We start from the raw sequence: 57,671 nt of genomic DNA on the forward strand, positions 1-57,671 counted from the left end.
GGCGCTTGCGCCGTCTGCGGGGCGACCTTGGCGCCGACCCGGGCGCGTTGGATGCCGTTGACGATGACGCGATCCTCCGCCTTCAGCCCCTCGCGGATCACGCGCAGGCCGTCATCGAGCGGCCCGAGCACCACCGGACGCGCCTCGACCGTGTCATCGGGCTTCACCACGAACACGATCTTGCGGGACTGGTCGGTTGCGACAGCGACGTCCGGAATCAGCAGCGCATCATAGGGCGCACTGCCAATCAGGCGGACGCGCCCGAACTGGCCGGGCAGGATCGACAGGTCGGTATTCTTGACCACGGCGCGGCTGCGCAGCGTACCGGTCGAGACGTCGAGCCGGTTGTCGAGGAAGTTGACGGTGCCCTCATGCGACGGCTTGGTCTCACCGGCCAGCGTCACCTGCACCGGGTTCGCAGTGTCGCGCGAGCTTGGGCGCCGCCCCTCGAACCATAATTTGCTGTATTTGATGAAGGTCGCCTCATCCATGTCGAAATAGATGTAGATCGGATCCAGCGTGACGATCGAGGTCAGCAGCGTCGAAGCGCCGTTGTCGCTGCCCTGCACGAGATTGCCGGGACTGACGAGATGGCGGCCGACGCGACCGGTCAGCGGCGCCGTCACATGCGTGAACTCGATGTTGAGCTTGGCGGCCTTCAGCGCGCCTTCGGCCTGCATCTCGGCCGCATGCGCGGCCTGCAGGGCTTGGCGACGCTGATCGACGACCTGCTCCGAGACCGCATTGGTCTGCACCAGATTGAGGCCACGGTCGAGCTCGCGCTTGGCAAGCTCCACCCTGGCGCGCGCATCCGACAGCTGCCCCTCCGCCTGCGTGGCCACCGCCTCGAACGGACGGGGATCGATCACGTAGAGCAGATCGCCCTGACGCACGATGGCGCCGTCCTGGAACTCGACCGAGTTGACGAAGCCGCCGACGCGGGGGCGCACCTGTACCTCCTCGACCGCCTCGAAGCGGCCGGTGAACTCATCCCAATCGGTGACCGTGCGCTTGACCGGCGGGGCGACTGTCACCGGCGCCGCCGGCGGGGCAGCGGCCTGTGACGCCGGCTTGTCGCAGCCGGAAAGGGCGAACGCCGCAGCGAGAAGCCCGGCGATTGCGCTGCGCTGAACGAAATCGTGCTTTTTAACAAACTGCTCGCTTCCGTCCGGTCCGCTCATCCCAGGTCCTCGCATCAAAGCCGCAGGACAGGGTACTCGTCTACCCGCGGGCGACACAAGATGTGTCGCGATGATGAACTCTTCAAGACGACGGCGGACGCAAGGCTGGGGAAGCGGCCCTGACCGGATGGTGGGTTGACAGAGACGGAGACGGTCGCACACGGGCAGTGCGAGATGGGTGACGAAAAGCCATGCTCGGCACTTCCCTGGACGGTGAGAAGCGGCCAGCGTCTTCGCGCATGACGGACACCAGCGGCTCGGCTAGATTATGCTCTTAAAACAAAGACGAATTGTCCAGGGAGGACAGGCGTGCACCAGGGACGTGTCGTTTACGGCGCGATCGAGGAGGTTGTGTTCGGCCATCCTGCGGCCGAAGCCATCGTCGCGCAGATGGACCGGCTGGGCACGCGCCGCGCCTTCCTGATGGTCTCGGGCACGCTCAACCGGAAGACCGACGAAATCAAAAAGATTAGGCAGGCGCTCGGCGAGCGCTGCGCCGGCCTGTTCGACGCCATGCCGGCGCATACGCCGCGCGAGGCTGTGATCGCGGCTACCCATGCGGCGCGCGAGGTGAACGCGGATCTGATCGTCACCGTCGGCGGCGGCTCCATCACCGACGGCGCCAAGGCGGTGCAGCTTTGCCTCGCCAATGGCATCGATGATATCGGCGGCATCGAGCGCATCCGCGTCCACAAGGGCATCGCGCCCGAGCTGACCGCCCCGAGCGTGCGGCAGATCAGCGTGCCGACCACGATTGCCGGCGGCGAGTTCAGCGCCATCGCGGGCGTGACCGACCGCAGCTCGCATGTGAAACAGATGTTGCGGCATCCGCTCACGGTGCCGCGCGCAACCATCCTCGATCCCGCTATCACCGTGCACACGCCGGAATGGCTGTTTCTGTCCACCGGCATTCGCGCCGTCGACCATTGCGTCGAGGCGATCTGCTCGCGCGAAACGCACCCTTACGCCGACGCGCAATCGGTGAAGGGCCTCGCCATGCTCGCCAATGCGCTGCCGCGGGTGAAGGCCGATCCCGCCGATCTCGACGCGCGGATGGATGCGCAGATCGGCACATGGCTGTCGATGGGCGCGCTTTCGGCCGGCGTTCCCATGGGCGCGAGCCACGGCATCGGCTACGTCCTGGGCGCAGCCTTCGACGTGCCGCACGGCTACACCTCCTGCGTCATGCTGCCGGCGGTGATGCGCTGGAATGCGCGCGACAATGCCGAGCGCCAGATGATCGTCGCGGCTGCCATGGGCTTCCCCGGCCAAAATGCCGCCGACGTGCTCGATGCCTTCATCCGCTCGCTCGGCATGCCCCGCAGCCTCGCCGAGGTGCGCGTATCGCCGGAACATTTCGACGCCATCGCCGAACAGGCGATGCGCACGAACTGGATCCCGCGAAATCCCCGCAAGATCGATGGCCCCGCGCAAGTGCGCGAAATCCTGCTTCTTGCCGCATGATCCAAAGCCGGAGGACTGATGTACCCAGGTCAGCATGCCCGCCTACGCCCGCTTCAGCCTGCCTTCATCATGGCGGCGACGGACGAGACCGTCACCTATCGCGAGCTGGAGGCGCGCAGTAACCGCCTCGCGCATCTGTTTCGTAGGCACGGCCTGAAGCGGCTCGATCATTATTCGATCTTCATGGAGAACAATTCGCGCTATCTCGAAGCCTGCGCCGCGGGCGAGCGCTCTGGCCTCTACTACACCTGCATCAACTCCTTCCTGACGCCGGGCGAGCTCGCCTATCTCCTCGTCAACAGCCAGTCCAAGATCCTGATCACGTCAATGGCGAAGCTCGACATCGCGCGCGAAGCCATACAGGCTTGCCCCGACGTCAGGCTCTGCGTCGTCGCCGACGGTCCTGGCGAGAGCGAGCGCATCGTCGGCCTGGCCGACGTGACCGCCGGTCTGCCGACAACGCCGATCGCGGATGAGTGGCTCGGCACCGCCATGCTGTATTCGTCGGGCACGACCGGACGGCCCAAGGGCATCCTGCGACCGCTGCCGGAGGAGCCGCCAAAGCACAATCTGCCGCTATTCGATTTCCTCACGAAACTTTGGCACTACCGCGAGGGCATGGTCTATCTATCGCCGGCACCGCTGTATCACTCCGCGCCGCAAGCTGCCGTGAACCTCACGATCCGCATGGGCGGGACCGTCGTCATCATGGAGAGTTTCGATCCGGAACGTTACCTCCAGCTCGTCGAACGATGGGGCATCACCCACACCCAGCTGGTGCCAACGATGTTCTCGCGCATGCTGAAACTGCCGGAGGAAGTACGCATCCGCTATGACCTATCCTCGCTGGAGATCGCGATCCATGCCGCGGCGCCCTGCCCGGCCCTGGTCAAGGACGACATGATCAAATGGTGGGGACCGATTATCCACGAATATTACGGCGCCACCGAAGGACTCGGCTTCACCGCCTGCAACAGCGAGGAGTGGCTCGCCCATCGCGGCACGGTTGGCAAGGTGCTGCTCGGCGACCTCCACATTCTCGACGAGAACATGAGGGAGTGCCCGACCGGCACGCCTGGGCAGATCTGGTTCAAGACGGCCTCGCCGTTCGAATATTTCAACGATCCCGAAAAGACCCGGGAGGCGCGCTCTGCCGACGGCAGCATGAGCACGGTCGGCGACGTTGGCTATGTCGACAAGGACCGCTTCCTCTACCTCACCGATCGCGCGACTTTCATGATCATCTCCGGTGGCGTGAACATCTACCCGCAGGAATGCGAGAATCTGCTGATCACCCATCCGAAAGTCGCCGACGCCGCGGTGTTCGGCGTGCCCAATGCCGATCTCGGCGAAGAGGTGAAGGCGGTGGTGCAGCCGATGCCAGGCGTGGTGCCGGGCCCGGCGCTCGCGGAAGAGCTGATCGCGTTCTGCGCAAAATCGCTGTCGCGGCAGAAGGTGCCGCGCTCGGTCGATTTCGAAAAGGAATTGCCGCGACTGCCGACGGGGAAACTGTACAAGCGGCTGCTGCGGGACAGGTACTGGGGGAACAAGGCGTCGCGTATCGTGTGAGGCGCAGCCACAAACTCGGTTGTTGTCCCAGCGCGCACCGATTTGGGACAACGCTGGCGTTTGTTGGCTGCGCCCCGAAAGGAACCGTCCTTCGCACCGCACTGTGACATCGTGAGAGAACAGCGCCGCGGCCTTCCGTCATCCGAATTGTCGAGAGCGTGGACGGCCTTGCCGGTTGCCTCCCTTCACGCCCATCGCTATCGTCCCCTCAAACAGGCCAAAAGGCCGATGTCCAGGGAGGACGAGGATGCGGAGCGTGCGGGCGCTCGCCGCGACGGCGGCGCTATCTTTGCTGGCGTTTTCGACCATTGCGCTTGCCGGCGAGCCCAAGCAGGGCGGTATCCTGCGGATGTATCATCGCGACAGCCCGGCCAATGCGTCCATCCTCGAGGGCGCGACCTATTCGATCAACGTGCCCTTCATGGGGGTGTTCAACAATCTGGTCATCTATGATCAGCACATAGCGCAGAACAGCCCTGAGACCGTCAGGCCAGAGCTGGCCGAGAGCTGGTCCTGGAGCGGCGACAACAAGAAGCTGACGTTCAAGCTGCGTCAGGGCGTGAAGTGGCACGATGGCAAGCCGTTCACGTCGGCCGACGTCAAATGCACCTTCGATCTCCTGATGGGCAAATCGCAGCAGAAGCTGCGGCAGAATCCGCGCAAGGCCTGGTACAACGAGGTCAACGACGTCGCGCCGAACGGCGATTTCGAGGTCTCATTCGACCTCAAACGGCCACAGCCGTCGCTGCTGGCGATGCTCGCATCCGGTTATACGCCGATCTATCCCTGTCACGTCTCGCCGGCCGACATGCGCACCCACCCGGTCGGAACCGGCCCGTTCAAATTCGTCGAGTTCAAGGCCAATGAATCGATCAAGCTGACGCGAAACCCTGACTACTGGAAGAAGGGCCTGCCCTATCTCGACGGCATCGAGTACACGATCATCACCAACCGCTCGACTGCCATCCTCGCCTTCGTCGCCGGCAAGTTCGACATGACCTTCCCGACGCACATTACCATCCCGCTCCTCAAAGACATCAAGTCGCAGGCGCCGAACGCGATCTGCGCCGTCGAGCCGACCAACGTTTCGACCAACATCATCGTCAATTCGGCGTCCCCGCCATTCGACAACATCGATATTCGCCGGGCGATGGCGATGGCGCTCGACCGCAAAGCCTTCGTCGACATCCTGTTCGAAGGCCAGGCCGATATCGGCGGCACCATGCTCCCGCCGCCGCAGGGCATCTGGGGCATGCCCAAGGACAAGCTCGAGACCATTCCAGGCTATGGCCCGAACGTGAACGCGAGCCGGGAGGAGGCCAAGAAGCTGATGCAGAAGGCGGGCTACGGCCCCGACAAGCACCTCGCGGTGAAGGTCTCGACGCGCAATCTCGCGGAATATCGCGATCCCGCGGTGATCCTGATCGACCAGCTCAAGAGCATCTATATCGACGGCGAGCTCGACGTCGTGGAGACGGCGAACTGGTTCCCGAAGGTCGCACGCAAGGATTACATGCTCGGCCTGAACTTGACCGGCAATTCCGTCGACGATCCCGATCAGTCATTCTACGAAAACTACTCCTGTGGTTCGGAGCGGAACTACACCAATTACTGCAACAAGGAGATCGAGAAGCTGTTCGACGTGCAGTCCCAAGAGATCGAAATAGGCAAGCGCAAGCAACTGGTCTGGGACATCGACAAGAAGCTGCAGGAGGACGTCGCCCGGCCGATCATCTTCCATGCGCGGGCCGGCACCTGCTGGCAGCCCTATGTCAAGGGGATCACGATCATGTCGAACAGCTCCTATAACGGCTTTCGCTACGAGGACGTCTGGATCGACAAGTAGCGCGGGCAGCTGACGGGTTCGATAGGAGGCGGTGCATGTTTTCCTATCTGGTGCGGCGCCTGTTCCTGATGCTCGTGACCCTGTTCGGGATCTCGATCGTCATCTTCTTCCTGCTGCGCATCGTCCCCGGCAACATCGTCGACATTCTGTTCGCAGCGGCCGGCTACGTCGATCCCGCCGACAAGGCCAATCTGGAGAAGGAGCTCGGCATCGACCAACCGCTGATCGTGCAATATTGGCACTGGATCGGCGGTCTTCTGCGCGGCGACTTTGGTTATTCCTACGTCTCGGAGAAGCCGGCGCTGCAGGAGATCCTGCCGCGGATTCCGATCACGGCGCGGCTTGCCGGCCTTGCGCTGTTGTTCTCGGCGTCCATCGGCATCCCGCTCGGCGTCATCAGCGCCGTGAAGCAGGGCACAAAACTCGACTATGCCCTGCGTGTCGTCAGCCTCAGCGGATTGTCGCTGCCCTCGTTTTGGCTTGGCCTTTTGATCCTGACCGCGTCGGTGGCGATGTTCGGGCAGATGCCGATCTTCAATCCCAATCCGCAGACCTGGCTCGAAGCGTTTGCCACCTATGCCGTGCCGGCGGCCGCGGTCGGCTTCCGCAGCGCCGCGCTGACCATGCGCATCACCCGCTCCTCGATGCTGGAGGTGCTGCGGCAGGATTATATCCGCACCGCCCGCGCCAAGGGCGCATCCGATGCTGCCGTGAACTATCACCACGCGCTGAAGAACGCGATCCTGCCCGTCATCACCGTGATCGGCATCGAGGCGGCGTTCCTGATCGGCGGGCTGATCGTCACCGAGACCGTGTTCAACATCCCCGGCGTCGCCCGCTTCCTGGTCGAGGCGATCCGCTGGCGCGATTACCCGATCGTGCAGAACCTCGTGATGTTCATTGCGGTCGTCGTCGTCTTCGCGAATTTCACCGTCGACATGCTTTACGCGGTGTTCGACCCGCGGATCAGGTATACGGACTAGGAGATCAGCTTGACTGCGATCGACTATGATCTCGAATTAAGGCGCGCCGGCGCACATGCGACCGGCGGCTGGAGGCGCGTGCTGTTCATGACGCAGCGGCACGTGCTGGGCGCGGCGGGGCTCGTCATCATGACGATCTTCGTGTTGACTGCGATCTTCGCCGATTTCATCGCGCGCTACGATCCGCTAACGGTCGATTCCGCCCGAGCGCTGGCGCGCCCGAGCCTTGCGCACTGGATGGGCACCGATTCCTTCGGCCGCGACGTGTTCAGCCGTATCATCCACGGCGCGCGGATCTCGCTCGCGGTCGGGCTTGGCTCCACGGCGCTCGGCGGCTCGATCGGCGTGATCGTTGGCCTCACCTCCGGCTATCTCTCCGGCTGGGTCGATCTCGTGTTCCAGCGCGTCTCCGATGTTCTCCAGGCGCTGCCGCTTCTCGTGCTGGCGCTGGTGATGACGGCGGCGCTGGGTCCGTCGCTGCCGAACGTCATCCTCGCCATCGCCATTCCGCTGATCCCAACGGTCGCGCGCGTCATCCGCGCCAACACGCTGGCGCTGCGCGAACAGCCCTTCGTGGAAGCGGCAAAATCGATCGGTATGAGCGAGATGCGGATCGCGCTGCGCCACGTGCTGCCGAACACGCTGGCGCCGCTGATCGTGCTGGCGACGGCCCAGCTCGGCTCGACCATCCTGACCGAGGCTTCGCTGTCCTTCCTCGGCCTCGGCATTCCCGAACCTTATCCGTCGTGGGGGCGTATGCTCTCGGAATCCGCTGCCGAATATGTCCGCACTGCGCCGTGGCTGGTGATCTTCCCGGGCATCGCCATCAGCCTCGCGGTATTCGGCGCCAATCTGTTCGGCGACGCCCTCCGCGACATCCTCGATCCCCGGCAGCGCGGCTGATGGCTGACAAATTCGATCTCGTGCTCGACGTGAAGAACCTGAAGACGGTGTTCTTCACCAATTCGGGCCTCTTCAAGGCGGTTGACGACGTCTCGTTCACAGTGCGGCGCGGCGAGACGCTGGCGATCGTCGGCGAATCCGGTTGCGGCAAGAGCGTTACGGCGCTGTCACTGATGCGGCTGGTGCCCGATCCGCCCGGCCGCATTGTCGGCGGCTCAGTCACGCTCGAAGGCACCGATCTGCTAGCGCTGGATGAAGCGGAAATGCGTGCTATCAGGGGCAACCGCATCTCCATGATCTTCCAGGAGCCGATGACATCGCTCAATCCGGTGATGCGGATCGGCGACCAGATCGCCGAGGCGGTGCGGCTGCACCGGAACTTGTCGGCCAAGGAGGCCGGGAATATCGCAGTCGAGATGCTGCGGCTGGTGCGCATCCCTGAGCCGGCGCGGCGCGCACGGGAATATCCGCACCAGCTCTCCGGCGGCATGCGCCAGCGCGCGATGATCGCGATGGCGCTGGCGTGCCGGCCCGCGCTGCTGATCGCGGACGAGCCGACCACCGCGCTCGACGTCACCATCCAGGCGCAGATTTTGGCGCTGATTCTCGACCTTCAGAAGGAGCTCGGCACCGGGCTGGTGCTGATCACGCACGATCTCGGCGTCGTCGCGCAAACCGCGCAGCGCGTGATCGTGATGTATGCGGGCCGGAAGGTCGAGGAAGCCGGCGTCGAAGCGCTGTTTGCATCGCCAAAGCACCCCTATACGCGTGGGCTGATGGCTTCGATTCCAGCCGTGCCGGCGTCCGGCGTCGCCGCACCGCCGCGGCTGAACGAAATTCCCGGCACCGTGCCGTCGCTGGTGCGGTTGCCGAAAGGCTGCGCCTTCGCGCCACGGTGCCCGCTCGCGATCAAGCGTTGCGAGGCCGAGTATCCGCCGCTGGCGGACTGGGGCGGCGGCCATCTCGCGGCGTGCTGGCGCGCGGCGGAAGTGGCGGAGGTGGCATGACCGAAGCGCTGCTCGAAGTCACCGACCTCAAAAAGCACTACCCGGTCCGCGCCGGCGTGCTGCGCCGGCAGGTCGGCACGGTTCATGCGGTCGACGGCGTGTCGTTTTCACTCGGCACCGGCGAGACGCTCGGCCTCGTCGGCGAATCCGGCTGCGGTAAGTCCACGGTGGCGCGGAGCGTGCTGCGGCTGGTCGAGCCGACCTCAGGGCAAATTCGTCTCGAGGGCGAGGACATCACCCATCTCTCGAAGACGGCGCTGCGGCCGCACCGCCGCTCGATGCAGATCGTGTTTCAGGACCCCTTTGCCTCGCTCAATCCGCGCATGACCGCGGGCGACATAGTCGGCGAGCCGCTGGCCGTGCATGGACTCGCCACTGGCAAGGCGCTGGAGGGGCGCGTCGCCAAGCTCTTTGAACAAGTCGGCTTGCGGCCAGACCAGATGCGCAACTTCCCGCATCAATTCTCCGGCGGCCAGCGTCAGCGCATCTGCATCGCGCGGGCACTGGCACTGGAGCCGCGGCTGATCGTCTGCGACGAGCCGGTCTCCGCGCTCGACGTCTCGATCCAGGCGCAAGTGATCAATCTATTGATCGATCTACAGCGGCAGCACGGCTTCTCCTATCTCTTCATCGCGCATGATCTCGCCGTGGTCGCGCATATCAGCCACCGCGTCGCAGTGATGTATCTCGGGCGAATCGTCGAGATTGCCGACAAGGACGAGCTGTTCCGCAATCCGCGCCATCCGTACACGCAGGCGCTGCTCGCCTCGGTGCCGGTCCCTAATCCGCTTGCGAAGAAACTTGCGCCGCTGGTCGATGGCGACGTGCCGAGCCCGGTCAATCCGCCCTCGGGGTGCGCGTTTCACACGCGCTGCCGGTTTGCGATGGAGCGGTGCAGAGTGGAACGGCCGGCACTGGTGGATGCCGCCGGCGGGCACCAGGTCGCGTGTTTGCTCAATAACGGGACGGGGCGGCCTCTCTAATGTCGTCCCGGTGAAGGCCCATGGGCGTTAAGTTAGTTTGCCGCCGCTACCCCGGCCCGATCTCAGCCATGATCTTCCCAGTGGTCACCTGCTCGCCCTCGGCGACATCGATCGCCGCGACGATGCCGTCGATGCCGGCCTTGTGAACGTGCTCCATCTTCATCGCTTCCAGCGTGAGCACCGGCTGATCCGCGGTGACGCGATCGCCCGGCTTGGCCAGGACGGCGACGACGCGACCATTCAGGGCCGCGCGGACCTTGCCGTCACCGCCATTGCTCGCGGCAGCCTTCGGCGCGGCCAGGGTAAGATCGACGACCGCGAGATGGATGCCGCGGCGCTGGACGTAGAGCCGGTCGCCATCGCGCAGGAATTTGGCGCTGTCAATCACGCCGTCATGGCGGAAGCGGATGGCATCGGCATCGATCTGGTCGATCTCGAATCGATCTTGCCGACCATCCGTTGCGACGGCGTAGCACCCGTCGCGCTCCCGCGTGATTTCGAGCTCATGCGTGTGGCCTGCGATCTCGACTTTTGCCGGCAGCGGAAACGTTGTCGCAAGGCTCCGTCCAGTTCGCCATGACGGCGCGCACGGGTTCGTGGCGTAGAGCAGCAGGCCGGCCAGCGCCGTATCAAAGGCGGCGGCCGTCCGCGGCGCAAACAGTTCATCGCGGTGCGAGCCGATGAAGGCGGTGGTGGCCTCGCCCCGGGCAAAGCCAGGATGACGCAGGCAGGACATCAGGAATGCCTGATTGGTGGTCACGCCAAACGCCGTGAGCTGTTCGAGGCCGACGATCAACCGGCCCCTCGCCTCCTCGCGGGTCGTGCCATGGCTGATCACCTTGGCGATCATGGAATCGTAGAACGGCGGGATCTCCGCGCCTGATTGCAGCGCATGCTCGACGCGGATACCTTCCGGCACCTGCCAGCGCGCCATGCGGCCGGACTGCGGCATGAAATCGTGTGCGGCATCTTCCGAGCACAGCCGCACCTCGATGGCGTGGCCTTCGAAGCGGATATCCTGCTGCTTCACCGGCAACGGCTCGCCGCGCGCAACGCGCAGCTGCAGCTCGACGAGATCGAACCCGGTGATCGCCTCGGTCACGGGATGCTCGACCTGGAGCCGCGTGTTCATTTCCATGAAGTAGAACTCGCCGCTCTGGTCGAGCAAAAATTCCAACGTGCCGGCGCCCTCGTAGCGCAGCGCCTTCATGGCAGCGACGGCGACCTCGCCCATTTTCGCGCGCAGTTCCGGCGTCACGGCGGGCGACGGCGCCTCCTCTATCAGCTTCTGGTGCCGCCGCTGCACCGAACAATCGCGCTCGCCGAGATGGATGGCGTTGCCGTGGCTGTCGCCGAACACCTGGATTTCGATATGGCGGGGGTTCTGGATGGCCCGTTCGAGGATGACCGTGGGATCGCCGAACGCCGCCTTGGCCTCCGATCGCGCGCTGCGCAGCGCATCGGGAAAAGATGCTGCATCGGTCACGAGCCGCATGCCACGTCCGCCGCCGCCGGCGACCGCCTTGATCATCACGGGAAAGCCGATCCTTGTGGCTTCCGACAGCATCACCTCGTCACCCTGGTCGACGCCCTGATAGCCGGGCACGACGGGCACGCCGGCCTTCTTCATGATCTCCTTGGCGCCCGCCTTGTTGCCCATCGCCTCGATCGCCTGCGGCGAAGGGCCGATGAAGACGAGGCCCGCCTCCTTGCAGGCGCGCGCAAACGCCTCGTTCTCGGCGAGGAAGCCGTAACCGGGATGGACAGCGTCCGCGCCGCTCGCCTTGGCGGCGGCGATGATCGCGGGGATGTTGAGATAGGATTGCGCCGGCAGCGCCTCGCCGATCCGCACGGCTTGATCGGCTTGGCGCACATGGAGGGCGTCGCGATCGGGATCTGAATAGACCGCGACGACACCAAGGCCGAGTCGTCGCGCGCTGCGCATCACGCGCAGAGCGATCTCGCCGCGGTTGGCAATCAGGACCTTGAAAAACGGCCGGTGCTGCACTGATCCGTTCCTCATGGGCGGGCCACGGAGAATTGCATGCGCTGGGGTGTGCGTGCATCACCCTCGCGGCAGATCGCGAGCACTTCGGACAGCACTGCGCCGGTGTCGCGCGGATCGATCACGCCGTCGTCGAGCACGCGCGCGCTGGTCGAGAACACGTCCATCTGACCGTCGAACACGCCGATGATCTCAGCCTTCATGGCCTCGAGCTTGTCCTTCTCGACCGGTCTGCCGCGGCGCGCGGCAGCGGCCTCGGTCACGATCGCCATGGTTTCTGCAGCCTGCTCGCCGCCCATCACGGCGGTCTTGGCATTCGGCCAGGAGAAGCAGAAGCGCGGATGGAAACCGCGGCCGCACATGCCGTAATTGCCGGCGCCGAACGAGGCGCCGCAATAGAGGGTGATCTGCGGCACCGTCGCCGAGGTCACGGCCTGGATCATCTTCGAGCCGTGCTTGATCATGCCGGCCTCTTCGTAAGCCTTGCCGACCATGTAGCCGGTGGTGTTGTTCAGATAGAGCAGCGGCGTGCGAGTCTGGCAGCAGGCTTGGATGAAATGCGTCGCTTTGTTGGCGCCGGCGGGATCGAGCGGACCGTTGTTGGTGATGATGCCGATAGCCTGACCCTCGATGCGGGCATGGCCGCAGACCGTGGCCGGACCATAATTCGGCGCCATCTCGGTGAAATCGGAATCGTCGACGATGCGCGCGATCACCTGTTTCATGTCGACCGGGCGCTTGTGGTCCATCGGCATGATGCCGAGGAGCTCGTCCTGGTTGTAGCGCGGTGGCTTGAAGTGCAGAGCCGCTTTGCCCGGCCGGTCCCATTGCAGCGCCGCCATGATTTCGCGTGCGATGCGAAGTGCGTCGCGATCGTCCTCGGCCAGATAGTCGCCGAGGCCGGATACCTGCGTGTGCATCTCGGCGCCGCCAAGCTCCTCTTCGGTCGCGATCTCGCCCGTCGCGGCTTTCAATAGCGGCGGCCCGGCAAGGAAGGCGCGGGTGCGGCCGCGGACCATGACAATGTAGTCGGAGAGGCCGGTCTGATAGGCACCGCCGGCGGTGGATGAGCCGTGCGTCACGGTGACGACCGGCAATCCCGCTGCCGAGAGCCGCGCGAGATTGCGAAAAATGTTGCCGCCGCGGACGAAATCCTCGACGCGGTAGCGCAACAGATTGGCGCCGGCGCTTTCGACGAGCTGGACGTAAGGCAGCTTGTTCTCCAGCGCGAGTTCCTGCACCCGCAGCGTCTTGTCGAGTCCGTAAGGTTGCAGCGCACCGGCATCGATGCCGGCGTCGTTGGCACTGACCATGCAGCGGACGCCCGAGACAAAGCCGATGCCGGCAATGACGCCGCCGCCGGGCACGCTCTTGTCCGGATCCGGCACGTCGAACCTGTAGCCGGCGAGCGTCGACAGCTCGACGAACGGCGCGCCGGGATCGAGTACCAGCGCGACGCGCTCGCGCGGCAGAAGCTGGCCGCGCTTGTGGAAGCGATCTTTCGCTGCCGCCGACGCCGCCCGCGTGCGCTCTTCCAGCGCGCGCATACGGTCGATCAGCGCAAGCATGCCGTCGCGGTTGGCGTGGTAGGCTGCGCTACCGGGGGAAATGGTGTTTTCGAGAATGGACACAATTTACTCCGTCATTCCGGGGCGATGCGAAGCATCGAACCCGGAATCTCGAGGTTCTCAGGTGCGCAATTGGGCACCATGGTTCGCGCTTCGCGCGCCCCGGACCGACGTTCAGCGCTTCGTCCCAAAGATCTTCCGCGCCTCGGCGGGGCTTGCGATCTCGCGGCCGGCACGCCGGGCACAGGCAGCGACGGCTTCGATCAGCTGACCGTTCGACGTCACCTTCTTGCCGTCGGCGAGATAGAAGGTGTCTTCGAGACCGGTGCGTAGATGGCCGCCGAGCTCGGCGCAACGCTGGTGCAGCGGCCAGATCTCCTCGCGGCCGATGGCCGTGACCTGCCAATGCGCTTCGGGCCGCTTCAGCTTGAGCAGGATCGGCAACAGCTCGGGATCAGACGGCATGCCTGAGGCGACGCCCATCACGAAGTTATATTCGAGCGGCCCCTTGTACATGCCGACCTGGTGGTACATGCCGACGCAGCGGACGATGCCGACGTCGAAGCATTCGAACTCGGGAATGGTGCCGACCGCGTTCATGACATCGAGATAGTCCTTCACCTTTTCGACCGCGTTGTCGAACATCATCGGCGGCCAGGCCCAGCTGTTGTCAGCCTTGACCTTCAGATAGTTCAGCGAGCCGGCGTTGCAGGCCGCGATCTCCGGCTTCGTCTCACGAATGCAATCGAGCGCGCCTGAGTAGTTCGGCCCTGACACGCCCGAGGTGTGGTTGATGATCACGCCGGGGCAGGCCTCGCGAATCGCTTGCTGGATCTCCTTGCTGACGCTCACCTCCCAGGACGGCAAGTGGCCCTTGTTCGGCGCCTGCTGGCGCAGATGAATGTGCATGATGGACGCGCCGGCGTCGAACGCAGCCTTGGCCTCGCGCGCCATCTCTTCGGGCGTCACAGGCACGTTGTGCTGCTTCGAATCGGTCAGCACGCCGTTCAGCGCGCAGGTGATGACGGCCTTGTCGCTCATGCCTTGACGCTCATGACTTGGTGTCTCGCACGTTGAGAATTCAACGCTTCCGATCATGTGACGCGCGGCATGCGGCTTCTTGCGCGGAGAAGCTGGAAAACGACGAGCTTCGTAGGGTGGGCAAAGCGAAGCGTGCCCACCTCTTCTATCGCGATCCGGGACAGGTGGTGGGCATGGCGCATTGCACCTTTGCCCACCCTACGAGAGGGACGCTAACTCGCCTCGGCCATCCGCACCGTCTCGGTGCTGCGATAGATCGCGAGATCGCGTGAGCCGACGAAGATCGCGCGCGGCTTCAGGCCGTAGAAGCGGCGTATCGAGTGGCTGAAGTGGGTGGAATCGGGATAGCCGATGTCCTGCGCGAGATGGGCGAGGTTGAGGTCCTGGTTGGCGTAGTGCAAGAGATGCCGCGCACGCTTCCAGGCGCGGAAGGACCGGAACGAGATGCCGGTCTCTTCCTTGAACAGGTGCAGGAAGCGCGAGGCGGACAATCCCGCTTCGGCTGCGCAAGTATCGGCCGTGACCGGCTCGCCGGAGAAGCGCTCGATGCGCGCGACCGCGCGGATCACGCGCGGATCGAGCACGCGGCGCGGCAGTGCCTCGCCAAAACACATCTCGTCGAACTCGGCGGTGGTGATGTCGCCGTAGCGGCGCTGGCGAAGTAGCGCGTAGGCGGCGAGGATCTTGCGGGCATAGGCAGTCTTGTCCGGTCCCCGCAGCCGCCCGGCCAAAGCCTCGATCACACCATCCGGCATGCTCTCAGGCTCCAACGTCACGCTGATCACGCTGCGATAATCGCTGGCGATGGTGTGCCGCTGGTTGGGCAGGGTCACGATCAATTCGTCGGAGGTATGGACGTCGTCGATCGTCAGATGCAGGCTGCCCTTCACCGCGACATAGATATGGCAGCAGCCCGGGGTCCGCTTGCGGGGGCGGCCGAGCAGGCCGGCATAGAATACCCGTTCCGGCGTGATCAGCATCAAATGGTCGGATTCGCGACCTGTATCTTCCATTGGGGTCCTCCTCGCGCGGCTCTCTGGCCGCTGCGGACGGAGGTCACCTTAGCGGAAATTTGGGCGCTGTCACGATAGGATAGCGCTGTCAAAAGACACGGCCAGTCATTCCGCGGCCGTCCGCAGGACCGAACCCGGAACCCCGAGATTCTCAGGTGCGCAACGATGCGCCGTAGCTCGATGCTGCGCACCGCCACGGAATGACGGGCTGAAGCTTACGCCCGCACCCGCGGTGCGACGTTCTGCTCGACGCCTGCCCTCTGTTCCGCAGCAACCGCGCGCTTAAAGCCGTCGCGTTGCTGCAGGCGCGCCCAATAGGCTGCGACATTTGGCCCGAAATCCCTGGCCAGCCCAATATTGTCGGCAAGGCGGAGGGCATAACCAATGACAATGTCAGCGGCTGTGAAGCGGCCGGCGCACAAGGTTTCGGCATTTGCGGTGGCTGCCTCAACGGCGCGCAAGCGTCCCAGGAACCATTTCGCATAGTCTCCGGCGACCTGCGGATTGCGGCGCTCCTCCGGCTCGAGCTGGGTGTACCGGAGCACCAGCGTTTGCGGGAAGGTCAGCGTGGCATCGCTGAAATACATCCAGTTCAGGAACGCGCCGTAGGCGGGATCTTCGGGGCCGACCATCAGCGGCGTCGGACCATATTTCATGCCGAGATAGTGGCAGATGCCGGAGGATTCGGTCATCCGCGTCTCGCCGTCGATCAGGAAGGGGATCGTGCCGAGCGGATTGATGCCGAGATAATCCTTCGCGAACACCCGCGGCGGGAACGGCAGCATCTTCAATTCATAGGGCAGCCTCATCTCCTCCAGCATCCAGAGCGGGCGGAACGAGCGCGCGGCCTCGCAGTGGTAGAGCGTGATCATGACGCATTCCTTTACTGCCGGGCAACGTGCCCATCATCTTGCAGAGGACCATCAGCATGACCTCGTCGGCACCGCCGCCGATCGAGGTCAGACGGCTGTCGCGATAGGCGCGGCTGACCGGCGTCTCGTTGGTAAAGCCCATTCCGCCCCAATATTGCAAGCAGGCGTCGGTGAGCTCACGGCCGAGTCGCCCGGCCTTCAGCTTGGCCATCGTGGCGAGCCTGGTGACGTCCTCGCCGGCGACCAGCTGCTCGGCGGCCCGATAGATCAGCGCGCGCAGCAGCTCGACCTCGGTCTGCATCTCCGCGAGCTTGAAGTGCACGACCTGATTGTCGAGGATCGACTTTCCGAACGCCTTGCGGTTGCGGGTGTATTCGATGGTCTGATCGATGATGTATTCATGCGCCTTCAGGCAGGCCGCCGCGCCCCAGAGCCGCTCCTCCTGGAACTGGATCATCTGGTAGGTGAAGCCTTTACCCTCCTCACCGATCCGGTTGCGCTTGGGCACGCGGACATCGTCGAAGAAAATCTGCGCGGTGTCTGACGAGCGCATGCCCATTTTGTCGAGTTTTCGCGCGATTGTGACGCCCTTGCTCTTCATGGGGACGCAGATCAGCGACTTGTTGCGATGGACGGGCCCCTCGCCCGTATTGGCCAGCAGGCAGATCCAATCGGCTTGCGTGCCGTTGGTAATCCACATCTTGCCGCCATTGATGACGTAATCATCGCCATCCGAGCGTGCATTGGTCTTGATCGAGGCGACGTCCGATCCTGCGCCGGGCTCGGAGACGCCGATGCAGGCGACATAGTCTCCCGAGATCGACGGCGCCAGAAACTCGTGCCGCACCTCGTCCGAGCCGAACCGCGCCAGCGCCGGCGTCGCCATGTCGGTCTGCACGCCGATGGCCATCGGGACACCGCCGCAAGTGATGGCCCCGAGCTCCTCTGCCATCATCAGCGCGTAGGAGTAGTCGAGACCTGAGCCGCCGAACTCCACGGGCTTGTTCAATCCGAGAAAGCCGAGGCTGCCCATTTTCTTGAACAGCTCATGCGCCGGAAAGATGTCGGCCTTCTCCCATTCATCGACATGAGGGTTGATCTCATTGGCGATGAATTTCTGCAAGGACCGGCGGATGTCGTCATGGTCGGTGAATAGCATGTCTTTCCCTTCGTCATTCCGGGACATCGCGGAGCGATGAGCCCGGAATCCATTCCCCTCCGGTAGTCGCTGCCCGATGGAATCCCGGCTCGCTCCGTTGCGCTCTGCGCCCCGGAATGACAGCCTCAATCACAAACCCATCTGCCTCGATGCCAGATCCTTCATGATCTCCTCGGTGCCGCCGCCAATGGCATTGACCTTGACCTCGCGGTAGATGCGCTCGGCTTTGATGCCGCGCATGAAGCCGGCGCCGCCGAAAATCTGCACCGCTTCCGAAGCGCAGAAGGCCATGGTTTGCGTCGCCTGATTCTTCATCATGCAGATTTCGGCGACCGGGCTTTCGCCCTGCTCGAGTCGCCAGGCCAGCATCTCCAGCATCGCCTGGGAGGCGGCGACCTTCTGCGCCATGTCGACGATCTTGTGGCGAATCACCTGATGCTGGGCGAGCGGCTTGCCGAAGGTCTTGCGCTCCTTGGCATAGGCAATCGCCTCATCCAGGCAGACCCGGGCGAAGGCGGTGCAGCTCGCGGCCATGCCCATGCGCTCGCTGTTGAAGTTCTGCATGATGATCTTGAAGCCCTGACCTTCCTCGCCGATCAGATTTTCGGCGGGCACGCGGCATTCGTCGAAATGCAACGTCGCGGTGTCGGAAGCCCACCAGCCCATCTTCTTCAGCTTCGTGCGCGACAGGCCGGGCCTGTTGCCCTCGATCAGTAGCAGGCTGACGCCGCCGGCGCCCTCGCTACCGGTACGCACCGCAACGGTCAGATAATCCGCACGCATCCCTGAGGTGATGAAGGTCTTCTCCCCGCTCACAACGTAGTGATCGCCGTCGCGCAGCGCCCGGGTGCGCAGGTTCGCGACATCGGAGCCGCCGCCCGGCTCGGTGATGGCGAGCGCTGAAATCTTCTCGCCAGCGAGGATTTGCGGCAGCACACGCGCCCTGATCTCGGGGCGCGCCGCGCGGGCGATCGGCGGCGAGCCGATGGTGTGGCTCATCAGGCTGGCACTGACACCGCCGGCACCAGCCTGCGCGAGCTCCTGGCTCGCCACGATCTTCATGAACTGGTCGGCGGCGATCCCGCCATATTCCTCCGGGAATCCGAGCCCCAACAGCCCGATCTCGGCCGCCTTGCGATAGAGCGCGCGCGGGAATTCGCCGGCTTCGTCCCATTCATGGGCGAAGGGCGCGATCTCCTTCTCGACGAAGCGGCGCATGACATCGCGAAAGGCGTCATGCTCCGCAGTGTAGAACGGGCTCTTCATGGCACTCTCGCCTCGTACGGATTCGCCTCGGCCAGCATGGCCGGAACTTTGTTGGTTTCACTTGCGCCAAGTGGCTGGCCGGAGAGGGCCGGTCCTCTTCAAGCGCCAGCAACTTGACGCAAGACGATTTTCGCTCCTCGCAGGCCAACTCCGGATCAAAAATATGGTGCACACAACTCCGGCTGGCCCAGCAAGGCCACGCCGGGCCTGGTGCATGGCAATAAATAACATGGCGGCGCAAGAGCGCCGAGGGAGGGATATGTGGCCGTTCGTTACTACGACTGGATCGCTCATCATGGCCGGCGCACGCCCGGCAAGGTGGCAGTCATCGACCTCGCCAGTGAGCGCCGCTTCACCTATTCGCAGCTCGATGCCCGTGTCTCGCGCCTCGCCTCATTCCTGCGCCACACGCTCAACGTCTCGCGCGGTGACCGCGTCGCGGTGCTGGCGCTGAACACCACCGATACGCTGGAGGTGCAGTTCGCCTGCGGACGGCTCGGCGCCATCTTCGTGCCGCTGAATACCCGCCTCACCGTTCCCGAACTCCAGTTCATCACGGGCGACTGCGCGCCGAAGGTGATGATCCACGACGCCGACCTGGCCGAGACGGCGCTGAGCGTGGCGAAGCTCTGCGGTGTCGCAACCAGCCTGCTGCTCGGCCCCGGCGGGTCCTATGAGGCTGGCATCGACGCCGCCAAACCGCTCGACCGCGCCGAAGAAGTCACGCTCGATGACGTCTCGACCATCATGTACACGTCGGGCACGACCGGACATCCGAAGGGCGCGACCATCACCCATGGCATGACCTTCTGGAATTGCGTCAATCTCGGCGGCCCGGCCTGCATCGGACTGTCCTCGGTGCTGCTCACCGTGCTGCCGCTGTTCCACACCGGTGGTCTCAATTGCTACACCAATCCGGTGCTGCATGCCGGCGGCACGGTGATGATCATGCGCGCCTTCGATCCCGGCACTGCGCTCGGCCTCATCAACGATCCCGCGCAGGGCATCAACGTCTTCTTCGGCGTGCCCGCGATCTACCAGTTCATGGCGCAACACCCCGCCTTCGCGACCACCGATCTCAGCCGGCTGATCGTCGGCGGTGTCGGCGGCGCGCCGATGCCGGTGGCGCTGCTGAAAGTGTGGGAAGCGCGCGGCGTCGCGCTTCAGCAGGGCTATGGCATGACCGAGACATCGCCGGCCGTGCTGGTGCTCGATCGCGAGGATGCTGCGCGCAAGGCCGGCTCCGCTGGCAAGCCGGTGCTGCACACCGAGGTCCGCATCGTGCGACCCGACGGCAGCGATGCCGATGTCGGCGAGGTCGGCGAACTCTGGGTCAAGGGGCCCAACATCACGCCCGGTTACTGGAACAGGCCGGAAGCAAACAAGACGTCGTTTACGGACGGCTGGCTGCATACGGGCGATGCCACACGCGTCGACGAAGAAGGTTTCTACTACATCGTCGACCGCTGGAAGGACATGTACATTTCCGGCGGCGAGAACGTCTATCCGGCCGAGGTCGAGAACGTCCTGCATCAGCTCAACGCCATCGCGGAAGCCGCAGTGATCGGGATTCCCGATCCGCAATGGGGCGAAGTGGGCCTTGCCATCGTTGCGGTCAAGCCGGGCCAGAAGCTGACCGAGGCCGAAGTTTTCGCACATTGCGGGGCCAACCTCGCGCGCTTCAAATGCCCGCGCCAGATCCGCTTCGTCGAGGCGCTGCCGCGCAACGCCACCGGCAAGATCCACAAGCCGACCTTGCGCAAGGAGTTCTCGGTGGCTTCCGAAGTCGACGAGAAAGTCGCCACCGCCTGACCAAAGCGCCCCCTCGTGGGCGCTTTTTCTTTTCGAAGTGCCTGCTCCAACCCACAAGAAAGCCCCAAGGAATTGCCATGAAAAACAAGAAACTCGCCCTGCTCGCCGCGGCAGCGGCACTGTCATTGCTCTCGGTACAAGGTGCCTACGCGCAAAAGAAATACGACACCGGTGCCAGCGACACCGAGATCAAGATCGGCAATGTCGAAGCCTATTCCGGTCCGGCTTCCGCCTACGGCATCATCGGCAAAACCGAGGAAGCCTATTTCAAGATGATCAACGACCAGGGTGGCATCAACGGCCGCAAGATCAACTGGATCTCCTATGATGACGGCTACTCGCCGCCCAAGACCGTCGAACAGGTTCGCAAGCTGATCGAGAGCGATGAGGTGTTCCTGGTCTTCAACGCGCTGGGCACCCCGACCCAGACGGCCGTGCAGAAATATCACAACGTCAAGAAGGTGCCGCAGCTCTTCCTTGCAACAGGCGCCAGCAAATGGAACGACCCGAAGGGTTTTCCCTGGACCATGGGCTTTCAGCCGAGCTACCGGGTCGAGGCACGGATCTTCGCTAAGTACATCTTGCAGGCGAAGCCCGATGCCAAGGTCGCGATCTTCTATGCCAATGACGATTTCGGCAAAGACTACGTCGCCGGCATCAAGGAGATCTTCGGCGAAAAAGCCTCTTCGCTGATCGTGGCGGAGGAGAGCTACGAGACCACCGAGCCGTCGATCGATTCCCACATCGTCAAGCTGAAGGGCACCGGCGCCAATGTCCTCGTCAATATCTCGACGCCGAAATTCGCGGCGCAGGCGATCAAGAAGATCGCCGAGCTTGAATGGAAACCGATGCATGTGATGACCGACGTGTCGATCTCGATCGGCGCGGTGATGAAGCCCGCCGGCCTCGATGCTTCGGAAGGCGTGCTGTCTGCGACCTATTTGAAGGACGCGTCCGACCCGCAATGGAAGGACGACGAGGGCATAAAGAAGTTCATGGCCTTCATCGACAAGTACATGCCGGGCGCCAACGTCTCCGATACCAATCTCGTCTACGGCTACGCCGCCGCGCAGACCCTGGTCCAGACGCTGAAGCAGTGCGGGGACGAGCTGACCCGGGAGAACGTGATGAAGCAGGCTGCCAGCCTGAAGGGCTTTGCGCCGGACACGCTGATCCCCGGTATCAAGGTTAACACCGGCGCCAACGATTTCGCGCCGATCGAGCAGCTCAAGATGATCCGCTTCAAGGCTGGTCAGTGGGAACTGTTCGGGGATATCATCAGCGCGGAAACGGGCGGCTAATCCGCATCAGCTCGACATGCCCAAGCAAGATAGCGGCCGAAAGGGCCGCTATCTTTGGCGCGAATGCATTCAAAGCGTGGCTACCCCGGCAGGAAGAGCGCGAAGCGCTCCTCCACCGTGCGTCGCAGATGCTTTCGATACAAAGCTTGATTGGCGTCATCGGGCGCGATCCTTCCCAAAGACGGCTCGGGGGTTTTTGAGCGCGATTCTTGCGGAATGTTGCCGTTGACGACGTGATCGACATCACCCGCCGCGACGGCAGGCACTTTCGCTATCGCGCCGACTCATCTGCGGTGGTGCATTTCGATGCATCGGCCATCGATCCCGCGACAGAGCGGTTTGAACTGGTGTTGATCACATGTTGGCCGTTCGATGCCGTCATGGCCGGTCCGGAGCGCTACATCCTGCACGCCGTCTTGATTGATCCCGACTGCTAGCTTTTCAATCCGCTCGAAGATGCTGCTAAGGTGCCGGCCCGCGATGCGTGGAGCAACCGACGGATCGCCATTCCGTCATACGGCATACCTTTCTGATGGTTGCCACTGCGGCGAACTCGCCATAGAAAAGCGTGACGCGCCACCAAAAACAAGAACAGGTGAGGTCACGCCATGGAAGCTCAGGTGTCCGCTGCGTCGGTTTCTCTCCATCGATGGTCTCCCCCACCCGACGCCGGCGACGTGGTCAAGGGCATCCATGCCATGCTGCACCCGCGCAACATCGTGCTGGTGGGCGCGACCGACAAGCCCGGCAACTATGCCGAGCGCATCTGGAACAATCTGATCAAGTACGGCTACGAGGGCGGGCTCTATCCGGTCAACGCCAGGCGCGACACCATCTGGGATGTCCCTTGCTACAAGGACTTTGCCAGTCTTCCCGAGCAGCCCGATCACGTCCTGGTGCTGGTGCCGGCGCGCTCTGCGGTGCAGGTGATCCGCGATGCCGCCGCGGCCGGCGCGCGTTCGGCCACCATCGTCACCTCGGGCTTCAGCGAGTTGCAGGACGACGACAGTCAGAAGCTCGCCGCCGAATTGCAAGCAGCCGTGCGCGAGACGGGACTTGCGGTCACGGGACCGAACTGTCTCGGCAATTTGAGTGCCGGCGAAAAGCTCTTCACCAATATCGACGATCGTATCGTCACCATGGAGCAGGGGCCGGTGGCGATCGCCGGACAATCCGGCGCCATCGTCATGGCGATCCGCCAGGCGCTGGAGGACCGGGGTGTCGGCGTCGGCTACATGGTGACGACCGGCAATGAGGCCGGGCTCGAGACGCCGGACCTGATGCGCTATTTCGCCGAGGACCCGAGCATCAAGGTGATCGTCGTCTATCTCGAAGGCGTGCGCAATACCAAGGCGTTCCGCGACGCGTGCAAGGCGGCGCGCGCCGCGAGCAAGCCCGTGATCGCGCTCAAGCTCGGCGCGTCGGAGGGCGGCCGCGCTGCGGCGATGGCGCATACCGGTGCACTCGCCGGGTCGATCGAGACATTCGATGCCATTGCAACCCGCGAAGGCGTGATTCGGGTCGGTGGGCTCGACGAGCTGATCGAGACCACCGAGTGCTTCGTCCACGCCGTGGCACCCAGAGGCGACCGGCTCGCCGCGGTCACCTTGTCCGGCGGCAAGCGCGGCATGCTGATCGACGCTTTCTATGCCGTGGGCTTGAATTTCGCGCCGCTGAGCCCCCATGTCAGCTCGGAGCTGGCAAAGATGCTCGGCCCGGGCTCGATCGTCGGCAATCCACTCGATGCAGGGTTTGCCGCCGTGGTCGATCCCTCCGTCTACATGAGGTCGATCAAGCTGATGATCGACGATCCCGATATCGACGTCGTCATCATCGACGCTGAGCTGCCGAAGGCGCCGCACGAGCTGCGCGAGCGCAATCTTCGCATCGTCAATGAGATGGCGAGCAGGGCCGCAAAGCCCGTGATCTATATCAGCGCGATGTCGATCGGCTTCACCGAGTTCACCAAGGCGCTGCGCAAATCGCTGCCGCATCTGGCGGTGATGCAGGGCATGGACCGCGCGGTGACCGCGATCAAGTCGCTGCTCGATTACGCAAAGCTGCGCAAGGAAGTTCCGGACATCGTCTCACGCTCGAAGCCGGGCGCACGTGCCGTGCTCGAGAAGACGCTGAAGTCGGCGAGCGGCGCCGCGCTCGACGAGGTTGCCTCCAAGAAGCTCCTGAAAGCATACGGCATCCCGATCTCGAAGGAGGCAATTGCGCAGACGGCGGCGGAAGCTGTGAAGATCGCCAAGCAGATCGGTTTCCCGGTTGTCGCTAAAGTCGTTAGCGCCGAGATCCTGCACAAGTCCGACATCGGTGGCGTGGTGCTGAACCTCAACAGTGCCGCCGAGGTGAAGAAGGCGTTCGCCGACATCACGGCTCGGGTGAAGAAGCTGAAGGGCAAGCCCAAGCTCGACGGCATCCTGATCGCGCAGCAGGTCAGGGCCGAGCTCGAGCTCGTTGTCGGCGCCTCGCGCGATGCCGAGATGGGGCCGGTCGTGCTGTTCGGCACCGGCGGCATCGACATTGAGCTGATGAAGGACGTCGCACTCGCCGGCGCGCCGCTGGACGAGGCCGAGGCGCGGCTTCTGATCGGTCGCACCAAGGCCGGAGTCAAGATGCGCGGCTATCGTGGCAGGCCGACGCTGCACGAGACCTCCGCAGTGAAGGCGCTCGTCGGCCTGTCCAGCCTGATCGCAGACGCCGGCGACCGGATCGCCTCGATCGACATCAACCCGTTCCTGATCAACACCAAGACGGGCGTGGCCGTCGACGCCCTCATCGTCCTGAACAACGCTGCGGCAAAGCGCGCGGCCGGGCATTGAGATGAGGTAGAGCCGGGTTAGCGGAGCGTAATCCCCGAATTTGCGCTCCTGCATGGGAGAGACGTGGCGGGTTACGCTTCGCTAACCTGCCCTACGTAACATGCGGCCAAAGTCTATCCGGGCTGCTTCCAACTTCTCCGCTTTGGCCGTAAAATCCTCCCTGCATGGCACGCGCGAGCAATCTCGTGATCGGAACGGCGACGCTGGCGGCGATCGCCGTGGCGTTCGGCGTCCTGCTCGGCGTGCAGAAATGGCGCACCATCCAAAGCCGCAGCCAGTTGCGCGTGGTGTTCGAAGGCGGCTCCGCCAGCGGACTGCGTCGCGGCGGGCCGGTCAATTTCGACGGTGTGCCTGCGGGCCAGATCTTGTCGATCAAGCTGGACAGTCCCGGCAGGATCGTGGCGCTCGTGATGCTCGACAACACCGCACCGATCCGCAAGGACACCGTCGCAGGCATCGAGTTCCAGGGTCTCACGGGCGTCGCCGCGATCTCGCTGATCGGGGGTGCCCCCTCCGCGCCGCCGGTGCCGCTGGACTTGGACGGCGTTCCCATACTGACCGCCGATCTCAGCGATGCCGAGTCCATCGTCGATGCCCTGCACAGCGTCGACCGTACGATCGTGAGCAACGCCCCTGCGATCAAGGAGGGCCTGCGCACATTCGAGAACTACACCGCCGATCTCAGGAGCAAGGGCGGCGAAGTCGACTCCGTCATGGCGAAGGTCGACAGCGCCTTCGCGGACTTCGACAAGGCCGTCACGAAGATCGAGGGCGTGGTGCCCGGCTTCGTCGACGGCAAGGCCGACGAGCTGTTCGAGAAGATACAGGGATTGCACGAGCTCGCCGACACCATGAAGAAGAAATCGGCAAGCTACCTCGAGGACATCCGCCGTTCGCTGCTCGACGTCAGCGAGACCGCCAACAAGATGGCGGGAACGCCCATGGCGCCGCGGCCGCCGCGAAGGCCTGAGCAGCAGAAGCGGTGACCTCTTCGTTATCCTTGCTGAAGGAAGGTCACCGCGACTGCTGCGACCAAGACTAATCTTGGCCAGAATGCCCGGCGAGTTGCCGTGACACTCCGACGCGAGCAACTGGCTCGCTCGTTGGCCGCCAGGCCAAGGCCCTTCCACTTAGCCGCGGCACCGCCCGATGGAAGGCCGCTTACATTCACGGCCGATCGTGTGACGTGCGCCTGTGACGGCCGATGCTCGGCGCGCCCTATACGGCTTTACAATCGTGGCGTGCCGCTGCTCCCGCAATCCCCTCACCCATACACAAACGCCGCATCGTCCAGGTCCGTCTTCGGAATCTCGTCCTTCTCGGTCCAGTAGTCCTGACTGTGCTGCCATTCTGGCTTGTCGCCGCGCTTCGGCAACAGGTCCATATTGCGTATCATGTATCCGGGGTTGAAGTTTTCCGGGTCGATCCAGGGCAGGATCGGCATGTTGTGGTCTTCGGGGCGCAATCTCACCTCGACCTTCTTTGCGCCTTTGCCCTTCATATGGCTGAGCAGCCGACAGACGAAATCGGCGACAAGGTCGACGCGCAGCGTCCAGCTCGCGCGGAAATAGCCGAACACCCAGACCATGTTCGGCACACCCGTGAACATCATGCCGCGATAGGTGACGGTGTCGCCGAAGGCGAGCGGCTTGCCGTCGATCTCGAAGGCGATGTCGCCCAGGGCGGCCAGGTTGAAGCCGGTCGCGGTGACGATGACGTCGGCTTCGAGCAGCTTGCCGGATTTGAGCTGGATGCCGTTCTCGGCGAAGCACTCGATCTCGTCGGTAACGACCGAGGCCTTGCCGCTGGCAATCCCCTTGAACAGATCGGCATCCGGCACGAAGGCGATGCGCTGCCGCCACGGCCGGTACTTTGGCGTGAAATGGGTCTCGACGTCGTAGTCGGGGCCGAGGACCGCGCTGATTTGACCGATCAGCTCCTTCTTCACCTGCTCCGGCTTGGAGACGCAAAGCTTGGTGAATGCATCCTGCTCGAACAGAATCTTGCGCCGGACGATCTCATGAATCCATTCCTCGTCGACTTGAAGCCTGCGCAGCTCCTCCGCGATTTCGATGGCGTTGCGACCGAGCCGGAAATAGGTCGGCGAGCGCTGCAGCATCGTGACATGCGCGCACTTGTCCGCGATGTTCGGAACAAGTGTTGCCGCGGTCGCGCCGGAGCCGATCACGATCACCTTCTTGCCCGTGAGATCGACGTCGTCGGGCCATGTCTGCGGATGGACGATGCGGCCCTTGAACCGGTCCATCCCCTTCCATTCTGGCGTGTAACCCTCCGAATGCCGGTAATAGCCCTGGCACATCCAGAGGAAGTTTGCGGTGAAGGTCTTCGGCTCGCCGGTGTCGGTCGCTACCGCCTCGATGGTCCAGAGACTTTGCTCACTCGACCAGCTCGCGGAATTGATCTTGTGCTTGTAGCGAATGTGCTTCGCGAGATCGTTCTCTTCGATCACCTCGTTCATGTAGGCGAGGATCTCTTCGGCGGTCGCGATCGGCGGTCCGACCCAGGGCTTGAAGCGATAGCCGAAGGTGTGGAGATCGCTGTCCGAACGGATACCGGGATAACGATGTGTGATCCATGTGCCGCCGAAGCTCGCCTGCGTCTCCAGAATGACGAAGCTCGTGCCCGGAAGCTGCTTGGTGAGATGATAGGCGCTGCCGATGCCGGAGATGCCGGCGCCGACGATCAGCACGTCGAAATGTTCGGAAGCTTGCTTGGTAGCGGTGTGACCGCGAACAGCGACATTCATTGTTGCTTGTTGCCTTGCTCGTTTTTCGTGGCCGGCCTTGACTGGACGGCGCGTTTCCTCCGCGACAGGCAGTGTCGCCCATCGCGCTTCCGTTTCAACATGACATAGATCCGGTCGCGGTCAAATCACAGTGCCGCACCCCAGCTCCGTGCGGTCTGCAAGATCCAATCCCGGTAGAGCGTGAGCGGAGTGACCCCGGTCAACCCGCCGCAACCTGCGGCGCCGTTCGGCCCGGTCGACCAACTGACGACGCCAACGAGCACGGCACCGTTCGGCTTGTCCTCGAACACCGGTCCGCCGGAATCGCCGGTACAAGCGCCGATTCCGTCACGAACACCGTTGGTTAGGGGATCAACTAGCCGGATCTGCAGCGTGCCGGGCTGGCCGGTGGCGACCAGCGCAGCCACACGCGTAATGCCACCGCTCTTGCCATCACCGCGAACTGTGACGCCGACGCCGGCGATGGTAAAGCGGCTGCCGACGCGGATTGGAATATCCGGTGCACCGACCGGCACCGTCGATTTTCCCTTCAGTGGAATTTCCAGTTGCAGCAGTGCCACGTCGGCGGTCGCCCGATGCGCCTGCATCGCCTGCATGTTGAAATTCGGATGGATCGCGACAGAACGGACGTTCAGCAATTGCGGCTGGCCGTCGCCGCCGCGATCGACAATCTTGTAGTCCGCGCCGGGCTGCACGCAGTGAGCGACCGTCAGCACCAGCTTCGGTGCAATCAGGCTGCCGGTGCAAAAATTGCCGCGCGAGCCAACGATGGTGACGATGGCGCGCGCGACACCCTCCGCTTGCGGCGTGCCGCCGCCGACGATGGCGCGAGCAGGCGTGGCGAGCAGCAGAATGGCGGTGATGAATGTCGCAATTGTCTTCATGGGAACACGTCTGGCAGGCCCTTCGGTCAAGGGGCGGAGTTTGCTTCAGGCTGGCCCTTGCCGATAGCGCGTGCTAGCCGTCTTGTCAGCCATCCTGGCACTGAATTGACGAGGACGGGACCTTGACGATCGAGGCTGTGATCTTTGATTTTGGCGGCGTGTTGACGAGCTCACCGTTCGAGGCGTTCGCCCGGTTCGAGACCGAGCGTGGCCTGCCCATCGACATCATACGGCGCACCAACGCCGCCAACCATCTGGAAAATGCCTGGGCCAAGTTTGAACGCGCCGAGGTGGATATCGACACGTTCGATCTTTTGTTCGCCGAGGAATCACGAGCGCTTGGCGCAGAAGTGCGCGGGCGCGACGTGCTGCCGCTGCTCCAGGGCGATCTGCGTCCCGAGATGGTCGAGGCGCTGAAGCGCATCAAGGCGCAATTCAAGACCGGCTGCATCACCAACAACCTGCCGGCCAACGCCATCGGCAGCCTGACGGGACGCACGCTCTACATTGCCGAGGTGATGGCACTGTTCGATCACGTCATCGAGTCCGCCAAAATCGGCCTGCGCAAACCCGATCCACGCATCTACCGGCTGATGGTCGAGACGCTGAAGGTTGATCCCAACAATTGCGTTTATCTCGACGATCTCGGCGTCAATCTCAAGCCGGCTCGCGAGATGGGCATGACCACGATCAAGGTCACCAGCGGGGCCCAGGCCATCGCCGAGCTCGAGGTCGCGACGGGGTTGAAGCTCTGCTAGTCCAACCTATTCTGCAGCGGAGGCGATCCGCTCCGGAAACGCGGCCGCGAGCGAGGCGCGGTCGGGCTTCAGCACGCCGCGCTCGGTGATGAGGCCGGTCACGAGCCGCGCCGGTGTCACATCGAATGCATAATTCGCGACCGGGGAGCCCTCCGGCACGATGCGCACCGTCTCCAGTCTCCCATCCGCGGTGCGGCCGGTCATGTCGGTGACCTCAGAGCCACTGCGCTGCTCGATCGGGATGTCACGGATGCCGTCATGGACGGCGAAATCGATCGTCGGCGACGGCAGCGCCACGTAGAACGGCACACCGTTGTCGTGCGCGGCGAGCGCCTTCAGATAGGTGCCGATCTTGTTGCAGACGTCGCCATTGGCAGCGACGCGGTCGGTGCCGACGATGGCGAGGTCGACCATGCTGTGCTGCATCAGATGGCCACCGGTATTGTCCGGGATCACCGTGTGCGGCACGCCGTGATGGCCGAGCTCCCAAGCCGTGAGCGAGGCGCCCTGATTGCGCGGGCGGGTCTCGTCGACCCAGACATGGATCTTGATGCCGCGCTCATGCGCAAGATAGATCGGCGCCGTCGCGGTGCCCCAGTCGACCGTCGCAAGCCAGCCGGCGTTGCAATGAGTGAGAACGTTGACCGTATCGCCCGGCTTCTTCGCCGCGATCGCCTCGATCAGCTTCAGGCCGTTGCCGGCAATGCCGCGGTTGATTTCGACGTCCTGCTCGACGATCTCGTCGGCGCGCGCGTAGGCCGCCTCCGCCCGTTCAACCGGATCGATCGGTGCGAGCCTCGCGCGCATCTCGTCCAGCGCCCATTTCAGATTGATCGCGGTCGGCCGCGCCACGACGAGCGTGTCATAGGCACGCTTCAGGCCGGCGTCGGAGGCGTCCTCGCGCATCGCGAGCGCGATGCCGTAAGCGGCGGTGGCGCCGATCAGCGGCGCGCCGCGCACCAGCATGTCGCGGATGGCGACCGCCGCCTCCTCGCATGACGTCAGCTCCGCAACAACAAACTCGTGGGGCAACCTGCGCTGGTCGATCGCGCCGACCGACCAGCCGTCGCGCTGGCGCCAGATGCTGCGAAAATGCTTGCCGTCGACCTTCATGGCATTCTGCCTTTCGTCTCAACCGCGCAGGATGCGCCCCGCCACCGCATCGAGTTTCTTCAAAAGCTCGGGATCCCGGGCCTCGTGCGCCGTGATCAGGGCGGTGTCGAGCGCGCGATCCGAGCCGATCGGGCACGGCTCATGTTCGCGCGGAAAATCCCTTGCCAGCCGCGCGACCAGCGCCTTCGCCTTGTCGGCGTTCGAATTCAGCACACGGATGATGTCCTGCACGGTCACGGCATCGTGGTCGGGATGCCAGCAGTCGAAATCCGTCACCATCGCAACGGTGGCATAGCAAATTTCGGCTTCCCGCGCGAGCTTGGCCTCGGGCATGTTGGTCATGCCGATCACGGAATAGCCCAGCGTCTTGTAAGTCATGCTCTCCGCATAAGTGGAGAATTGCGGCCCCTCCATGCAGACATAGGTGCCGCTACGCGCGATTGCGATCCCCTCGGCTTCGGCCGCTGCGGCAAGATGGATTCGCAGCCGTGGCGAGACCGGATGGGCCATCGAGACATGGGCGACGCAGCCGCGGCCGAAGAACGAGCTCTCGCGCTTGTGGGTGCGGTCGACGAACTGATCGACCAGCACGAAGGTGCCGGGCGGAAGTTCCTCCCTGAAGGAGCCGCAGGCCGACAGCGAGATCAGGTCGGTGACACCTGCGCGCTTCAGGACGTCGATATTGGCGCGGTAGTTGATGTCGGAGGGCGACAGTCGGTGTCCCTTGTCGTGCCGCGGAAGGAACACGATCGGCAAGCCGGCGATGGAGCCGCGGCGCAGGGGCGCTGACGGCTCGCCCCAGGGGCTCTTGATCTCCTCTTCGTGCGCACCCTCTAGGCCCGGCAGATCATAGATGCCGGAACCGCCGATGATGCCCAATACCGCCTGCGTCATGCCTGCTCCATCCCATCCGCCACGTGCGACATGGTCAAGCTATGCCAGTTTTGCGCCAGATTTGGAACGGGGTGGTGGTGTGGTCAGGAAACGGGCGCTATCGCCACGCCATCGGTGTCGCCTTGGCGAAAGCAGGACCCATACTGCGACGTCTATCGGTTGCGAACGGTCTTTGTCCCGAACGACCGGTCTCCGCAAAACTGCTCCCTGGGAAATGGGTCTTGGCTTTCGCCAGAACGACCGCAGTGGTTCAACTAAGCTGCGTTCGCCGGCTGCAGCTGAGCTGCGATCATCCGCTCCAGCGTCTCGACGGTCTGGAAATTCTCCGGCGTGATTTCGGCTTGCGGGATGGTGAAGTCGAACTCGGCCTCGACGCCGAGCATCAGATTGACCATGTCCATCGAGGTCAGGCCGACATCGACGAGCTTCGCCGATGGCGTGATGTCCGCCGTGAGCGAGTTCTGTTCGATGATGCCCTTCACCAGCTTGATGATGCGATTGCGCATGTCGGTATTGAAAGCCTGCATCGGCAAATTCCCATCTGTCTATCGGAGGCGGACCGGACTGCCGGCTACGATGGGCACGGCCAGTCGATCCCGCAATGGGCGCGAGGATTACTTCGTCCTTCTTAGTAAACGATGACTCAGATTGACTAAAATTTGGAGGGCTCTTCCAGAATCCTAACGGGTCCGCTGAATTTCGGCCCCCTCCAACAACCTGACCTTAACTGTTCGTTCGGAATTGGGCTTTGTTTACCCTCTATTTCATCGACGAATTTGAATTAAATCCGTAGCCTCGTCTCACAAGCAAAGATGGTCGGAGGATCGCCGGCGGCATCGCGAATGATGGCGGCGATCTCGAACGGCGAACCGGAGGCGGACGAGCATGAACGTGCGTGAAGCAGTCCTCACTGTCGACGAAACGCAGACGAGCTTTCTCGAGCAGGGCCCCTCCCTGATCGAGCGTGCCGCCCGGACAGCCGCTGCCGCAGCGGCCGACGCAGACGGGGTCGATCGCGACGCCCGCTTCCCCCACAAGGCTTTCGAGGTTGCGCGCGAGCAGAAACTGCTTGGCGTCATGATCCCGGTCGAATTCGGCGGCTTTGGCGCCTCAATCTACGATGTCACCGACATCTGCTATACGCTCGGACGCGCCTGCGCTTCCACCGCGATGATCTACGCGATGCACCAGACCAAGGTTGCCTGCGTCGTCAGGCACGGCCACGGCATCCCCTGGATGGAAACCATGATGCGCCGGGTCGCGCGCGACCAGTGGCTGCTCGCCTCTTCCACCACCGAGGGACAGAACGGCGGCAACATCCGCGCCAGCGCCGCCGCCGTCGATCACGCCGGCGACATCGTGTCGCTAGTACGCGACGCCACCGTGATCTCCTACGGCGCCGAAGCCGACGGTCTCGTCACCATCGCCCGCCGCGCCACTGACGCTGCCGCTTCCGACCAAGTGCTGCTGGCACTCGCCAAGGACGATTATTCGCTGAAGCGCACGCTGGGTTGGGAAACGCTCGGCATGCGCGGCACCTGCTCGACCGGTTTCGAGCTGAAGGTGGATTGCCCCGCCGACCGCGTTTTCCGGGAATCCTATGACAAGATCCACGCCCAGACCATGACGCCATTCGCGCATCTATGCTGGTCGTCCGCTTGGGCCGGCATTGCCGCCGCCGCGGTGACCCGTGCGCAGGCCTTCATTCGCAAAGCGGCCCGCAGCTCCGGCGGACAAATGCCGCCGGCCGCGGCGCATTTCACCGCCGCGAAGATGTCACTCGCAAAGCTGCGCGCGCTGATCGCTGCCAACATCGACGCCTTCGCCGGCGCCGAGCATGACGAGCGCGCGCTGAGCTCGCTCGACTTCCAATCCTCGATCACGCTTTTAAAGGTGCAGGCCTCCGAGCTCGCGGTCGAGACTGTGATGCATGCGATGCGCACAGCGGGCCTTTCCGGCTACCGCAACGACGGTGAGTTCACCATGGGCCGCCACCTGCGCGACGTTCTGTCGTCGCCGATCATGATCAACAATGACCGTATTCTCGCCAACGCCGCGACATCGACGCTGATGAGCGGCGTTCCATTGAGCCTTCGTGACTGACGTGCCTTCATGACCGACTAGCCTTGGCGACTGAACCAACAAGAACAATTTGAGATAGCAGGACATCAACTCCATGAACATTGCCGTCCTCCCCAATTCGCCCGCGACCGCACCAGAGATCATCGATCCGCTCGATCATCTCATCGACAAGCTATTCCACCGCATGGGCTCGGACGGGGTCTACGCCCGCACCGCGCTCTACGAGGGCATCGTCGAGAAGCTCGCCACGCTGATCACTGGCCATCGCGAGGCCGGAACCGAGGTGATGCGCTTTCCGCCGGTGATGAGCCGGGCTCAGCTGGAGAAATCCGGCTACCTCAAGAGCTTTCCGAACCTGCTCGGCTGCGTCTGCGGGCTGCACGGCACCGAACGCGAGATCAACGCTGCGGTGAGCCGCTTTGATGCCGGTGGCGACTGGACCTCATCGCTCTCGCCGGCCGACCTCGTGCTGTCGCCAGCCGCCTGCTATCCCGTCTACCCGATCGCAGCAAGCCGAGGCCAATTGCCGAAGGGCGGTCTGCGCTTCGACGTCGCCGCCGATTGCTTCCGCCGCGAGCCGTCAAAGCATCTCGACCGCCTGCAATCGTTCCGGATGCGCGAATATGTCTGTATCGGCAGCCCCGATGACGTCGCCGACTTCCGCGAGCGCTGGATGGTGCGCGCGCAGGCGATCGCCCGCGACCTCGGCCTGACCTTCCGCGTCGACTACGCCAGCGATCCTTTCTTCGGCCGCGTCGGCCAGATGAAGGCGGTGAGCCAGAAGCAGCAGCAGCTGAAGTTCGAGCTCCTGATCCCGCTGCGCTCGGAGCAGCAGCCGACCGCCTGCATGAGCTTCAACTATCACCGCGAGCATTTCGGCACGACCTGGGGCATTCAGGATGCCAATGGCGAGCCGGCCCACACCGGCTGCGTTGCCTTCGGCATGGACCGGCTCGCGGTCGCCCTGTTTCACACCCACGGCACTGATACCGCTTCCTGGCCAGCCAGGGTGCGGGACGTCCTGGGCTTACAGCCGCATGTTGCGGCCGAGGCCCACGGCGAAGGCTGGCGCTAACGGAACTCACGAGGCTGACCATTTCCACGGGCAAGACGAGCGTGATCCACACCAAGGTCCGATGCCGCGAAATCACCGAGCCCGATGTCGAAGCCATCGCGGACCTGCTGACGGGCGGCTTCATCGGCCGCTCGCGGGACTATTGGATACAAGGCCTGCGCCGGCAGGCTTTCCGGACCGTGCCGGAGGGCTATCCGCGCTTCGGCTACATGCTCGAGGATGACGGCACACCGGTCGGCGTACTGCTATTGATCTACACGGCGCGCCAGCACGGCGAAGAGACCGCCATCCAGTGCAATTTGTCGAGCTGGTATGTCGATCCGGCCTACCGCAACTACGCGCCGCTGCTGACCAAGATCGCGCAGCGGCACAAGGACGTCACTTATCTCAACATCAGCCCGGCGCCGTGGACCTGGCCGATCATCGAGACGCAGGGCTTTCGCGCCTATTGCTGCGGGATATTCTTCTCGGTGCCTGCGCTGGCGCGCCCCCCGCGCTGGAGCACGATCGAGGTGATCTCGCCGCACGCCAAGGCGATCCAGGGGCTTGGCGAACCCGAGACCGAGTTGCTGACACGACATGCGCGCTACAATTGCCTCAGCCTCGTCTGCCGCACACCGGAGGGAACGTTCCCCTTCATCCTGCAACCGGTGCGCATCCGCCGCGGCTTCATTGCGCCGCCTGCGATGAAGCTGATCTACTGCCGCAACACCGCCGAATATGCCACTTGCGCCGGCCGGATCGGCCGGCTGTTGCTGCGGCTCGGCAAGATTGCGGTGGCCGTCGATTCCAACGGCCCGCTTCCCGGCCTCGTCGGCCTCTACACCGAACGGCGCGGCCGCAAATATTTCAAGGGCCCGCACCGGCCGCAGCTCGCCGATCTCACCGACACGGAACTGGTGCTGTACGGGCCTTGAGCAGGCCGGCAGACTGCGCCTTGGCCCGTCATCCGGAGGTGCTCGCCCTGTGCAGCGCGGCACGCCTCGAAGGATGAACCGGCCGCGATGCAGCCGGCCCGACGCCCTTCCAGATCTCAGCTATGCTCCGGCACCTCAGGATGACAGTGATACTCCGTGCACACGCATCTCTGCACCGCCGGTCACTCTCCGTAAACTACTGCCCTTAAGGGAATTTTCCGGCCTCTTCGCTACCCTCGGCGGCTGAATTACGTCGCGTTAAGTCTATTGCCCGCCGAGATCCACGACTCTCATGATGTCGACCCGCGAGAACGAGCATGGTGCACACCGCGAACAGGCCCCCGAGGCCCTGGTCGCGCCCAGCCAGCTTGCGCTCGACCACATGGAGCAGGGCGTCTGCGTCTACGATGCCCACAACCGGATCGTGCTGGTCAATCAGCGCTACCTCACGCTGTTCGACATGTCGGCCGATATCGTGCGGGTGGGCACGAGCTATCGCGAGGTGCTTGCCCACAGCGCGACGCGCGGAAACTTTCCGCAGGACGAGATTGATGCACTTTACTCGGCGCGGTTGGCGCAAATTGCAGGGGGCAAGCCATTCCGCACCGAACAGCGGCTTGCCAGCGGCCTCGTCATGGCGCTCGAGCTGAAGCCTCTCCCCGGCGGCGGCTGGATGACGATCTGCGACGACGTCAGTCGTCTCGCCGACTCGAGGCGGAATTGCGCGTGCAGACGGAGCGTAGCCAGCACGCGCTCGCGAACATGTCGCACGGCCTCATCATGTACGATGCCGACAGCCGCGTCGTCGTCTGCAACGGCCGGTTCCTTGACCTTTACAACCTCGACTCCGAAATCGTGAAGCCGGGCATCTCGCACAGCACAGTGATCGAGCACTGGATGTCGCGCGGCAACCTGACGGGCATGTCGGCCGATGAGTTCCATCACACCAGGCTGGCTGACGTGCGCGCCAGGAAAGCGAAAACCCTGCTGGTCATGCGCTATGACGGGCGGATGGTGCAGGCGGTCTCCCGCTTCCTTCCCGACGGCGGCTGGGTGACGGTGCACGAGGACGTCACCGAGCGGCTGCAATACGAGGAAACGCTGAGGCAGCAGAACTTCATCCTCGATGCGGCGCTGGAGAACATGGCGCACGGACTCGCTTTCTACGATAGCGAGATGCGGCTTCGCGTCTGCAACACCACCTACCGCACGATCTGCCGACTGTCGCCCGAGGAGACACGGCCCGGCACGCATCTTTCCGAGCTGATCGAGCGGTCGATGGCGAACGGCGCGTTCGCTTCCGAATACAGCCCGCAACAACTCCTGGAAGCCGCCAGCGCGAGGATCGCGAACCGCGATTCCTCGCCGATGCGACGGCGCATGTCCAACGGGATCGTGATCTCGGTGCGCTATTGTGCACTGCCCGATGGCGGCTTCGTCGCCACCTACGAGGACATCACCGAACGCGAGCGCGCCATCGAGGAGCTGAGCGAGCAGTATCGACGTTTCGACGCCGCATTGAACAACATGAGCCAGGGCCTGTGCATGCTCGATTCGAGCCTGCGCGTCATCGTCTGCAACCGCCGCTATATCGAGATGTACGGCCTCTCGACCGAGATCGTGAAGCCGGGCGTCTCGATGCGCGAGATCATGGAGCACAGCTGCGAGCTCGGCATCCATCCGAACACCACGGGCGCGCGGCTCTATGCCGACTATGTCGAGAGGCTGCGCGAGGGCGAGCACACGCTGCATCGCCATTTGAGCGACGGCCGCATCATCAAGCTCAATCACAAGCGGATGGAGCTTGGCGGCTGGGTCGTCACCTATGAGGATGTCACCGAGCGCCACAAGGCCCAGGCCCGCGTCGCGCACATGGCACGCCACGATTCGCTGACAGACCTGCCCAATCGCACGCTGTTCCGCGAGAAGATGAGCGAGGGGCTGAACCAGGTCGCGATCGCCGGCGGCGCGATGGCGGTGCTGTGTTTCGACCTCGATAATTTCAAGACCGTCAACGACCGCCTCGGCCACGCGGCAGGCGACCGCCTGCTGCGCTGGGTTGCGGCGCGGCTGAAGGAGAATGTCGGCGAGCATGATACCGTCGCGCGGCTCGGCGGCGACGAATTCGCCGTGCTCCAACGCGGACCGCAGCCGCAATCGGCTGAAAAGCTCGCCCGTCGCCTGGTCGAGATCATCGGCCACCCCCCGCCGCTGGAAAACCAGTCGATCCATATCGGCGTCTCCGTCGGTATCGCGGTCGCGCCCGACCACGGGCTCGATGCCGACGAGCTAATGAAATGCGCCGACCTCGCCCTTTACCAGGCTAAGGCCAAGGGCCGCGGCGCCTATCAGCTGTTCGAGCCCGAGATGGAGGAAGAGGCGCGCAGCCGGCATGCGCTGGAGCACGATCTGCGCGGCGCGTTGGAAGCACGTGAATTCCATCTCGTGTTCCAGCCGCAAGTGCGGCTCGACAATTCCGAGCTGACCGGCTTCGAAGCGCTGTTGCGCTGGAAGCATCCCTCGCGCGGCTTCGTCTCGCCGGCCGAATTCATTCCGATCGCGGAAGAGACCGGGCTGATCGTCCCGATCGGCGAAAGGGTGCTGCGAACCGCCTGTGCGTCCGCTGTATCCTGGCCCGAGGTCACCATCGCGGTAAACCTGTCGCCGGTGCAGTTCCGCTCGCGCGGCTTGGTGACGATGGTCACGAGCGCACTTGCGGAAGCCGGCCTGTCGCCACAACGCCTCGAGCTCGAGGTCACCGAGACGGCGCTGCTCGACGACAGCGAGGCGACGATAGAGATCCTGCACCAGCTCCGCGCACTCGGCGTGCGGGTCAGCCTCGACGATTTTGGCGTCGGCTATTCCTCGCTGAGCTATTTGCGCAAATTTCCGTTCGATCGCATCAAGATCGACCGCTCTTTCGTCGGCACCCTCGGCGAGAGCCCCGAAAGCGTCGCCATCGTCCGCACCATCGCCAGCCTCGGCTCCGTGCTCGGGGTCGAGACCACGGCGGAGGGGGTGGAGACCGCGGAGCAACTCGACTTCGTGCGCGAATGCGGCTGCACCGCCGTGCAGGGCTATTATTTCGGCAAGCCGTGCCCGGCGGCCGAAGTCGGCGGCATCATCGAGACGCTGAGCGCAATCCGGCGCGTGGCGTAGCGGCTTCGCCCGCTCAAATTCCGTATCTCGGCACGCCGCCGAACGACCAATTGTCGCATGGATGGTTTCCGGCGGAAGTGCCGTCTCGCTCCTTGCCTGGCACAGACGCAATGGCGCTTTTCTTCTCTCGTGATTTCGGGAACAATCGTCCCACAAAATGAGAGACGGCGGCTTGAGCGAGGCCGCTGCGAGGGAGGCGTTTCTATGTCGCGATCCGGGCTGAAGACGATTGCCTTTGCCGCCATACATGCGGTCATAGGCGCAGTGCTCTCCACTGCCACCAGTGCGCAGGACTATCCTACCAAGCCGATTACGCTGATCGTGCCCTGGCCGGCCGGTGGTTCGACTGACATCTCGATGCGGGCGATCGCCGACAGCGCTTCGAAGGTCCTGGGTCAGCCCATCGTGATCGACAACAAGGCCGGCGGCGGCGGCACCGTGGGGCCTGCAACCATGGCCGCGGCCGCGAAGCCGGATGGCTACACCATCTCCCAGATCCCGATCACCGTCTTCCGCTTGCCCTTGATGCAGGAGGTGTCATGGGATCCGGCGAAGGATTTTACCTACATCATCCATCTCACCGGCTATACCTTCGGCGTCACCACCAACGCGGAGTCCCAGTTCAAGAGTTGGAAGGACGTGGTGGAGTTCGCCAAGGCGAACCCGGGCAAGGTGACCTACGCGACGCCGGGCACCGGCACCTCGCTGCACATCGGCATGGAGCAGATCGCGGCGATGTCCGGCATCAAGCTCACCCAGGTGCCGTTCAAAGGCGGCGCGGAAACCAACGCCGCGGTCCTGGGGCAGCATACAATGCTTCAGGCAGACTCCACGGGATGGCGGCCGCTGGTCGACGCTGGCAAGCTGCGGTTATTGATGGTGTGGACTGGTGCCCGCTCGCCGAATTACCCGGATGTACCGACGCTGAAGGAACTCGGCTATCCCGTGGTCTATGACTCCCCGTTCGGCATCGCCGGCCCGAAGGGGATGGATCCGAAAATCGTCGCCAAGCTGCACGATGCGTTCAAAAAGGCGGTCGAAGACCCGGCCGTCGTGGCAACGCTCGCCAAATATGACATGGTGCCGAACTACAAGAACACAGAGGATTACAAGAAGTTCGTTGTCGAGGTCACGGAGTCCGAGCGCAAGGTGATCGAGACACTCGGGCTGGCGAAGAAATAGGCTGAGCCGCTTCCGTGTCCCGGACGCGGTGCAGCGCTTCTTCAGCGATGCACCGCAGAGCCGGAACCACCTTGCCACGAACCATCGGACCTCCGGATCTGCAGCGCACCACTTCGTGCTGCGCAGCGTCCGGGGAACGGCTGAGAGACAAGCGATGAACAACCAAACCAACGTCAAACTCCGCCTCAGCAACTCCGAACTCTGGGGCGGGTCGATCGGGCTCGCACTCGGCGCCTTCGTGATCTGGTCGGGGCTGAAGCTCAAGCTCGGCACCATCAACGATCCCGGCTCCGGCTACGTGCTGTTCTACACGGGCATCCTGATATGCGTGTTCGCAACCAGCATCATCATCTCGGCAATCACCGAGGGCGGGCCAACGCTGGCCTCACGCTGGGAAAATGTGCGTTGGAGCAAGCCACTTCTCGTCATCGCCTGCCTCACCGCGTTCTCGTTCGCACTGGAGCCGCTGGGATTCCTGTTGTCGTCGATCCCGTTGATGCTGCTGCTGTTGCGCCTGATCGATCCCGTGCGCTGGACGCTGGCGATTCCAATCGCCGTGCTTGTTCCGCTCGGCATGTGGTGGGTGCTCAAGCGCCTGCTCTTGATTCAGCTGCCCTCTGGCCTGTTCGGGATCGGCTGATCGCATGGATACGCTCGCCAATGTCGCGCACGGGTTCGGCGTTGCGCTGACCTGGATCAACCTGCTCTATTGCTTCATCGGTGTCTTCATTGGCACGCTGGTCGGCGTGCTGCCGGGCATCGGGCCGATCTCGGCGATGTCGTTGCTGTTGCCGGTGACGCTGTCGGGCACGCCGGAATCCGGCATCATCATGATGGCCGGCATCTATTACGGCTCGATGTATGGCGGCTCGACCACGTCGATCCTGGTCAACATCCCCGGCGAAGCTGCCTCCGTTGTCACCTGCATCGACGGCCACCAGATGGCGAAGCAGGGCCGCGCCGGCCCCGCGCTCGGCATCTCCGCCTTCGGTTCCTTCATCGCCGGCACTTTTGCGCTGATCGCGCTGATGCTGGTGGCGCCGAGGCTTGCCAGTATCGCCATCGCCTTTGGCCCGGCCGAGTATTTCAGCCTGATGGTGCTCGGCCTCGTCGTGCTCACTTTCCTGACCCAGGGCTCGATGCCGAAGGCGCTGCTGATGGCCTGCATCGGCGTCGTGCTCGGCCTGATCGGCCTCGACAGCATCACGGCGCAGCCGCGATTGACCTTCGGCCGCATGGAGTTGATCGACGGCATCGGCCTCGTGCCCGTCGTGATGGGCCTGTTCGGCGTCGCCGAGGTGCTGCTCAACACCGAGCAGGCGATCAAGCGCGACATCATCAACACCAAGATCACGCAGCTCTTGCCCAACAAGGCCGATTGGCAGGCGAGCGCCGGTCCCGTAGCACGCGGTACGCTGCTCGGCTTTCTGCTCGGCATCCTGCCGGGTGGCGGCGCCGTGGTGGCCTCGTTCGCGTCTTACGCGCTGGAGAAGCGGCTGTCGAAAACGCCGGAGCGGTTCGGCCAAGGCGCGATCGAGGGCGTCGCAGGCCCCGAATCCGCCAACAATGCGGCGGCCGGCGGCGCGTTCATTCCGCTGATGACCTTGGGAATCCCTCCGAACGTGGTGATGGCGCTGCTGCTCGGCGCGTTCGTCATTCACGGCCTGCAACCGGGGCCGCTGCTGATCACACAAAACCCCGGCCTGTTCTGGGGCATCGTCGCCAGCATGTATATCGGCAACGTCATGTTGCTGATCCTCAATCTGCCGATGATCGGCATGTGGGTGCAACTGCTCAAGCTGCCCTATAACATCCTCTTCCCCCTGATCATCCTGTTCACGATCCTGGGCGTCTACTGCTCCAGCAACAACGTGTTCGACGTTTACGTGATGATCGCGTTCGGGATCATCGGTTATTTCATGCGCAAGCTCGGCTATGAGCCCGCGCCACTGGTACTCGCCTTCGTGCTCGGACCGATGCTGGAGAACAATCTGCGCAAGTCGCTGATCCTGTCGCAGGGCGATCTCTGGACCTTCGTGCAGCGGCCGATCTCGGCGGCGTGTCTTGCGCTGGCGATGGTGCTGCTGATCGCACCACTGTTGCCCGCGCTGCGCAAGAAGCGTGAGCTGGTGGCGTTGGACGAAGGGGCGTGAGGAGGTTTATACTTACTGCCTGACGTATCCGCCCTCTCCCGCAAAGGAGAGGTGAAGCGAGATCCCCGCGCGACGAAAACGAAAACACCTACCCTGCCGCAGGCAGCGCATTGTCCGGCGGTGCGCCCCATGGCCGCTCGGCTGAGGCGAGGCCGATCAGACGACCCTGGATGTAGTCGCAGCCCCAGTCGCGCAGCATGCTTGCGGCCTCTTCGTCCTGCACCCATTCGGCGACCGTCTTGATTTCGAGGCGGCGGGCGAGGTCGATCAGGGTCTGCACGAAGGCGCGATCGTCGGCGGACCGCGTGACGTTCTGAACGAAGGCGCCGTCGATCTTGACGATGTCGACGCCGAGCTTGCGCAGGTTCCTGAAGGAGGTGTAGCCGGCGCCAAAATCGTCGATGGCAATGCGGCTGCCGAAATTCTTCAGCCGCGTGACAAAGCCGCGGACATCATCGATGTCCTGAATCGCGACCGTTTCGGTGATCTCGACGATCAGCCGCTCGGCGACGCCGGGATGAGCCAGCATCAGCGACTCGATCCCCGCCCACCAATCGGGATCCATGGTCGTATCGGGCGAGATGTTGAGGCTGAGGCAGATGTCGGGTGCAGCCGCGAGCTCGGCGACCACGAGCTCGAGCACGCGATGATCGACGAGGCGAATCAGACCGAGCCGTTCGGCGACCGGCACGATGTCGGGTGCGAGCAGCACCTGGCCATCGCCCTGATCCATCCGCACCAGGCATTCGTGGAACGCGCGTTCGCGCGAGGCGGCCGAGACCACCGGCTCATAGGCGAGCTTGATGCGGCGCTCGTTCAGCGCGGTGACGATCTCGTCGGTGACGCGGATGTTAACGCGGCGCTGCGCGTCGCGCGCGGGATCCGGGCGCCATGCGGCGAACGAGCCGACGCGGCGGCGCTTTGCGGCGTCGAGCGTCTCATGGGCGCGGTTGACCGCCTCGTCGGTGGTGCGGGCATAGCGCGGCACGCTGACCGCGCCGATCGACGCGGTGACCGAGACCGGGCCTGATTTCGTCGGTACCACCTCGTCCCGGATGCCGGCGAGGAAGCGCTCGGCGGCAACGTTCATGTCGTCGACGGTGCAGTTCTTCAGGATCAGGCCGAACTTGTTGCCGGAGAAGCGGCCGAGCACGTCGCCGCCGCGCAAGCGCGCGCGAATGCGCTTGGCGACGTCGAGGATCACCGCGTCGGCAACGTCGAAGCCGAAGGCGTCGTTGACGCGGGCGAGATGATCGATGCCGACCAGCATGAAGGCTGCGGTCGAGCGGAAGCGGGTCGTCTCCTCGATCGCCTCGGCCAGTGACGCGATCAGATGGGAGCGGTTGAGCTCGCCGGTGAGCGGATCGAGCCGGGCCAGCTTCGTCAATTCCTCGTCGCGGGCATGACGCTCGTTGTTGATGCGGACGGAGCCGATCGCGCGCGTGGGGCGGCCGTCGGGACCGGCAAACCAGCGGCCGGTTTCCTCGACCCAGATCACAGGATCGGAAGCACTCATGCGCACGCCGTACTCGACCCGATAAGGCGTGCCGCCGGCACCGTGCACGGCAGAGGTCTGCGCCAGCGCAGCGCTCCGTAGCGATTGCGCAGGCTCGATCAGCTTGGCAAATTCGGCCCCGGTGGCGAGCCGCTCGGCGGGAATGCCCGGGAAGACGGCGCTGACCTGTTCACCCCAGACGATGACGTCGCTGGCGATGTCCCAGGCGAACACGGCCTGGCCGAGTGCGGCCAGGATGTCGGAGGCTTGCGGCAATGCTGGGGTCAAAGTCGCCTCGTTTCGGGACAGCGGGAAGTCCTGAGCCGGCACAGGATAGAGCCAGATTCGGCCTCGACCCTAGGCAAAGTTGATAAACAATTTGGAAACCACGTTTGTCGGCACCCGGGAACCAATCCGGCCCGGCCGGCATAGGGCTTGCGAGTACATGGCACGCACCGGCGCCAGCGTCCCGAAACGCGACAATCCCGCCGGATCAACGGTGATTGCGATGTTGAGTACTGATCGAGCGGACGCAGGAGACAACGGGACAGGCACGGCCCTCGTGCCGCTGATGCCGACGTTGCAGTGGGTCCATAAGGCACCGCTGCCGCGACCCGATCCGAGCTTCGTCACCCAGCTGATCGCCAATGCCGAGCAATTGCCCCAGGCGAGCCGGCTGCGCCGCGCCTCGTCCGAAGATGCGCAGATGGCCTATGGCAGCAAGCGCCCGCTGCCGAGCGTCAGCGCGCGGACACGGCAGGTGGCTTGATCAGCGCGGCGGTGTATCCGGCGAGGAAGGCGTGCCGTTGCCCGGCTGAAGATGCGGCGAGGGGATTTCCGGCGACGGCGCGCTTTGCACCGGCTTCGGCGCGGGATGATCCGTCAGCACGGATTCGGCGACGGATTGCGCCGAGGGTGCGGGTGGCACGACCGGTGCCGGCTGTGGCGCGATCACCGGCTCGAATTTGCGCTCGGACGCCACATCGTCCGCCGACGCTTCGGCCTGGCGCTTGGCCTTGCGTGGCGCAGCCATCGTCGTCTCGGCGACATAGGTGACGCGACGGCGCGTGCGCTGGGCGATGCCGCCGAGGAAGTCGGCCATCGCGAGCAGCACAAGCAGGAAATAGGTGGAATTGCCGAATTTGGGCCACATCACGAATTCGGCGGCGGCCGCGCCGAACACGATCAGCGACAGCAGGTGATCCATCAGGAATTTCGAGCCGGGCCGCGCGCCTTTGACCACCTCGAGCAGCAGCAGCACCACCCCGAGCGCGAGCAGCAGATCGGCAAGCGTGACCGGCCAAGTCTCGCCGGACACCATCGGCACCTTAAACAGCACGTCCGTAAAGGACACCGTCGGCATCAGGAAGGCGATGATATTGTAGACCGCGAGCGGAATCAGAAGTAGCGGGAAACCGACCATCGGCAAGATGCCTTCTCGATCAAGATATCCGGACAGGATAATACAGCGGCGAAGCATTTGCTCCGCCGCCTCCCCGTCTATCTCATGGGGTGGCCGAAATCAGGCAGGCCAATCGGCCCGCCCGAAGAAAGGTCCTGCCCTCAGGACTCTTTCTTCTTCAGGACCTGGCGACCCTTGTACATGCCGGTCTTGAGGTCGAGATGGTGCGGACGACGGAGCTCGCCGGAGTCCTTGTCTTCCACATAGGTCGGCTTCTTGATGGCATCGGCCGAGCGGCGCATGCCGCGGCGCGACGGCGAGGTTTTTCTTCTCGGAACGGCCATTTCAGTTATCCTCTAGGGATTGGTGTCATCAGGGCATCGTCCGCGAAGGGACGGCTCAGCACCCGCAATACGAGGCGAGCTGAATGCCGATCAAGGCCGCGCTTATAGAGGAAGGCTGGCCGTAAAGCTAGGCTCTTGGGCCGGAAAATACGCCCGGAATGGGCCCGGAATCAGCGATTTTCGTGCCAGCAGGTCGCAAGCGAGCTCGCCTGCCCCCGCGCCACATAGGTTGCTGCCAGCCGCCTGACACCCGGTCCGGGGGTCCGGGCACTGCGTTTGACCGGATTGGGCAGGATCGAGGCCAGAAGGGCGGCTTCCCGGGAGGAGAGGCTGGCGGCCGACTTGCCGAAGGCATAGAGGCTGGCCGCCTCGACGCCAAACTGCCCCTGCGGGCCGAGTTCTGCGATGTTGAGGTAGATCTCCAGGATTCGCTGCTTGGGCAAGACGAGGTCGATCCACAGAGCCAAAGGGAATTCCAGCGCCTTGCGGACGAAGTCCCGCCCCTGCCAGAGGAACAGGTTTTTTGCGACCTGCTGGGTGATGGTGGAGGCGCCCCGGAACGGCGTACCGTCCTCCTGGGCGTCATCGATCGCCTCGCGCAGCGCCCCCCAATCGATGCCGTGATGCTTGCAGAAATGCGCGTCCTCGGCGGCCACCACCGACCGCGGCAGATACGGCGACATCGCCGCCAGATCGATCCATTGGCGCTGCATCGGCGCGCCCCGAAGCGAACGCCAGGCTATCAGCGTCGAAACCGGATGGCCGGTCCGGTAAAACGGCGCGATCACATAGGGCGCGAGAGCCACGACCGCGAGCACGACCAGCAGGATCTTGACGATGCGCAAATCGACCTTTCCGGCGCAAAATGAAACGCGGCCACGGGCCGGCCATTAAGTCTGTGATAATTCGGGCCTTTTCCAGCAGTTTTTAGGCCTTCCAAACGATTGACTGGGGCCGACTCATAAAGGATTGTCCCGCCGAATTTTTGTTCTGGAGCCTTTCTTGATGACCGGCACGTCCCCGTCCGATTTCGCCAAACGTCTGGACAAGACCGCTGACGACACCGAGGCCCTGCTCGGGCGCCTGTTGTCGGACGACATCCTGCCCGATGAGATCGCCCGCCCCAAGCGACTGATGGACGCAATGCGCTATTCGAGCCTCAATGGCGGCAAGCGTCTGCGGCCGTTCCTGGTGGTCGAAAGCGCCGCCGTGTTCGGTGTGCCGCGCGAAGCCGCGCTGCTCGCGGGCGCGGCGCTCGAATGCATCCACTGCTACTCGCTGATCCATGACGACCTGCCGGCGATGGACAATTCGGACCTGCGCCGCGGCCGCCCCACCCTGCACAAGAAGACCGATGACGCCACCGCAATCCTCGCCGGCGACGGCCTGCTGACGCTCGCCTTCGACATCATCACCCGCGACGAGATCCATCGCGACGCCAATGTGCGGCTGCTGCTGACACGGGCGCTGGCGCGCTGCGCCGGCATTGGCGGCATGGTCGGTGGCCAGATCCTCGACCTCGCCGGCGAAGGCCGCTTCGGCGACCGCGAGCCCGTCGATGTCGCGCGCCTGCAGCAGATGAAGACGGGCGCGCTTCTGCGCTATGGCTGCATCGCCGGCGCGATCCTCGGCCAGGCCTCGAGTGCGGAATATCAGGCGCTCGACGATTACGGCCGTGCGCTCGGCGAAGCCTTCCAGATCGCCGACGATCTGCTCGACGTCGAGGGCGATGCGGCAGCGCTCGGCAAGCCCTCGGGCCAGGACGCCGCGCTTGGCAAGACCACCTTCGTCACCCAGCTCGGCATTGAAGGCGCCAAGCAGCGCGTGCGCGACCTGCTCGCGCGAGCCGACAGCGCTGTGTCGATCTTCGACGACCGCGCTGCGGTGCTGCAAGCCGCGGCGCGATTCGTCGCCGAACGGAAGAACTGACGCGCATCGATGGCCGCCGGCGGCAAAGAGGATCCCGTCCTCGCCCGCTTCCGCCAGATGTCGCGGCCGATGCAGCTGCTTTATGCACGGCCGCGAACGTTTGTTGCGGTCGCTGTCGGCATCCTTGTCTGCCTGCTGCTGCCGGGCACGCACCGGCTGGTGACGCGGCTCTTGTTCGGCTGGGACGCGCTGATCGCGGTCTACCTCGTGCTGGTCTATGCGATGATGCTGTGCAACGACCACCAGCACATTCGTCGCGCCGCTGCGATGCAGGACGACGGCCGCTTCGTCATCCTGCTGGTGACGGCGACCGGCGCCTTCGCGAGCATCGCGGCGATCGTCTCCGAGCTCGGCACGTCGCATCGCGGCGTCATGGAGCTGACGATCGCGATCACCACAATCGCACTGTCATGGGCTGCCGTGCACACGACCTTCGCGCTGCATTACGCGCATGATTATTATCGGCACGGTACGGCAGGAGGCCTTCAGTTTCCGAGCGGCGACAAGGAAGACCACGCCGATTATTGGGATTTCGTCTATTTCTCGTTCGTGATCGGCATGACCGCGCAGGTCTCCGACGTCGGCATCACCGACAAGACCATCCGCCGCACGGCAACGGCGCACGGCATCGTGTCGTTCATCTACAACACGGCGTTGCTGGCGCTGACGGTGAACATCGCGGCAAGCGCGATTGCGACCTGAACTCACTCCAAGGAATCGTGCTGGCATTCGCCAGGACGATTCCTTAGGGACACCCCGATCCTAGTAACAGACCTCGGCATTGGCGTCGTTGCCGGGGCCGCCTCCGCCGCGATATTCGAGATGGCAGCCGCGGTGGACCGGACGGCAGCCCCCGCTATTGCAGAACACCTGCCCGCCACCCTTAGCGCGACTGGCGCCAGCGGCGGCAGCAATGCCGGCGGCAGCACCGTAACCGTCCGCTGCGCCAGCGCCGGCGGACTGGCGACGCTGCCGTGCAGGACGTTCATCACCGTCGTCGCGCTTCGCAAGCGCAGGCTTGGCCGGCTTGGCGGCACGCTTCTTCTCGCACTCATTGTCGTCGTTGACCGCATAGCCGTCACGACAGACGATCTTGGTGCATTTATCACCGTCGACCTTGAAGCCGTGCTCACAGACCAGCGGGCAGACGCGCGACGGTTTCGACTTGACCGCATCGAGCGCATCGGTGCTCGCCACCTTCACGTCGAGCTTGGTGCCGGCATAACGGTTGAACTGCGACAGGGAGCGCTGCGAAGACGTATTCCAATTGCCGTCGGCCTGCCCGGAGAAGCAGCCGACGCGGCCGAGCTCGGACTGCACCGTGCGAGTGAGATCAGCCGGTGCGGTGGCGGGGGTCAGCGAGGCAACGTTGGTGCCGGCCGGACCGGCCGTGCTGGCCGGCGCACCGCCGGGTGCCGCAGCGGCGAGGTTGACGCGCTGCTGCTCTGCCACGGCTGCCTGCTGCTGCGCCTGCTCCTTCGCTTTCTGGGCGGCAAGCTGCGCCTGCTCAGCGGCTTTCGCATCGGCTGCGGCTTTGGCCTGCGCATCCTTCTGCGCACCAAGGGCGGCGAGGCGGTCGCGCTCGGCCTCGGCCTGTTTCGCCTTCGCGATCGCCGCCGCATGGGCCTGCTCGGCACCGATCTTCTCGAGCTGGAGCTTGGCCAAGCTCGCATAGAAACCGTCGGGATGCTGGGCGAGGAAGGCATCCCACGCCGCCCTGTTGCCGAGCTGGAGCGCGAGCTCGTAATCGCGGCGGATATCGGCCTGCGGGTTCGCCACAGGTGCCGCCGGAGCCGCCGCCGTCATCTTCACCGGCACCAGCGGAACATCCTCGCCGCCAAGCGAGCCATAGACGAACGGCTCCTGCTTGTTGCCAGTCGACTTGAGCACGTCGTCGCGGACGAATCCGAAGGCGCGGCGGACGTCGAGGCCCGGTGTCGCCAGATGCTTGGACAGCGCGACCGTGAACGGGCTGTTAGCGCCGTCGCCGTCCTGCGCCGTGAAGCCGGCTTTGGCCGAATAGGCGATCAACGTGTTGGGACTGGTCGGCTCGACCTGGGCGAGGCCGCGGCCGATGCCGCGCGAAGCGATTGTGCGCTTCATCCTCTTGCCGAACGGATTGTCGCGGCAGGCATCCAGGATCACCAGGCGGAGCTGCTTGGCGGGCTCGACTGCAACCAGGACGCGGTCGAGCGAGAGCGCCTCGTCGTAGACGTCGGTGTCGCGCTCGAGCCTGGCGTCGACCGGGATCAGATAGTTCGACCCCTCGACCTCGATGCCATGACCGGCATAATAGACCACGGCGATATCGGCATCGCGGGTCGCGTCCGCGAAGTCGCGGAGCACCCGCCGCGTGTCCAGCGCCGACAAATCGTGCCGGGAATCGACGATGTCGAAGCCGGCCTCCTTCAGCGTCTTGGCCATCACCGAACCGTCGTTGACCGGGTTGGCCAGCAACGGCGCATGCTGATAGGCCGAATTGGCGAGCACCAGCGCAACGCGCTTGCCGGCGAAAGCCGGATCAGTGCCAAACAGCAGCGCGAAGGCAAGGAGAAGCGGACAAAGTCTGAGCAAATTGCGCATGACACGACTTCCGAAATTCGGGCCGCTGGGCCCTTTGGGACCGCTTTAGCAGGATCCGCCACCGGCGCTTGTGATGGAGGTCACGAAGGCGGCGCCCGCAACCGGACGAAATACCCCTTTTGTTGGTCGCGCCAGCGCGGCCGTGGTTCGCCGGGAAGCAGATCGGGCCGGGTTCCCTCAGTCAACCCCGATATGCTCCCGATATTGCGGCAGGTCATCCGTGATCTCGTGCCAGGGCGCTTTCGAGCCCACGAAAATATGGGCGCTGGGCCGGATCGAGGGGGTGTCGATCAGAGCTCCCATAGCGACATGGGCCCATTTTCCCTCACGCACCTGGGAATAGAGCAAGGAGCCACAATGGGCGCAATGCACATCGTGGGTGATATCGTCGCCGAAAATAGTCCGCTGGTCGCCGCCCCTGACGATGCGGAGCTTGTCTCGCGCGATACCGGCGAACGGCTTGAAGGCGGAGCCGGTGGTGCGGCGGCAGTTCGAGCAATGGCAGTTCATCGCATAAGAGAATTCGTCGGCCACCTCGAAGCGCACTGCACGGCAATAGCATTCGCCGATCAGGATACGAGCGTTCGAAATCTCTGATCCAGTCATCATGATGTCCTTGCGCAAACGGTCTGGACATTCCATAGCGCATTTTGATGTGTACGACTAAGCTCGCCTCAAGCCATCATTCAAAGGGATGACCCATGAGCCCAAATCGTTCAAGTCTCGAAGCCGTCGTGCAATCCTATTTTGACGGCCTCTATGAGGGCGACGCCGAAAAGCTCGGCGCCATTTTCCATCCCTCCGCCGACCTGCGCTGGGTCGAGAAGGGCGAATTGCAGGTGCTGACCGTGCCGGACTGGCTCGACCGCGTGCGCAAGCGTCCCTCCGGCAAGGCTGAAGGCAAGCCGCGAGAGGATTTCATCGTCACCATCGACCGTTCTGACGACAAGACCGCCTTCGTCAAGGTCAGATGCCAGCTGCCGCCGCGCTATTTCACCGACTACCTGGTGGCGATGAAGCTCGCCGACGGTTGGCAGATTGTCTCGAAATCTTATCGATACGACCTGAGAGAGTGATGGGCTCAACCTTCCGCTGCCCGAAATCGGGCGCGCTCGTCTCCCATTCTCCATCATTGCGAGTGAAGCGAGGCAATCCAGAATCCCTCCGCTTCGCTCCGCTCGCAACGACAATGCGGATAGAGTGCGCCGCATCCCCCATCTTCATTCGCGCGAAAGTCCCCCATGCTGCTCGACCGCCGCTCCCTGCTTGCCTCGCTGTGCTGGATGGCCGCATCTCCTGCGCTGGCCGCGGATGCGCCGCCTGAACTCGAAACATACGAACGCGAGAGCGTCGGGCGGATTGGCGTCTATGCGGAAAATCTCGCGACCGGCGCCAAACTCGCTTGGCGCGCCGACGAGCGGTTTGTCATGTGCTCGACATTCAAGGCCTCGCTCGCGGCCTGTGTGCTGGCGCGGGTCGACCGCGGCGAGGAACAGCTTGCCGCCATGATTCCCTACGGCCAGGACGACCTCTTGGAATACGCGCCGGTCGCGAAGCAAAATCTGGCGGCCGGCGCAATGTCGGTCACCGAGATGTGCAAGGCGATCGTCGAGCTCAGCGACAACACTTGCGCCAATCTGCTGCTGGCGCGGATCGGCGGGCCGACCGCGCTCACCGCGTTCTGGCGATCAATCGGCGATACCACCTCGCGGCTCGACCACAACGAGCCCGAGCTCAACCGCTCCCAGCCGGGCGATCCCCGGGACACGACGACGCCGGCGGCGATGGCCGGGAACCTGCGCCGCATGATGCTGGGCGGAGCATTGTTGCCGGCCTCGCGCGCGCAGCTCACCGAATGGATGGTGAACTGCAAGACCGGTGCGAACCGGCTGCGCGGTGGCCTGCCCGCAGGCTGGAAGATCGGCGACAAGACCGGCTACAATGGCAAGGACGCAGCGGGCGACATCGCGGTGGCTTGGCCGAAGCCCGACACGCCGATCCTGCTTACGGCCTACGTCCAAGGCGGCACGCCGACTGCCGCACAGATCGCGGCGGCTTTCGCGCGGATCGGCCGGATGGTGGCCGAGCGGCTGGCGTGAGCCGCGCGCATTGACGTTGCCGCCGCTTCCGGGTCAAGACAGGCCATCATGGAAGCGAAGTTTCAGACCTTTCTCATCCTGCTGGCCGTGCTGGCAGGCGTGGCGCTGGCCGCACGCCGCTTCAACGTCGCCCCTGCCATCCTGCTGATGTTGGCCGGGGTCGGCCTCGCCTTCGTGCCGGGCATGCCGTCGGTTGAACTGCCGCCGGAACTGGTGCTGCTGATGGTGCTGCCACCGCTGATCTACTCGGCAAGCGTCGCTATGAGCTGGCGCGAGTTCAGGAAGAATTTGCGCCCGATCGTGCTGCTCGCGGTCGGCGCGGTGATCTTCACTGCGGCAATGGTGGCGGCCGCCACGCATTACATGATCGGCCTGCCCTGGACCGTTGCCTTCCTGTTGGGGGCCATCGTCGCGCCGCCCGACGTGGTGGCGCCGCTCGCCATCGCACGCCGGCTGCACATGCCGCGGCGAATCCTGGTCGTGCTCGAGGGCGAAGGGCTCGCCAACGACGCCACCGCGCTGATCCTGTACCGCTTTGCGCTCGCTGCAATCATGGTCGGCCATTTCTCGCTGCCACTGGCGGCCGGCGAATTCCTCCTCATCATCGCCGGCGAGATCGCCTTCGGCATCGGCGTGGGGTGGCTTTCCCTGCGTCTCCGCAAATGGTCGGGGGATCCGCAGGTCGAGCTCACGCTGTCGCTGATCACGCCTTACGTCTCCTATTGGCTGCCCGAACATGTTGGCGGCTCCGGCGTGATCGCGACGGTCGCCTGCGGCCTTTATGTGAGCTGGAACGGCCCGCTGCTGATTTCTTCCGCGACGCGCCTGCAGGGCATCTTCTTCTGGGACCTCGTGATCTATTTGATCGAAGGCCTCTTGTTCCTGCTCACCGGCTTTCAGATGCGCGCGCTGTACGAGAAGTCGAAGGCCTTTCCGCTCGACGACATCGTGATCGCGACCGCCGTGGTCCTGGTGATCGTCGTCATTGCGCGCTTCGCCTGGCTCTATCCCGCGACCTATCTACCGCGGATGTTCAGCAAATCGCTGCGCGAGCGCGATCCGTCGCCGCCCTGGCAATGGGTGTTCACGCTCGCCTTCACCGGCGTGCGCGGCGCGGTGTCGCTGGCGGCTGCGCTGGCGCTGCCGTTCACCCTGCCGAGCGGCGAGGCGTTCCCATATCGCGACCTGATCCTGTTCGTCGCTTTCGGCGTCATCTTCATCACCCTGATCGGTGTCGGCCTGACGCTGCCGCCGGTGGTGCGCTGGCTCGGCGTCGCCGAGGCCGGCCGCAACGAGCATGTCGGCGAGCATGAGGCCGAGATCGCCGCGCGTCGTCAGGCTCTCGAGGCAGCACTCAAATCGCTCGACGCGCTGACAGCGGAGAAGGAGGTGTCCGACGAGGTGATGCGGCTCCTCCGTGCTCGCCACGAGATCCGCATCAGCCAGCTTCCGGATTTGCTCGATCCTACGCACCACGACGTCTCCGCCGCCGGCATCGCGTTGACCCGGGAGCTGATCGTCGCCGAGCGCAAATTCATCCACGACCTGCTGCGCGACGGCCAAATCACCGACGAGACAAGGCGAAGGATCGAGCGCGACCTGGACCTTGAGGAGGCGAGTTTGGCGAATCGGGAGTATCGGGGCGCGCCGCTGTAGCTTCCCGCCGTCATTGCGAGCGCACCGAAGCAATCCAGACTCTTTCCACCGCGGCCGCCTGGACTGCCTCGTTGCGCTCGCAATGACAGTTGTTTGAACGAACAGGCAGTCTATCGCCTCTCGCAGAACTCCCTCATCGCAGCCGCAACGGCCCCCGCGACCGCGTCCTGCCGCTCCGACGAATTCATCTCCATCTCCTCGTCGCGGTTGATGATCGAGCCGGCCTCGAGCAGCACCGCGGCGCTTCTCGTCCGCGAGAGCACGACGAGCCCGTCGTAGCGATAGACGCCGACGTCCTTGTCGAGCAGCTGGCGCCGGTAGTGGCCCATCACTGGAAGGGTGTATTGCCTCGCATAGTGCAGGCCCTGCTCTTTCAGCTGCCTGCCGATCATCCGTGCCAGCAACAGGCTGGTGGCGAAGTGCGGATTCTGGTGCGACACGAACAGCGAGTGGCCCGAAAAGCGGTCGCTGAAATAGCTGTTTGCGCCATCGAATTCCCAGGTCTCGAGCAGCTTGTCCGGCACCGAATCGTGATGGACCGACAGGAACAGATCGGCGCGGCCGTCATTCGCGGCACTAACACGCTTGAACAGGCTCGCTCTCGCCTTGCCGTTCGTCACGAGCAGGCGGGTTGCGGCAAAACCTTCGGATTTGAGTCTTGCGGTGATGAGACTTGCGAGACGCAAGTTGAAGCCGAACTCCGGATCATTGCGCGCGCTCAATGCGCCGTAGGCGTCTGGGGTGTGCCCGACATCCACGACGATGCGGAATTTCGCCATCTCGCATTTGGCCGGCGACGGCTTCGGCCTGGGTCTCGCGATCTTTCGCGTAGCAGCAGCCTCGCCGACGTCGACAAGCGCGAGCGGCGACAGCAGGATCGAGGCGATGAGCCCGGCGATGATGCTGCGCGACTGCCCCAAGCTCTACTCCGCTGCCGCGATCCGCGGGCGGCCGACGAAGCCCGCGACATCACCGAAACGTTCCAGCATCACCGCGGGCAGGTCCTTGGTCTTGCTGGTGACGCAGGCGCCGGAGCGCACCGCGTAGCGATCCTGGTGCGCCGCCTGCGGCGGCGGCTCGCCGTGCTGGAGCGCCCGCGCCAGATCCATGACGGTTTTGCGGAAATGCATGATGCCGAGATCGGTCGGGCCGAGATGCTCGCGGGTGCGGTCGGCGATCGGCCCCTGGCTGTCCTGCACGGCAGCGTCCTGCTCGGAGACGCCCTTGATGCCGGTGTAGCTCCTGGTCTTCTGGAGCTTGCGGTCGATCAAATAGTCGTTGCCCTTGTGGCGGAGCGGCACGTAATTGTCGTCGACCTCCGCGATCACGCCATTACCGCGATCAAAAGCGTCGCGCTCGGCTTGCGTCAACGGACGCTCCGGATTCCAGGCATAGGTGTAGATCCAGCAATTGGTGTCGGTCACAGGCACGAAGGTCTGGCCAAAGATATTCTCGCCCGGCATCGCGCTCGGCGCATAGGCGTGGAACGGCATCAGGAATTGCGCGATGCGCCAGTAGATGTTGTCGCCGCCGGTCAGCCGGCCACCGGCGATGGTCAGCCCCGCCTCGTGGGAGCTGACTTTGATGATCGGGCGCGGGTCCTCGGCGATCCAGCGCATATGGTCCGTGTTCACGCGGGTGAGCGGATTCACAAAATGCCTCTTGATGTCCAGAATCTCGTTCTCTTCCTTGTCGAAGGAGAGATGGGCGAAGGTGAAATGCGCGGTGTCGATCGAGCCTTCGAGCGCCTGCACCCAGTTGCAATCCTGCCACTTCTTGCTGACGTAGCGATGCGAAGCCGGCAGCAGCGCCAGCTCGAGATCGGGCAGCTCGGGCATCGCTTCGGCCGGGCCCATATAGGCCCAGATCATCTCGCCCCATTCGCGGACCGGATAGGATTTGATGCGGATCAGATCCTTGGCGTTGAGATCGGGATAGGAGGTCGGCATGTCGACGCAACGTCCGTCGGTGTCGAACTTCCAGCCATGATAGACGCAGCGGATGCCGCATTCCTCATTGCGCCCGAGCCAGAGATTGGCGCCGCGATGCGGGCAATATTGGTCGATGACACCGACGACGCCGTTTGAGTCGCGAAAGGCGAGCAGCTCCTCGCCGAGCACGATGATCTTCTTCGGCTCGCCGTCAGGCTCGGGGAGCTCTTCAGAGAGCAGGACGGGAATCCAGAAGCGGCGCAGCAGCTCGCCCATGCCCGTTCCGGGGCCGGACTCGGTCAGGAACTTGTTGTCCTCGGCGCGGAGCATGTGATCCTCCCGATTTGTTTTCGGGAAGATTGGCGCGAGAGCGCAAGGGCGTCAACGCAAGATAGCGCCCCTGTCCCGGACGTGGCGCGCCATGAAATGCCGCGACGCAGAGCCGGGCCATCGCTGCCACCTAGGGCCCCGCTCTACCGCGCTGCGCTGCGTCCGGGCACGAGCTTACACCGGCCGCTCACCCTTCACCGTCACGCGCGTGCCCGAGCGCGTATGCGGCCAGTAATCCCACATCGCGCGGTGCTGGGTGCAGCGGTTGTCCCAGAACGCGATGGCGTTCTCGGTCCAGCGGAAGCGGCATTGGAACAGCGGATTTTCGGCGTGCTGATAGAGATAGGCGAGCATCGCGTCGCTCTCGTCGCGCGGGATGCCGTTGATGTGGCGGGTGAAGCCGCGGTTGACATAGAGCGCCTTCCTGCCGGTGACCGGATGCGTTCGCACCACGGGATGCTCGGCGTGCGGATAAGAGGGGCGGTCCGCGACGCCGTAATTGGCGTAGAGTCCACGATAAATCGGCTCGCCGTCATGCAGCGCAGTGAGCCCGTCGAGATAGACCTTCATGCGATCGGACAGCGCCTCATAGGCTGCATACATGTTGGCGAACAGCGTGTCGCCACCGCGCGGCGGACATTGCTTAATGTAGAGGATCGAGCCCATCGGCGGCTCGAGATCGCAGGACACATCCGAATGCCAACCCTCGCCATTGGCACGCGGCGAGTTCTTGTCGGCATAGATTTTCATCAGCGCCGGGTCTTCATCCTCATGCGGCGCAGCGGGATGAAAATGCAGCTCGCCAAACTTGCGGCCGAAGGCGAGATGCTGTTTTGGCGTGATGTGCTGATCGCGAAAGAAGATCACGAGGTTTTCGGCAAGCGCGCGGTGGATCTCGTCCATCTGCCGGTTGGAGCGGGTGTCGCCCTCGACGAGCCTGCCGATGTCGACGCCGGAGATTTCCGCGCCGATGATCGGGGTGAGCTTTTCAACCGCGATGGTCTCGTAGGGAGCACCGTCTTCGGCGGTGTGGCGATAGCGCGGACCCTGCTTGCCGGCGAGTGAGCTCATGGCGGTTGGCTCCCGATCATTGTTGATTGAGAGCAATGTAGCCCGGCTGGAACGATGCGCAATCTGAGAACGGTCGTTCCACGATGGGCAAGGCCCCGGATTTCGCTTTCGCTCCATCCGGGCCACAGGCGCTTGATGGGCCCGGCGATGCGCGCTGATGCTTTTTCCGATAGGTTGGGCGAAAAATCGGGGAGAAACAAATGGCCGAGGATGATCCTTCGACACTCCCTTCTCAGCCTCCGAAGCCGAGCGGACGCCATCCGCTGTTCGGAGCGTTGAAGGACGTTACATTCGTTCCCTCTGGTGTCGATCTTACCGAACCAGCGGACCCGGATTGGGGCGAAGCATATGAGCAACCGAAGCGGTGCTGACCTCGATCACTCCGCCGCCGTCACCGGCACCTTGGCGCCTTGGCCGTAGCGCTGTTCGATATAGTCGATCACCAGCGCCTTGAAGTCGGCGGAGATCGTCGGGCCGCGCAACGTGCGGAACTTCTTGCCGTCGACGAAGACCGGGGCGGCCGGGGCTTCGCCGGTGCCGGGCAGCGAGATGCCGATATTGGCGTGCTTGGACTCGCCGGGGCCGTTGACGATGCAGCCCATCACCGCGACGTTGAGCTCTTCGACGCCGGGATATTTTGTCTTCCAGTTCGGCATCTCATCACGGATGAAATCCTGGATCGAGCGGGCCAGCTCCTGGAACGTGGTCGAGGTTGTGCGGCCGCAGCCGGGGCAGGCCGCAACCAGCGGCACAAAGGTGCGGAAGCCCATGGTCTGGAGCAGTTCCTGGCCGACCTGCACTTCACGGGTGCGGTCGCCGCCGGGCTCCGGCGTCAGCGAGATGCGGATGGTGTCGCCGATGCCCTGCTGCAAGAGAATGCCGAGCGCGGCTGAGGACGCCACGATGCCCTTCGAGCCCATGCCGGCCTCGGTCAGCCCGAGATGGATGGCATAGTCGGAACGTCTGGCGAGATCCTGGTAGACCGCAATGAGATCCTGCACCGCCGAGACCTTGGCGGACAGGATGATGCGGTTCTTCGGCATGCC

48 protein-coding genes and 3 pseudogenes (2 of these 51 running past the window's edge) are annotated in these 57,671 nt (G+C 64.0%); 27 read left to right on the forward strand and 24 right to left on the reverse strand.

The annotated features are described in order from the left end of the window. Positions 1 to 1,181: the 5' portion of an efflux RND transporter periplasmic adaptor subunit gene (locus tag IVB01_RS06705; RefSeq protein ID WP_247281920.1), read on the reverse strand. The gene continues 19 nt to the left of window position 1, outside the view; 1,181 of the gene's 1,200 nt are visible here — the first part of the coding sequence; it begins with the start codon at positions 1,179 to 1,181; the stop codon falls past the left edge of the window. Between the two features lie 309 nt (positions 1,182 to 1,490). Between IVB01_RS06705 and IVB01_RS06710 the strand changes: the two genes are divergently transcribed. The 7 genes from IVB01_RS06710 (at position 1,491) to IVB01_RS06740 (ending at position 9,936) form a co-directional block, all read left to right on the forward strand. Next, the gene (locus IVB01_RS06710; protein ID WP_247281921.1) at positions 1,491 to 2,645 is read left to right on the forward strand and encodes an iron-containing alcohol dehydrogenase; all 1,155 of its coding nucleotides are present in this window, start codon (positions 1,491 to 1,493) and stop codon (positions 2,643 to 2,645) included. 18 nt (positions 2,646 to 2,663) lie between these two features. Then, positions 2,664 to 4,214 (forward strand): AMP-binding protein, encoded by a 1,551-nt coding sequence (locus IVB01_RS06715; protein ID WP_247281922.1) that lies wholly within the window; start codon positions 2,664 to 2,666, stop codon positions 4,212 to 4,214. Positions 4,215 to 4,461: 247 nt separating this feature from the next. After that, positions 4,462 to 6,060 carry an ABC transporter substrate-binding protein gene (locus tag IVB01_RS06720; protein WP_247281923.1) on the forward strand — a complete coding sequence of 533 codons (1,599 nt, stop codon included), beginning with the start codon at positions 4,462 to 4,464 and terminating at the stop codon, positions 6,058 to 6,060. Between the two features lie 35 nt (positions 6,061 to 6,095). Further along, on the forward strand, positions 6,096 to 7,043 hold the full coding sequence (locus tag IVB01_RS06725; RefSeq protein WP_247281924.1) for an ABC transporter permease: 948 nt from the start codon (positions 6,096 to 6,098) through the stop codon (positions 7,041 to 7,043). Between the two features lie 9 nt (positions 7,044 to 7,052). Then, the gene (locus IVB01_RS06730; protein ID WP_247281925.1) at positions 7,053 to 7,946 is read left to right on the forward strand and encodes an ABC transporter permease; all 894 of its coding nucleotides are present in this window, start codon (positions 7,053 to 7,055) and stop codon (positions 7,944 to 7,946) included. Further along, a complete protein-coding gene (locus IVB01_RS06735) occupies positions 7,946 to 8,953 on the forward strand; it encodes an ABC transporter ATP-binding protein (RefSeq protein ID WP_247281926.1) in 1,008 nt (335 codons plus the stop codon). Before IVB01_RS06730 ends, IVB01_RS06735 begins: the two co-directional genes overlap by 1 nt. After that, on the forward strand, positions 8,950 to 9,936 hold the full coding sequence (locus IVB01_RS06740; RefSeq protein WP_247281927.1) for a dipeptide ABC transporter ATP-binding protein: 987 nt from the start codon (positions 8,950 to 8,952) through the stop codon (positions 9,934 to 9,936). Before IVB01_RS06735 ends, IVB01_RS06740 begins: the two co-directional genes overlap by 4 nt. 46 nt (positions 9,937 to 9,982) lie before the next feature. Here IVB01_RS06740 and IVB01_RS06745 read toward each other — a convergent pair whose 3' ends face one another. From IVB01_RS06745 to IVB01_RS06775, 7 genes and pseudogenes are all read right to left on the reverse strand, one after another. Next, entirely contained in the window at positions 9,983 to 11,959 is a 1,977-nt protein-coding gene (locus tag IVB01_RS06745) for an acetyl-CoA carboxylase biotin carboxylase subunit (RefSeq protein WP_247281928.1), read from the reverse strand. Continuing rightward, positions 11,956 to 13,572: an acyl-CoA carboxylase subunit beta gene (locus IVB01_RS06750; protein WP_247281929.1), complete on the reverse strand. Its 1,617-nt coding sequence runs from the start codon at positions 13,570 to 13,572 to the stop codon at positions 11,956 to 11,958. Before IVB01_RS06750 ends, IVB01_RS06745 begins: the two co-directional genes overlap by 4 nt. A 111-nt stretch (positions 13,573 to 13,683) precedes the next feature. Continuing rightward, a complete protein-coding gene (locus IVB01_RS06755; RefSeq protein WP_247281930.1) occupies positions 13,684 to 14,550 on the reverse strand; it encodes a 3-keto-5-aminohexanoate cleavage protein in 867 nt (288 codons plus the stop codon). 212 nt (positions 14,551 to 14,762) lie between these two features. After that, positions 14,763 to 15,563: an AraC family transcriptional regulator gene (locus IVB01_RS06760; RefSeq protein WP_247281931.1), complete on the reverse strand. Its 801-nt coding sequence runs from the start codon at positions 15,561 to 15,563 to the stop codon at positions 14,763 to 14,765. Between the two features lie 215 nt (positions 15,564 to 15,778). Further along, the gene (locus tag IVB01_RS06765) at positions 15,779 to 16,435 is read right to left on the reverse strand and encodes a glutathione S-transferase family protein (RefSeq protein ID WP_247281932.1); all 657 of its coding nucleotides are present in this window, start codon (positions 16,433 to 16,435) and stop codon (positions 15,779 to 15,781) included. Positions 16,436 to 16,451: 16 nt separating this feature from the next. After that, a pseudogene (locus IVB01_RS06770) lies at positions 16,452 to 17,594 on the reverse strand (acyl-CoA dehydrogenase family protein); the annotation flags it as partial. A 129-nt stretch (positions 17,595 to 17,723) separates the two neighbouring features. Next, positions 17,724 to 18,860 carry an acyl-CoA dehydrogenase family protein gene (locus tag IVB01_RS06775; protein WP_247281934.1) on the reverse strand — a complete coding sequence of 379 codons (1,137 nt, stop codon included), beginning with the start codon at positions 18,858 to 18,860 and terminating at the stop codon, positions 17,724 to 17,726. Between the two features lie 261 nt (positions 18,861 to 19,121). Between IVB01_RS06775 and IVB01_RS06780 the strand changes: the two genes are divergently transcribed. Both IVB01_RS06780 and IVB01_RS06785 read left to right on the forward strand, forming a co-directional pair. Further along, positions 19,122 to 20,672: a long-chain fatty acid--CoA ligase gene (locus IVB01_RS06780; RefSeq protein WP_247281935.1), complete on the forward strand. Its 1,551-nt coding sequence runs from the start codon at positions 19,122 to 19,124 to the stop codon at positions 20,670 to 20,672. 77 nt (positions 20,673 to 20,749) lie between these two features. Further along, a complete protein-coding gene (locus IVB01_RS06785; protein WP_247450631.1) occupies positions 20,750 to 21,973 on the forward strand; it encodes an ABC transporter substrate-binding protein in 1,224 nt (407 codons plus the stop codon). A gap of 80 nt (positions 21,974 to 22,053) precedes the next feature. On the opposite strand, the pseudogene IVB01_RS06790 reads toward IVB01_RS06785, so the two are convergent. Continuing rightward, positions 22,054 to 22,161 (reverse strand): annotated as a pseudogene (locus tag IVB01_RS06790) (transcriptional regulator); the annotation flags it as partial. Positions 22,162 to 22,176: 15 nt separating this feature from the next. Here IVB01_RS06790 and IVB01_RS06795 point away from each other — a divergent pair. The 3 genes and pseudogenes from IVB01_RS06795 to IVB01_RS06805 form a co-directional block, all read left to right on the forward strand. Beyond that, positions 22,177 to 22,410 (forward strand): annotated as a pseudogene (locus IVB01_RS06795) (sortase); the annotation flags it as partial. Positions 22,411 to 22,581: 171 nt separating this feature from the next. Further along, positions 22,582 to 24,801, forward strand: a complete 2,220-nt coding sequence (locus IVB01_RS06800; protein WP_247494320.1) for an acetate--CoA ligase family protein — start codon at positions 22,582 to 22,584, stop codon at positions 24,799 to 24,801. Between the two features lie 164 nt (positions 24,802 to 24,965). Next, on the forward strand, positions 24,966 to 25,787 hold the full coding sequence (locus IVB01_RS06805) for an MlaD family protein (protein WP_247281938.1): 822 nt from the start codon (positions 24,966 to 24,968) through the stop codon (positions 25,785 to 25,787). A gap of 278 nt (positions 25,788 to 26,065) precedes the next feature. Here IVB01_RS06805 and IVB01_RS06810 read toward each other — a convergent pair whose 3' ends face one another. Further along, entirely contained in the window at positions 26,066 to 27,568 is a 1,503-nt protein-coding gene (locus IVB01_RS06810) for an NAD(P)/FAD-dependent oxidoreductase (RefSeq protein WP_247281939.1), read from the reverse strand. Positions 27,569 to 27,693: 125 nt separating this feature from the next. After that, positions 27,694 to 28,452, reverse strand: a complete 759-nt coding sequence (locus IVB01_RS06815) for a trypsin-like serine protease (RefSeq protein ID WP_247281940.1) — start codon at positions 28,450 to 28,452, stop codon at positions 27,694 to 27,696. Between the two features lie 122 nt (positions 28,453 to 28,574). Here IVB01_RS06815 and IVB01_RS06820 point away from each other — a divergent pair, with 122 nt between their 5' ends. Then, on the forward strand, positions 28,575 to 29,210 hold the full coding sequence (locus IVB01_RS06820; protein WP_247281941.1) for an HAD-IA family hydrolase: 636 nt from the start codon (positions 28,575 to 28,577) through the stop codon (positions 29,208 to 29,210). 6 nt (positions 29,211 to 29,216) lie between these two features. Here the strand turns inward: IVB01_RS06820 and mtnA are convergent, their stop codons facing one another. From mtnA to IVB01_RS06835, 3 genes are all read right to left on the reverse strand, one after another. Beyond that, the gene (mtnA, locus tag IVB01_RS06825; RefSeq protein WP_247281942.1) at positions 29,217 to 30,323 is read right to left on the reverse strand and encodes an S-methyl-5-thioribose-1-phosphate isomerase; all 1,107 of its coding nucleotides are present in this window, start codon (positions 30,321 to 30,323) and stop codon (positions 29,217 to 29,219) included. 18 nt (positions 30,324 to 30,341) lie between these two features. Next, positions 30,342 to 31,217, reverse strand: coding sequence for an S-methyl-5'-thioadenosine phosphorylase (locus IVB01_RS06830; protein WP_247281943.1), 876 nt, complete (start codon positions 31,215 to 31,217; stop codon positions 30,342 to 30,344). A gap of 254 nt (positions 31,218 to 31,471) precedes the next feature. Next, complete coding sequence (locus tag IVB01_RS06835; protein WP_247281944.1) at positions 31,472 to 31,744, reverse strand: phosphopantetheine-binding protein; 273 nt, start codon at positions 31,742 to 31,744, stop codon at positions 31,472 to 31,474. A gap of 358 nt (positions 31,745 to 32,102) precedes the next feature. On the opposite strand from IVB01_RS06835, the gene IVB01_RS06840 reads away from it, so the two are divergent. From IVB01_RS06840 to IVB01_RS06875, 8 genes are all read left to right on the forward strand, one after another. Beyond that, positions 32,103 to 33,320, forward strand: a complete 1,218-nt coding sequence (locus IVB01_RS06840; RefSeq protein ID WP_247494321.1) for an acyl-CoA dehydrogenase family protein — start codon at positions 32,103 to 32,105, stop codon at positions 33,318 to 33,320. A 73-nt stretch (positions 33,321 to 33,393) separates the two neighbouring features. Beyond that, positions 33,394 to 34,374, forward strand: a complete 981-nt coding sequence (locus IVB01_RS06845; protein WP_247281946.1) for an amino acid--[acyl-carrier-protein] ligase — start codon at positions 33,394 to 33,396, stop codon at positions 34,372 to 34,374. Positions 34,375 to 34,415: 41 nt separating this feature from the next. Further along, a complete protein-coding gene (locus IVB01_RS06850; protein ID WP_247281947.1) occupies positions 34,416 to 35,291 on the forward strand; it encodes an acyl-CoA acyltransferase in 876 nt (291 codons plus the stop codon). A gap of 292 nt (positions 35,292 to 35,583) precedes the next feature. Continuing rightward, a complete protein-coding gene (locus IVB01_RS06855) occupies positions 35,584 to 36,150 on the forward strand; it encodes a PAS-domain containing protein (protein ID WP_247494322.1) in 567 nt (188 codons plus the stop codon). After that, a complete protein-coding gene (locus tag IVB01_RS06860; RefSeq protein ID WP_247494332.1) occupies positions 36,072 to 38,450 on the forward strand; it encodes a PAS-domain containing protein in 2,379 nt (792 codons plus the stop codon). Before IVB01_RS06855 ends, IVB01_RS06860 begins: the two co-directional genes overlap by 79 nt. A gap of 204 nt (positions 38,451 to 38,654) precedes the next feature. Beyond that, a complete protein-coding gene (locus tag IVB01_RS06865; RefSeq protein ID WP_247494323.1) occupies positions 38,655 to 39,632 on the forward strand; it encodes a tripartite tricarboxylate transporter substrate binding protein in 978 nt (325 codons plus the stop codon). 154 nt (positions 39,633 to 39,786) lie between these two features. Next, positions 39,787 to 40,272, forward strand: a complete 486-nt coding sequence (locus IVB01_RS06870; RefSeq protein WP_247281950.1) for a tripartite tricarboxylate transporter TctB family protein — start codon at positions 39,787 to 39,789, stop codon at positions 40,270 to 40,272. Between the two features lie 4 nt (positions 40,273 to 40,276). Continuing rightward, positions 40,277 to 41,785 (forward strand): tripartite tricarboxylate transporter permease, encoded by a 1,509-nt coding sequence (locus IVB01_RS06875; protein WP_247281951.1) that lies wholly within the window; start codon positions 40,277 to 40,279, stop codon positions 41,783 to 41,785. A gap of 88 nt (positions 41,786 to 41,873) precedes the next feature. Here the strand turns inward: IVB01_RS06875 and IVB01_RS06880 are convergent, their stop codons facing one another. Further along, positions 41,874 to 43,568 carry a bifunctional diguanylate cyclase/phosphodiesterase gene (locus tag IVB01_RS06880; RefSeq protein ID WP_247281952.1) on the reverse strand — a complete coding sequence of 565 codons (1,695 nt, stop codon included), beginning with the start codon at positions 43,566 to 43,568 and terminating at the stop codon, positions 41,874 to 41,876. 220 nt (positions 43,569 to 43,788) lie between these two features. On the opposite strand from IVB01_RS06880, the gene IVB01_RS06885 reads away from it, so the two are divergent. After that, positions 43,789 to 44,049 (forward strand): hypothetical protein, encoded by a 261-nt coding sequence (locus IVB01_RS06885; protein ID WP_247282053.1) that lies wholly within the window; start codon positions 43,789 to 43,791, stop codon positions 44,047 to 44,049. Here the strand turns inward: IVB01_RS06885 and IVB01_RS06890 are convergent, their stop codons facing one another. From IVB01_RS06890 to mtgA, 3 genes are all read right to left on the reverse strand, one after another. Next, a complete protein-coding gene (locus IVB01_RS06890; RefSeq protein ID WP_247282054.1) occupies positions 44,050 to 44,703 on the reverse strand; it encodes a hypothetical protein in 654 nt (217 codons plus the stop codon). It lies immediately after the preceding gene. A gap of 140 nt (positions 44,704 to 44,843) precedes the next feature. Further along, positions 44,844 to 45,026, reverse strand: coding sequence for a 50S ribosomal protein L32 (gene rpmF, locus IVB01_RS06895; protein ID WP_007598106.1), 183 nt, complete (start codon positions 45,024 to 45,026; stop codon positions 44,844 to 44,846). 170 nt (positions 45,027 to 45,196) lie between these two features. Further along, the gene (gene mtgA / locus IVB01_RS06900) at positions 45,197 to 45,871 is read right to left on the reverse strand and encodes a monofunctional biosynthetic peptidoglycan transglycosylase (protein ID WP_247281953.1); all 675 of its coding nucleotides are present in this window, start codon (positions 45,869 to 45,871) and stop codon (positions 45,197 to 45,199) included. Between the two features lie 160 nt (positions 45,872 to 46,031). Here mtgA and IVB01_RS06905 point away from each other — a divergent pair, with 160 nt between their 5' ends. Both IVB01_RS06905 and IVB01_RS06910 read left to right on the forward strand, forming a co-directional pair. Next, positions 46,032 to 46,955, forward strand: a complete 924-nt coding sequence (locus tag IVB01_RS06905) for a polyprenyl synthetase family protein (RefSeq protein WP_247281954.1) — start codon at positions 46,032 to 46,034, stop codon at positions 46,953 to 46,955. 9 nt (positions 46,956 to 46,964) lie between these two features. Further along, a complete protein-coding gene (locus tag IVB01_RS06910; protein ID WP_247281955.1) occupies positions 46,965 to 47,657 on the forward strand; it encodes a DUF1345 domain-containing protein in 693 nt (230 codons plus the stop codon). Between the two features lie 60 nt (positions 47,658 to 47,717). On the opposite strand, the gene IVB01_RS06915 is transcribed toward IVB01_RS06910, so the two are convergent. Continuing rightward, a complete protein-coding gene (locus IVB01_RS06915; RefSeq protein ID WP_247281956.1) occupies positions 47,718 to 49,538 on the reverse strand; it encodes a caspase family protein in 1,821 nt (606 codons plus the stop codon). 177 nt (positions 49,539 to 49,715) lie between these two features. Continuing rightward, positions 49,716 to 50,144 carry a GFA family protein gene (locus tag IVB01_RS06920; RefSeq protein ID WP_247282055.1) on the reverse strand — a complete coding sequence of 143 codons (429 nt, stop codon included), beginning with the start codon at positions 50,142 to 50,144 and terminating at the stop codon, positions 49,716 to 49,718. A 95-nt stretch (positions 50,145 to 50,239) separates the two neighbouring features. On the opposite strand from IVB01_RS06920, the gene IVB01_RS06925 reads away from it, so the two are divergent. The 3 genes from IVB01_RS06925 to IVB01_RS06935 all read left to right on the forward strand — a co-directional run bounded on the left by IVB01_RS06925 (position 50,240) and on the right by IVB01_RS06935 (position 53,293). Further along, positions 50,240 to 50,614 carry a nuclear transport factor 2 family protein gene (locus IVB01_RS06925; RefSeq protein ID WP_247281957.1) on the forward strand — a complete coding sequence of 125 codons (375 nt, stop codon included), beginning with the start codon at positions 50,240 to 50,242 and terminating at the stop codon, positions 50,612 to 50,614. A 165-nt stretch (positions 50,615 to 50,779) separates the two neighbouring features. After that, entirely contained in the window at positions 50,780 to 51,637 is an 858-nt protein-coding gene (gene bla, locus IVB01_RS06930) for a class A beta-lactamase (protein WP_247281958.1), read from the forward strand. Positions 51,638 to 51,685: 48 nt separating this feature from the next. Next, on the forward strand, positions 51,686 to 53,293 hold the full coding sequence (locus IVB01_RS06935) for a Na+/H+ antiporter (protein ID WP_247281959.1): 1,608 nt from the start codon (positions 51,686 to 51,688) through the stop codon (positions 53,291 to 53,293). 110 nt (positions 53,294 to 53,403) lie between these two features. Here the strand turns inward: IVB01_RS06935 and IVB01_RS06940 are convergent, their stop codons facing one another. The 4 genes from IVB01_RS06940 to ispG all read right to left on the reverse strand — a co-directional run. Then, on the reverse strand, positions 53,404 to 54,213 hold the full coding sequence (locus IVB01_RS06940; protein ID WP_247281960.1) for an N-acetylmuramoyl-L-alanine amidase: 810 nt from the start codon (positions 54,211 to 54,213) through the stop codon (positions 53,404 to 53,406). A gap of 3 nt (positions 54,214 to 54,216) precedes the next feature. Continuing rightward, a complete protein-coding gene (locus tag IVB01_RS06945; RefSeq protein ID WP_247450636.1) occupies positions 54,217 to 55,554 on the reverse strand; it encodes a Rieske 2Fe-2S domain-containing protein in 1,338 nt (445 codons plus the stop codon). A gap of 174 nt (positions 55,555 to 55,728) precedes the next feature. Then, positions 55,729 to 56,625 (reverse strand): TauD/TfdA family dioxygenase, encoded by an 897-nt coding sequence (locus tag IVB01_RS06950; RefSeq protein ID WP_247281963.1) that lies wholly within the window; start codon positions 56,623 to 56,625, stop codon positions 55,729 to 55,731. A 377-nt stretch (positions 56,626 to 57,002) separates the two neighbouring features. Further along, a protein-coding gene (gene ispG / locus IVB01_RS06955) for a flavodoxin-dependent (E)-4-hydroxy-3-methylbut-2-enyl-diphosphate synthase (RefSeq protein ID WP_247281964.1) crosses the window boundary here: on the reverse strand, positions 57,003 to 57,671 show its 3' portion. Its footprint extends 615 nt past the window's final position; the window shows 669 of its 1,284 coding nt (coding positions 616-1,284); its start codon lies off the right edge, out of view — the gene reads right to left on this strand; the stop codon is at positions 57,003 to 57,005.

Origin of the sequence: Bradyrhizobium sp. 164 (assembly GCF_023073715.1) — a bacterium.
Taxonomy (GTDB): Bacteria; Pseudomonadota; Alphaproteobacteria; order Rhizobiales; family Xanthobacteraceae; genus Bradyrhizobium.

Coding starts and splice junctions, on each gene's coding strand:
- IVB01_RS06715 (WP_247281922.1), top strand. CDS start 2,664: ATGTACCCAGGTCAGCATGCCCGCCTACGCCCGCTTCAGCCTGCCTTC.
- IVB01_RS06720 (WP_247281923.1), top strand. CDS start 4,462: ATGCGGAGCGTGCGGGCGCTCGCCGCGACGGCGGCGCTATCTTTGCTG.
- IVB01_RS06725 (WP_247281924.1), top strand. CDS start 6,096: ATGTTTTCCTATCTGGTGCGGCGCCTGTTCCTGATGCTCGTGACCCTG.
- IVB01_RS06735 (WP_247281926.1), top strand. CDS start 7,946: ATGGCTGACAAATTCGATCTCGTGCTCGACGTGAAGAACCTGAAGACG.
- IVB01_RS06740 (WP_247281927.1), top strand. CDS start 8,950: ATGACCGAAGCGCTGCTCGAAGTCACCGACCTCAAAAAGCACTACCCG.
- IVB01_RS06745 (WP_247281928.1), bottom strand. CDS start 11,959: ATGAGGAACGGATCAGTGCAGCACCGGCCGTTTTTCAAGGTCCTGATT.
- IVB01_RS06755 (WP_247281930.1), bottom strand. CDS start 14,550: ATGAGCGACAAGGCCGTCATCACCTGCGCGCTGAACGGCGTGCTGACC.
- IVB01_RS06760 (WP_247281931.1), bottom strand. CDS start 15,563: ATGGAAGATACAGGTCGCGAATCCGACCATTTGATGCTGATCACGCCG.
- IVB01_RS06765 (WP_247281932.1), bottom strand. CDS start 16,435: ATGATCACGCTCTACCACTGCGAGGCCGCGCGCTCGTTCCGCCCGCTC.
- IVB01_RS06775 (WP_247281934.1), bottom strand. CDS start 18,860: ATGAAGAGCCCGTTCTACACTGCGGAGCATGACGCCTTTCGCGATGTC.
- IVB01_RS06785 (WP_247450631.1), top strand. CDS start 20,750: ATGAAAAACAAGAAACTCGCCCTGCTCGCCGCGGCAGCGGCACTGTCA.
- IVB01_RS06800 (WP_247494320.1), top strand. CDS start 22,582: ATGGAAGCTCAGGTGTCCGCTGCGTCGGTTTCTCTCCATCGATGGTCT.
- IVB01_RS06805 (WP_247281938.1), top strand. CDS start 24,966: ATGGCACGCGCGAGCAATCTCGTGATCGGAACGGCGACGCTGGCGGCG.
- IVB01_RS06810 (WP_247281939.1), bottom strand. CDS start 27,568: ATGAATGTCGCTGTTCGCGGTCACACCGCTACCAAGCAAGCTTCCGAA.
- IVB01_RS06815 (WP_247281940.1), bottom strand. CDS start 28,452: ATGAAGACAATTGCGACATTCATCACCGCCATTCTGCTGCTCGCCACG.
- mtnA (WP_247281942.1), bottom strand. CDS start 30,323: ATGAAGGTCGACGGCAAGCATTTTCGCAGCATCTGGCGCCAGCGCGAC.
- IVB01_RS06830 (WP_247281943.1), bottom strand. CDS start 31,217: ATGACGCAGGCGGTATTGGGCATCATCGGCGGTTCCGGCATCTATGAT.
- IVB01_RS06835 (WP_247281944.1), bottom strand. CDS start 31,744: ATGCAGGCTTTCAATACCGACATGCGCAATCGCATCATCAAGCTGGTG.
- IVB01_RS06840 (WP_247494321.1), top strand. CDS start 32,103: ATGAACGTGCGTGAAGCAGTCCTCACTGTCGACGAAACGCAGACGAGC.
- IVB01_RS06845 (WP_247281946.1), top strand. CDS start 33,394: ATGAACATTGCCGTCCTCCCCAATTCGCCCGCGACCGCACCAGAGATC.
- IVB01_RS06855 (WP_247494322.1), top strand. CDS start 35,584: ATGATGTCGACCCGCGAGAACGAGCATGGTGCACACCGCGAACAGGCC.
- IVB01_RS06860 (WP_247494332.1), top strand. CDS start 36,072: ATGTACGATGCCGACAGCCGCGTCGTCGTCTGCAACGGCCGGTTCCTT.
- IVB01_RS06865 (WP_247494323.1), top strand. CDS start 38,655: ATGTCGCGATCCGGGCTGAAGACGATTGCCTTTGCCGCCATACATGCG.
- IVB01_RS06870 (WP_247281950.1), top strand. CDS start 39,787: ATGAACAACCAAACCAACGTCAAACTCCGCCTCAGCAACTCCGAACTC.
- IVB01_RS06875 (WP_247281951.1), top strand. CDS start 40,277: ATGGATACGCTCGCCAATGTCGCGCACGGGTTCGGCGTTGCGCTGACC.
- IVB01_RS06885 (WP_247282053.1), top strand. CDS start 43,789: ATGTTGAGTACTGATCGAGCGGACGCAGGAGACAACGGGACAGGCACG.
- IVB01_RS06890 (WP_247282054.1), bottom strand. CDS start 44,703: ATGGTCGGTTTCCCGCTACTTCTGATTCCGCTCGCGGTCTACAATATC.
- rpmF (WP_007598106.1), bottom strand. CDS start 45,026: ATGGCCGTTCCGAGAAGAAAAACCTCGCCGTCGCGCCGCGGCATGCGC.
- IVB01_RS06905 (WP_247281954.1), top strand. CDS start 46,032: ATGACCGGCACGTCCCCGTCCGATTTCGCCAAACGTCTGGACAAGACC.
- IVB01_RS06910 (WP_247281955.1), top strand. CDS start 46,965: ATGGCCGCCGGCGGCAAAGAGGATCCCGTCCTCGCCCGCTTCCGCCAG.
- IVB01_RS06915 (WP_247281956.1), bottom strand. CDS start 49,538: ATGCGCAATTTGCTCAGACTTTGTCCGCTTCTCCTTGCCTTCGCGCTG.
- IVB01_RS06920 (WP_247282055.1), bottom strand. CDS start 50,144: ATGACTGGATCAGAGATTTCGAACGCTCGTATCCTGATCGGCGAATGC.
- IVB01_RS06925 (WP_247281957.1), top strand. CDS start 50,240: ATGAGCCCAAATCGTTCAAGTCTCGAAGCCGTCGTGCAATCCTATTTT.
- bla (WP_247281958.1), top strand. CDS start 50,780: ATGCTGCTCGACCGCCGCTCCCTGCTTGCCTCGCTGTGCTGGATGGCC.
- IVB01_RS06935 (WP_247281959.1), top strand. CDS start 51,686: ATGGAAGCGAAGTTTCAGACCTTTCTCATCCTGCTGGCCGTGCTGGCA.
- IVB01_RS06945 (WP_247450636.1), bottom strand. CDS start 55,554: ATGCTCCGCGCCGAGGACAACAAGTTCCTGACCGAGTCCGGCCCCGGA.
- IVB01_RS06950 (WP_247281963.1), bottom strand. CDS start 56,625: ATGAGCTCACTCGCCGGCAAGCAGGGTCCGCGCTATCGCCACACCGCC.